At 69.4% G+C, this 54,197-nt stretch carries 58 protein-coding genes and 1 other RNA gene; 21 read left to right on the forward strand and 38 right to left on the reverse strand.

What is annotated here, in order from left to right:
* A partial coding sequence (locus tag AAF430_24070; protein MEM7413330.1) for a haloalkane dehalogenase occupies window positions 1-294 on the forward strand: 294 nt, incomplete at its 5' end.
* 53 nt (window positions 295-347) lie between these two features.
* Window positions 348-1,226 (forward strand): hypothetical protein, encoded by an 879-nt coding sequence (locus AAF430_24075; GenBank protein ID MEM7413331.1) that lies wholly within the window; start codon window positions 348-350, stop codon window positions 1,224-1,226.
* 263 nt (window positions 1,227-1,489) lie between these two features.
* Here AAF430_24075 and ssrA read toward each other — a convergent pair.
* Window positions 1,490-1,856: a transfer-messenger RNA gene (ssrA, locus tag AAF430_24080) on the reverse strand.
* A gap of 89 nt (window positions 1,857-1,945) precedes the next feature.
* Window positions 1,946-2,314 carry a VOC family protein gene (locus AAF430_24085; GenBank protein MEM7413332.1) on the reverse strand — a complete coding sequence of 123 codons (369 nt, stop codon included), beginning with the start codon at window positions 2,312-2,314 and terminating at the stop codon, window positions 1,946-1,948.
* A 132-nt stretch (window positions 2,315-2,446) separates the two neighbouring features.
* On the opposite strand from AAF430_24085, the gene AAF430_24090 reads away from it, so the two are divergent.
* Together AAF430_24090 and AAF430_24095 are read left to right on the forward strand one after the other, a co-directional pair.
* Window positions 2,447-2,935: a hypothetical protein gene (locus AAF430_24090; GenBank protein MEM7413333.1), complete on the forward strand. Its 489-nt coding sequence runs from the start codon at window positions 2,447-2,449 to the stop codon at window positions 2,933-2,935.
* 9 nt (window positions 2,936-2,944) lie between these two features.
* The gene (locus AAF430_24095; protein ID MEM7413334.1) at window positions 2,945-3,319 is read left to right on the forward strand and encodes a VOC family protein; all 375 of its coding nucleotides are present in this window, start codon (window positions 2,945-2,947) and stop codon (window positions 3,317-3,319) included.
* A 10-nt stretch (window positions 3,320-3,329) separates the two neighbouring features.
* On the opposite strand, the gene AAF430_24100 is transcribed toward AAF430_24095, so the two are convergent.
* The 6 genes from AAF430_24100 to AAF430_24125 all read right to left on the reverse strand — a co-directional run bounded on the left by AAF430_24100 (window position 3,330) and on the right by AAF430_24125 (window position 9,543).
* Window positions 3,330-4,835, reverse strand: a complete 1,506-nt coding sequence (locus AAF430_24100; protein MEM7413335.1) for a hypothetical protein — start codon at window positions 4,833-4,835, stop codon at window positions 3,330-3,332.
* A gap of 36 nt (window positions 4,836-4,871) precedes the next feature.
* The gene (locus AAF430_24105; GenBank protein MEM7413336.1) at window positions 4,872-5,867 is read right to left on the reverse strand and encodes a calcium/sodium antiporter; all 996 of its coding nucleotides are present in this window, start codon (window positions 5,865-5,867) and stop codon (window positions 4,872-4,874) included.
* 5 nt (window positions 5,868-5,872) lie between these two features.
* Window positions 5,873-7,009 carry a HAMP domain-containing protein gene (locus AAF430_24110; protein MEM7413337.1) on the reverse strand — a complete coding sequence of 379 codons (1,137 nt, stop codon included), beginning with the start codon at window positions 7,007-7,009 and terminating at the stop codon, window positions 5,873-5,875.
* Between the two features lie 86 nt (window positions 7,010-7,095).
* Window positions 7,096-7,719 (reverse strand): hypothetical protein, encoded by a 624-nt coding sequence (locus AAF430_24115; GenBank protein ID MEM7413338.1) that lies wholly within the window; start codon window positions 7,717-7,719, stop codon window positions 7,096-7,098.
* A gap of 25 nt (window positions 7,720-7,744) precedes the next feature.
* A complete protein-coding gene (locus AAF430_24120) occupies window positions 7,745-8,122 on the reverse strand; it encodes a hypothetical protein (GenBank protein ID MEM7413339.1) in 378 nt (125 codons plus the stop codon).
* A gap of 2 nt (window positions 8,123-8,124) precedes the next feature.
* Window positions 8,125-9,543 (reverse strand): wax ester/triacylglycerol synthase family O-acyltransferase, encoded by a 1,419-nt coding sequence (locus tag AAF430_24125; GenBank protein ID MEM7413340.1) that lies wholly within the window; start codon window positions 9,541-9,543, stop codon window positions 8,125-8,127.
* 170 nt (window positions 9,544-9,713) lie between these two features.
* Here AAF430_24125 and AAF430_24130 point away from each other — a divergent pair, with 170 nt between their 5' ends.
* The 5 genes from AAF430_24130 (at window position 9,714) to AAF430_24150 (ending at window position 15,815) form a co-directional block, all read left to right on the forward strand.
* Window positions 9,714-11,192, forward strand: coding sequence for a wax ester/triacylglycerol synthase family O-acyltransferase (locus tag AAF430_24130; GenBank protein ID MEM7413341.1), 1,479 nt, complete (start codon window positions 9,714-9,716; stop codon window positions 11,190-11,192).
* Window positions 11,193-11,202: 10 nt separating this feature from the next.
* Window positions 11,203-12,429, forward strand: a complete 1,227-nt coding sequence (locus AAF430_24135) for a serine hydrolase domain-containing protein (protein ID MEM7413342.1) — start codon at window positions 11,203-11,205, stop codon at window positions 12,427-12,429.
* 17 nt (window positions 12,430-12,446) lie between these two features.
* Window positions 12,447-13,364: an NAD(P)-dependent oxidoreductase gene (locus tag AAF430_24140; protein MEM7413343.1), complete on the forward strand. Its 918-nt coding sequence runs from the start codon at window positions 12,447-12,449 to the stop codon at window positions 13,362-13,364.
* Between the two features lie 53 nt (window positions 13,365-13,417).
* Complete coding sequence (locus AAF430_24145) at window positions 13,418-15,007, forward strand: glycosyltransferase (protein MEM7413344.1); 1,590 nt, start codon at window positions 13,418-13,420, stop codon at window positions 15,005-15,007.
* 103 nt (window positions 15,008-15,110) lie between these two features.
* Window positions 15,111-15,815 (forward strand): SH3 domain-containing protein, encoded by a 705-nt coding sequence (locus tag AAF430_24150; GenBank protein MEM7413345.1) that lies wholly within the window; start codon window positions 15,111-15,113, stop codon window positions 15,813-15,815.
* 18 nt (window positions 15,816-15,833) lie between these two features.
* Here the strand turns inward: AAF430_24150 and AAF430_24155 are convergent, their stop codons facing one another.
* From AAF430_24155 to AAF430_24220, 14 genes are all read right to left on the reverse strand, one after another.
* Entirely contained in the window at window positions 15,834-17,546 is a 1,713-nt protein-coding gene (locus tag AAF430_24155; GenBank protein ID MEM7413346.1) for a diguanylate cyclase, read from the reverse strand.
* 118 nt (window positions 17,547-17,664) lie between these two features.
* The gene (gene smpB / locus AAF430_24160; GenBank protein MEM7413347.1) at window positions 17,665-18,156 is read right to left on the reverse strand and encodes an SsrA-binding protein SmpB; all 492 of its coding nucleotides are present in this window, start codon (window positions 18,154-18,156) and stop codon (window positions 17,665-17,667) included.
* Between the two features lie 58 nt (window positions 18,157-18,214).
* Complete coding sequence (gene panD, locus AAF430_24165) at window positions 18,215-18,598, reverse strand: aspartate 1-decarboxylase (protein ID MEM7413348.1); 384 nt, start codon at window positions 18,596-18,598, stop codon at window positions 18,215-18,217.
* 14 nt (window positions 18,599-18,612) lie between these two features.
* Window positions 18,613-19,497: a pantoate--beta-alanine ligase gene (gene panC, locus AAF430_24170; GenBank protein MEM7413349.1), complete on the reverse strand. Its 885-nt coding sequence runs from the start codon at window positions 19,495-19,497 to the stop codon at window positions 18,613-18,615.
* 9 nt (window positions 19,498-19,506) lie between these two features.
* Complete coding sequence (panB, locus tag AAF430_24175; protein ID MEM7413350.1) at window positions 19,507-20,334, reverse strand: 3-methyl-2-oxobutanoate hydroxymethyltransferase; 828 nt, start codon at window positions 20,332-20,334, stop codon at window positions 19,507-19,509.
* 454 nt (window positions 20,335-20,788) lie between these two features.
* Complete coding sequence (locus AAF430_24180; GenBank protein ID MEM7413351.1) at window positions 20,789-21,049, reverse strand: hypothetical protein; 261 nt, start codon at window positions 21,047-21,049, stop codon at window positions 20,789-20,791.
* Complete coding sequence (gene rsmA / locus AAF430_24185) at window positions 21,046-21,888, reverse strand: 16S rRNA (adenine(1518)-N(6)/adenine(1519)-N(6))-dimethyltransferase RsmA (protein ID MEM7413352.1); 843 nt, start codon at window positions 21,886-21,888, stop codon at window positions 21,046-21,048. Before rsmA ends, AAF430_24180 begins: the two co-directional genes overlap by 4 nt.
* Window positions 21,885-22,943 carry a tRNA (adenosine(37)-N6)-threonylcarbamoyltransferase complex transferase subunit TsaD gene (gene tsaD, locus AAF430_24190; GenBank protein MEM7413353.1) on the reverse strand — a complete coding sequence of 353 codons (1,059 nt, stop codon included), beginning with the start codon at window positions 22,941-22,943 and terminating at the stop codon, window positions 21,885-21,887. The genes rsmA and tsaD overlap by 4 nt, the downstream gene beginning before the upstream one ends.
* Window positions 22,944-22,946: 3 nt before the next feature.
* Window positions 22,947-23,312: an RNA polymerase-binding protein DksA gene (gene dksA / locus AAF430_24195; GenBank protein ID MEM7413354.1), complete on the reverse strand. Its 366-nt coding sequence runs from the start codon at window positions 23,310-23,312 to the stop codon at window positions 22,947-22,949.
* Window positions 23,313-23,378: 66 nt separating this feature from the next.
* A complete protein-coding gene (gene ybgF / locus AAF430_24200; GenBank protein MEM7413355.1) occupies window positions 23,379-24,149 on the reverse strand; it encodes a tol-pal system protein YbgF in 771 nt (256 codons plus the stop codon).
* Window positions 24,150-24,160: 11 nt separating this feature from the next.
* On the reverse strand, window positions 24,161-25,504 hold the full coding sequence (locus AAF430_24205) for a Tol-Pal system beta propeller repeat protein TolB (protein MEM7413356.1): 1,344 nt from the start codon (window positions 25,502-25,504) through the stop codon (window positions 24,161-24,163).
* Window positions 25,468-26,181, reverse strand: coding sequence for an energy transducer TonB (locus tag AAF430_24210; GenBank protein MEM7413357.1), 714 nt, complete (start codon window positions 26,179-26,181; stop codon window positions 25,468-25,470). Before AAF430_24210 ends, AAF430_24205 begins: the two co-directional genes overlap by 37 nt.
* A gap of 87 nt (window positions 26,182-26,268) precedes the next feature.
* Complete coding sequence (gene tolR, locus AAF430_24215) at window positions 26,269-26,676, reverse strand: protein TolR (GenBank protein MEM7413358.1); 408 nt, start codon at window positions 26,674-26,676, stop codon at window positions 26,269-26,271.
* A 3-nt stretch (window positions 26,677-26,679) separates the two neighbouring features.
* Window positions 26,680-27,366, reverse strand: coding sequence for a MotA/TolQ/ExbB proton channel family protein (locus tag AAF430_24220; protein ID MEM7413359.1), 687 nt, complete (start codon window positions 27,364-27,366; stop codon window positions 26,680-26,682).
* 207 nt (window positions 27,367-27,573) lie between these two features.
* On the opposite strand from AAF430_24220, the gene AAF430_24225 reads away from it, so the two are divergent.
* The 5 genes from AAF430_24225 to AAF430_24245 all read left to right on the forward strand — a co-directional run bounded on the left by AAF430_24225 (window position 27,574) and on the right by AAF430_24245 (window position 31,849).
* Window positions 27,574-29,100, forward strand: coding sequence for a leucyl aminopeptidase (locus tag AAF430_24225; GenBank protein MEM7413360.1), 1,527 nt, complete (start codon window positions 27,574-27,576; stop codon window positions 29,098-29,100).
* Between the two features lie 257 nt (window positions 29,101-29,357).
* Window positions 29,358-29,741 (forward strand): c-type cytochrome, encoded by a 384-nt coding sequence (locus AAF430_24230; GenBank protein MEM7413361.1) that lies wholly within the window; start codon window positions 29,358-29,360, stop codon window positions 29,739-29,741.
* A 94-nt stretch (window positions 29,742-29,835) separates the two neighbouring features.
* Complete coding sequence (locus AAF430_24235) at window positions 29,836-30,786, forward strand: RNA polymerase factor sigma-32 (GenBank protein MEM7413362.1); 951 nt, start codon at window positions 29,836-29,838, stop codon at window positions 30,784-30,786.
* Complete coding sequence (locus AAF430_24240) at window positions 30,779-31,066, forward strand: acylphosphatase (GenBank protein ID MEM7413363.1); 288 nt, start codon at window positions 30,779-30,781, stop codon at window positions 31,064-31,066. Before AAF430_24235 ends, AAF430_24240 begins: the two co-directional genes overlap by 8 nt.
* Before the next feature lie 108 nt (window positions 31,067-31,174).
* The gene (locus tag AAF430_24245) at window positions 31,175-31,849 is read left to right on the forward strand and encodes an FHA domain-containing protein (GenBank protein ID MEM7413364.1); all 675 of its coding nucleotides are present in this window, start codon (window positions 31,175-31,177) and stop codon (window positions 31,847-31,849) included.
* 33 nt (window positions 31,850-31,882) lie between these two features.
* Here AAF430_24245 and AAF430_24250 read toward each other — a convergent pair whose 3' ends face one another.
* From AAF430_24250 to AAF430_24265, 4 genes are read right to left on the reverse strand one after another with little or no spacing between them, the layout of a single operon-like run.
* Complete coding sequence (locus tag AAF430_24250) at window positions 31,883-33,184, reverse strand: DUF4124 domain-containing protein (protein ID MEM7413365.1); 1,302 nt, start codon at window positions 33,182-33,184, stop codon at window positions 31,883-31,885.
* Between the two features lie 28 nt (window positions 33,185-33,212).
* A complete protein-coding gene (locus tag AAF430_24255; protein MEM7413366.1) occupies window positions 33,213-33,743 on the reverse strand; it encodes a molybdenum cofactor biosynthesis protein B in 531 nt (176 codons plus the stop codon).
* The gene (locus AAF430_24260) at window positions 33,740-34,399 is read right to left on the reverse strand and encodes a molybdenum cofactor biosynthesis protein MoaE (protein MEM7413367.1); all 660 of its coding nucleotides are present in this window, start codon (window positions 34,397-34,399) and stop codon (window positions 33,740-33,742) included. Before AAF430_24260 ends, AAF430_24255 begins: the two co-directional genes overlap by 4 nt.
* 10 nt (window positions 34,400-34,409) lie before the next feature.
* Entirely contained in the window at window positions 34,410-35,168 is a 759-nt protein-coding gene (locus AAF430_24265) for a hypothetical protein (GenBank protein MEM7413368.1), read from the reverse strand.
* 96 nt (window positions 35,169-35,264) lie between these two features.
* Between AAF430_24265 and AAF430_24270 the strand changes: the two genes are divergently transcribed.
* Window positions 35,265-35,495 carry an EF-Tu/IF-2/RF-3 family GTPase gene (locus tag AAF430_24270; protein ID MEM7413369.1) on the forward strand — a complete coding sequence of 77 codons (231 nt, stop codon included), beginning with the start codon at window positions 35,265-35,267 and terminating at the stop codon, window positions 35,493-35,495.
* 92 nt (window positions 35,496-35,587) lie between these two features.
* Here the strand turns inward: AAF430_24270 and AAF430_24275 are convergent, their stop codons facing one another.
* Together AAF430_24275 and AAF430_24280 are read right to left on the reverse strand one after the other, a co-directional pair.
* Window positions 35,588-36,043 (reverse strand): polymer-forming cytoskeletal protein, encoded by a 456-nt coding sequence (locus AAF430_24275; protein MEM7413370.1) that lies wholly within the window; start codon window positions 36,041-36,043, stop codon window positions 35,588-35,590.
* A gap of 132 nt (window positions 36,044-36,175) precedes the next feature.
* The gene (locus AAF430_24280) at window positions 36,176-36,841 is read right to left on the reverse strand and encodes a rhomboid family intramembrane serine protease (protein MEM7413371.1); all 666 of its coding nucleotides are present in this window, start codon (window positions 36,839-36,841) and stop codon (window positions 36,176-36,178) included.
* A gap of 89 nt (window positions 36,842-36,930) precedes the next feature.
* Between AAF430_24280 and AAF430_24285 the strand changes: the two genes are divergently transcribed.
* The 3 genes from AAF430_24285 to AAF430_24295 are packed head-to-tail and all read left to right on the forward strand — an operon-like array spanning window position 36,931 to window position 39,382.
* Window positions 36,931-37,803 carry a hypothetical protein gene (locus tag AAF430_24285; protein MEM7413372.1) on the forward strand — a complete coding sequence of 291 codons (873 nt, stop codon included), beginning with the start codon at window positions 36,931-36,933 and terminating at the stop codon, window positions 37,801-37,803.
* On the forward strand, window positions 37,803-38,597 hold the full coding sequence (locus AAF430_24290) for a TatD family hydrolase (GenBank protein ID MEM7413373.1): 795 nt from the start codon (window positions 37,803-37,805) through the stop codon (window positions 38,595-38,597). Before AAF430_24285 ends, AAF430_24290 begins: the two co-directional genes overlap by 1 nt.
* The gene (locus AAF430_24295) at window positions 38,594-39,382 is read left to right on the forward strand and encodes an inositol monophosphatase family protein (protein MEM7413374.1); all 789 of its coding nucleotides are present in this window, start codon (window positions 38,594-38,596) and stop codon (window positions 39,380-39,382) included. Before AAF430_24290 ends, AAF430_24295 begins: the two co-directional genes overlap by 4 nt.
* 15 nt (window positions 39,383-39,397) lie before the next feature.
* Here AAF430_24295 and AAF430_24300 read toward each other — a convergent pair whose 3' ends face one another.
* The 5 genes from AAF430_24300 to AAF430_24320 are packed head-to-tail and all read right to left on the reverse strand — an operon-like array spanning window position 39,398 to window position 44,546.
* A complete protein-coding gene (locus AAF430_24300; GenBank protein MEM7413375.1) occupies window positions 39,398-39,880 on the reverse strand; it encodes a hypothetical protein in 483 nt (160 codons plus the stop codon).
* Window positions 39,877-41,388, reverse strand: coding sequence for a DUF4340 domain-containing protein (locus tag AAF430_24305; protein MEM7413376.1), 1,512 nt, complete (start codon window positions 41,386-41,388; stop codon window positions 39,877-39,879). Before AAF430_24305 ends, AAF430_24300 begins: the two co-directional genes overlap by 4 nt.
* Before the next feature lie 6 nt (window positions 41,389-41,394).
* On the reverse strand, window positions 41,395-42,990 hold the full coding sequence (locus AAF430_24310) for a GldG family protein (protein MEM7413377.1): 1,596 nt from the start codon (window positions 42,988-42,990) through the stop codon (window positions 41,395-41,397).
* A gap of 15 nt (window positions 42,991-43,005) precedes the next feature.
* Window positions 43,006-43,791 carry an ABC transporter permease subunit gene (locus AAF430_24315; protein MEM7413378.1) on the reverse strand — a complete coding sequence of 262 codons (786 nt, stop codon included), beginning with the start codon at window positions 43,789-43,791 and terminating at the stop codon, window positions 43,006-43,008.
* Entirely contained in the window at window positions 43,788-44,546 is a 759-nt protein-coding gene (locus AAF430_24320) for an ABC transporter ATP-binding protein (protein MEM7413379.1), read from the reverse strand. Before AAF430_24320 ends, AAF430_24315 begins: the two co-directional genes overlap by 4 nt.
* Window positions 44,547-45,011: 465 nt before the next feature.
* Here AAF430_24320 and AAF430_24325 point away from each other — a divergent pair, with 465 nt between their 5' ends.
* Both AAF430_24325 and AAF430_24330 read left to right on the forward strand, forming a co-directional pair.
* Entirely contained in the window at window positions 45,012-45,203 is a 192-nt protein-coding gene (locus AAF430_24325; protein MEM7413380.1) for a hypothetical protein, read from the forward strand.
* Between the two features lie 27 nt (window positions 45,204-45,230).
* Entirely contained in the window at window positions 45,231-46,631 is a 1,401-nt protein-coding gene (locus tag AAF430_24330; GenBank protein ID MEM7413381.1) for a lipopolysaccharide kinase InaA family protein, read from the forward strand.
* Between the two features lie 31 nt (window positions 46,632-46,662).
* Here the strand turns inward: AAF430_24330 and AAF430_24335 are convergent, their stop codons facing one another.
* Window positions 46,663-46,971, reverse strand: coding sequence for a hypothetical protein (locus AAF430_24335; GenBank protein MEM7413382.1), 309 nt, complete (start codon window positions 46,969-46,971; stop codon window positions 46,663-46,665).
* 178 nt (window positions 46,972-47,149) lie between these two features.
* Between AAF430_24335 and AAF430_24340 the strand changes: the two genes are divergently transcribed.
* On the forward strand, window positions 47,150-48,211 hold the full coding sequence (locus AAF430_24340) for a phosphotransferase family protein (protein MEM7413383.1): 1,062 nt from the start codon (window positions 47,150-47,152) through the stop codon (window positions 48,209-48,211).
* Window positions 48,212-48,227: 16 nt separating this feature from the next.
* Here the strand turns inward: AAF430_24340 and AAF430_24345 are convergent, their stop codons facing one another.
* From AAF430_24345 to AAF430_24360, 4 genes are all read right to left on the reverse strand, one after another.
* On the reverse strand, window positions 48,228-51,500 hold the full coding sequence (locus AAF430_24345) for a protein kinase (protein ID MEM7413384.1): 3,273 nt from the start codon (window positions 51,498-51,500) through the stop codon (window positions 48,228-48,230).
* On the reverse strand, window positions 51,497-52,474 hold the full coding sequence (locus AAF430_24350; GenBank protein ID MEM7413385.1) for a Stp1/IreP family PP2C-type Ser/Thr phosphatase: 978 nt from the start codon (window positions 52,472-52,474) through the stop codon (window positions 51,497-51,499). The genes AAF430_24345 and AAF430_24350 overlap by 4 nt, the downstream gene beginning before the upstream one ends.
* Window positions 52,471-53,778, reverse strand: a complete 1,308-nt coding sequence (locus AAF430_24355) for an FHA domain-containing protein (GenBank protein MEM7413386.1) — start codon at window positions 53,776-53,778, stop codon at window positions 52,471-52,473. The genes AAF430_24350 and AAF430_24355 overlap by 4 nt, the downstream gene beginning before the upstream one ends.
* Window positions 53,779-53,783: 5 nt before the next feature.
* Window positions 53,784-54,197 (reverse strand): FHA domain-containing protein (locus tag AAF430_24360; GenBank protein ID MEM7413387.1); only part of this gene is annotated, 414 nt, incomplete at its 5' end.

The following is a 54,197-nucleotide window of genomic DNA, read 5'->3' on the forward strand; positions in this document are numbered from 1 at the left end:
CAGGCCGGCGCACTCGTCTTCCCTTCTCTCATCCAACCGGAGAAGTTGATCCCGGACGGCCTCGCGCTCTTCAACGATGCATGGCGCGTGCTGGAGAAATGGGAGAAGCCGTTCGTTACGGCCTACGGCAAAGCAGATCCGATTCTGGGCTGGTTCGACACCGTGTTTCAGGAGCACGTCCCCGGCGCGGCAGGCCAACCGCACAGAATATTCCCGGAAGGTCCGCACTTCATTCAAGAAGTCGAAGCGGAGGCTCTCGCCGACTCGATCGTCGCGGCTGCGTCAGCGAGCTGAATCGGTTCCCGCTGCCAACCCTGCGGAGTTGTTCGCCATCCGGAGAAGCCCGCTTGAACGAAGATCCGCTCGGCGGGTTCGTGTTGCCGCTGTCGATGTTCATCCTCATGTTCGGGATGGGCCTCGCGCTGACGCCGGGCGATTTCCGCCGCATCGCGCGGGTACCGGGTCCGGTGATCACCGGGACGCTGATCCAGCTGATCGTCATGCCCGTCGCCGGCTTCGCGCTCGCGCTCGCGTTCGAGCTGCCTGCGATGCTCGCGGTCGGGCTCGTGATCGTCGCCGCGTGCCCCGGCGGCATGGCGTCGAACGTGATGGTCCATTTCGGCCGCGCGAACACGGCGCTCTCGATCACGCTGACCGCGACCGCAACGACCGCGACGTTGCTCACGATGCCGCTGTGGATCCGGGCCATCCTGTCGGTGGTCGGCGGGGAGGCTTCGGAGGTCGAGGTGCCGCTGCTCTCCACGGCGGTGGAGCTCGGCGGGCTAACGGTGCTGCCCGTGGCACTAGGGATGGCGCTGCGGCACACGCGCCCGAGCGCGGCCGCCTGGGAAGCGCGGCTCACGCGTATCGGTCTGCTCGGCGTGGTCGGCACGCTCGGCTTCGCGGGCATGCAGCGTCCCGATCCGCCGATCGCCGAGTTCTGGCTCTCCTTCCCGCCCGCGATGCTGCTGATCGCCGTGTCGCTCGTGCTCGGCTTCGGCGTGCCGCGGTTGCTGCGTCAGTCGATCGAGGATGCGGTGACGCTCGGCGTCGAGATCTGTCTCAAGAACGGGCTGCTCGGTCTGGTCGTCGTCTCCGGCACCTTCCACGCCCTCGAGCCGAACATCCCGGTTCTGATCTACACGACGTTCATGGCACCGCTGGCGATGGTGCTCGTCATCTACAACCGGATCCGGGTCCGCGGGGCGCGCGCCGCGCAGATCTAGGTCGCTCGAGACTGAACCTGCGAGCACCCGATCTGAACCTCGGCCCCTTGAATCAGGACCTTCGCAGCGATCGCGCTATGGGAGTGGCACGCCGGGAGGGATTCGAACCCCCGACCCTCAGGTTCGAAGACTGATGCCCTCGCCTGTCCCGCGCTCGATCACCGCACGCGCAACACCGTGAATCCATTGGCGTTTCGAGGAGCGGATGCGGGTTTTCGAAAGGTCGCGATTTCAGGCGCAAGCATCTGAAATCGCTCAAGAAGTGGTGGAGGCGGCGGGAATCGAACCCGCGTCCGCATGGTGTCCGGCCAACGCGTCTACGTGCGTAGTCCCTGCCCAATTTCGGTGGAGCCAGTCACAGGGTCCGGGAGAAGCACCCACCTAGACAGACATGGTTCTCGCCCCCGGATGCGGCCTGTCAGCGGCCGGGGGCCAGTCTCCTAATGACGACCGTGACCCGCTAGGAGACGTCACGGACGGTCGTCGCTGACGCTAGGGTTTAGCTAGGCAGCGATGGCGTAGTTGTCATCGGCAGTTATCACTACCAATTGCCACCTGGATTAACGAGGTGGGTGACGACCTCGGCACGCAGCGCTCGCTTTCGACCACCCGTCGAAACCGATCGCCCCCGTACCCGAGAAGGTAGGCACCCACCCGGGCCTGACAAGGCCGGTATGGCAACGGGCGCCCTGCCCTCTCGGACAGGGACGCCCGCGTCGCTACGCCGGGCGGGCCAACGCGCAGATCTTGTTGCCGTCGGGGTCACGCAGGTACGCCAGGTACATGCCGTGCTCGCGGCGGCCCGGCGGCTCCTCGCAGGTGGTGCCGCCGTTCTCGAGGCCCGCCTTGTGGAACGCGTTGCCCTGCTCGTCGCCCTCGACGAGGAAGCCGATCGTGCTGCCGTTGCCGTGGGAACAGGGCTCGCCGTTGATCGGGATCGTAATGGCGAAGACACCCTGAGGGCTGATGTAGAAGTAGCGGCCGTTGTTGTCGACACCGGGCGCGATGCCCAGCGTGCCCAGGACCGCGTCGTAGAACACCTTCGACTTCTCGATGTCGCTCACACCGAGCATGACGTGACTGAACATGAGATCTCCTCGGACTTGCAGTGGGCGAGCAGCGTAGCGGTTCACCCGACGTGAGACCCCCGACAGGGGCCCGTCCGCTCCTCGCCCTCGCCTCGACTGCGGTAGCCTCCGGACTCGCGCCCCGGAGGTCCCATGTCCGAAGCCGCCCCCACCCCTGCACCTGGGAAGGCCCACCTGGCCATCCACAAGGGCCCCGACGCCGAGTTCACCGCCGGCGGCTTGCGCTTCGTCGCCTGCCGACGCGAGATCGCCGACATCGACGGCGGTATCAGCCTCTACGTGTGGACGGCCCCCGCGGCCGGCGAGAGCCAGGAGCTCCTGCGCTTCGACCTCTTTCGCAATCGGCCCCACTACCACGCTCCCGCCGAGAACCAGCAAGAGACGAAGATCGACCCGGCCAGCCACGCGGACGTGGCGGAGTGGGGCGTCGACGCGCTCACCCAGCACCCGGCGACCTACGTGCGCCAGGCGGGCTACGACGACGTCGCTGCCTCCCTCGACGCAGCGGCGCTCTCGAACGCGACGGCGGGCCTCCGCCAACTCTTCGACGACCTCACCGAGCCGGACGAGGTCTCCTACTTCGAGATCGACGCGAAGATCTTGGAGTCGCTGCGCGGCTGAGCTGTGTCGCTGCTCGAGAGCATCAGCGCGGTCACCCTCTTCGTCGCCGACATGGCGCGGTCGGTGCGCTTCTACGACGCCCTCGGCTTCGAGATGCGCTACGGCGGCGCCGACTCGGAGTTCACGAGCTACCACGTCGGCCCGGGGTACATGAACCTCGCGCTGCGCAGCACCCACGGTACGGCCCCCGAGATCGAAACCGCCTGGGGGCGCGCGATCCTCTACGTGCGCGACGTCGACGCGATGCACACGCGCATCCTCGAAGCCGGCTTCACCCCCGAGTTCACGCCGCGCGATGCCTTCTGGGGGGAGCGCTACTTCCACGTACGCGACCCGGACGGTCACGAGCTGAGCTTCGCGAAGCTGCTCGACCCGGCGAACTGAGGCGCGGCCGCTAGCGCTTCGCCTGCTCGCGCATCGCCGCCCCGAAGCGGTCGTAGAGCGGACTCTCGCGCTGGACGTAGTAGCGGAAGAACGCGGGACGCGGCCCCGTCAGCTCGACGAAGTCGCGGGCCTCGAACCAGCCATAGCTGGCCTTGTTGTTGAAGAAGGACATCTCGCGGCCTCGGGTGAGCACGAGCAGCGCCGGGTCCCGGGCCTCGAGGTCGCTCGCGAGGCGCTGATCGAGGGGCGCGCGCAACGGCCCTTCCAGGAGCGGGTAGATGAACGCCAGCCCCGAGGCGGGACGTCGCCTGGCGTAGAAGTAGAGGCCGCTCTCGTTTCCCCAGTTCTGGAAGCGCTCGTTCGGACCGAGGACGCCGGCGAGGAACTCCCCGGCATCGCGACTCGCCACGAAGAGGTCGCCGTACTTCGCGCGCGACCAATCGTCGGGGGGCGTTTGCAGACCATCGACGTAGCGCACCGCGGGCCAGGCCAGGAGGGCCGTCACGACCAGGGGGGCGGCGAGGTGGCCCACCCCCTCGAAGCGCGCGAAGCACCAGGCAGCGCTCCAGGCGACGCCCAGGGCCAGGACGGGCAGCCAGAGTTGGTAGTAGTGAGGAAACCACTGGCCGGGCAGCGCCACCATGAGCTGGGCACTCAACGCATAGAGTGCGAGGAGCAGCGCCTTCGCCGCCGCCTCCCCGCCCGCCGTCCACAGTGCACCGATCGCGAAGAAGAGCGCCACGAACAGGGGCACCAGGGCTCCCGCGCCGTAGGGCCAGACGTGGGTCGGGGTCAGCGAAGCCCAGAAGTTCGTCCCGAGCCCTCCCGAGTACGAGCGGTTGTAGACGACCACCGCGTCCCAGAAGTCGGTACCGGCGCCGGCCAGCACGAACCCGAGCGCCACGAAGCCCCACGCCCCCGCGGCAGCGGCGGCCCCCTGCACGAGGAAACGGAAGCGCGCGCTGCGCTCCTCGCCCACGGCGAGCAGCCACCACCCGAGCCCCACGATCACCGCGAACGCGACCGTGACCATCTTGAACAGGCTGGTGAACGCGACGAGCATGCCGAGCCGCACCGCGGCCTTCCCGTCGAGCGCCGGTGGCCGCAGAAACAGCGCAAAGGTCCAGACGAGGCCGGCGTTCATGAAGAGCTCGGCGTTGGGCTGGTTCGCCTGGAGGGCGATCTCGCCCGAGACGACACCCCAGACGACCGCCGCGACCGCCGCTGCGCGGACGCCGCCCCACTCCTGGGCGCAACGCACGAGCCCGGCCAGCACCAGAGCGTTCCCGAGCAGGTTGAGCAGCAACACGCTCGAGGGACCGAAGCCCACCAGCGCCTCGGCCCAGGCATAGACGGCGTAGATCGCCGGCGGCTTGTGGTCCCACACGCCGGCGTAGAGCACCTCGCCGAGCAGGAGCTCGTGCCCCATCACCGCGTAGAGGGTGAGATCGCGTTCGAGGGGCTCGTCGGCCGTATGGAAACGCAGACCCGCCAGGGCGAGCAGGGCCGCGCCCACTGCGATCCACGCGCCGACGGTCTTCGCCGCCAGTGGCTAGGGTCCGCCCGTCGTGAGCGCGGCAGCCGCCGCCCGCACCGGGGCTTCGCTGAACAGCACGAACATGTAGGCCGAGTAGCCGGCGACCAGGAGACCGGCGGCCGGACGGCTGACGGCGCCGCCGCGCCAGGCGAGCAAGGCCATCGCGAGCGCTGCGGCCAGCATCACGAAGAGGTCGAAGCGCAGGAACGCGGCGGGCACCGGGATCGGTTCGGGCGCGGCCAGGGACACGGTGCCCATGATCGCGAGGATGTTGAAGAGGTTGCTGCCGAGCACGTTTCCGATCGCAACGTCCGCGTGGCGCCGGAGGGCCGCGGCGATGGTGGTCGCCAGCTCGGGCAACGACGTCCCGAAGGCCACCACCGAGAGTCCGATCACACCGTCGGTCACGCCCAACACGGCGGCCAGCTGCACGGCGCCGTCCACCATCAGGTAGGCACCGAGCGGCAGGCCGGCGGCACCGAGCAGTAGGAAGAGACCAATGCTCCGCCGCGTGGTCGGCAAACCGAGCATCCGTTCGAGCTCTTCCTCGCGCGTCTCCGTCGACCCGCTTCCACCATTCGCACGGCGCAGCGACTGCACCAGCATCACCGCCAGCAGCGCGAGCAGCAGCAGGCCCTGCGGCGGCCCGAGCGCCCCGAAGAAACAGAGACCGACGAAGAGCAAGCTGACCAGGACCATCCAGATCGTGTCGGTCGCGACCGACTCGCGGGTCGGGCCGGTGGGGATGATCAGCGCGGGCAGACCCAGCACGAGCAGCGCATTGGCGATGTTGCTGCCGACGACGTTGCCGATGCTCATCTCGGCGTGGCCCTGGTAGGCGGCCTGGAGCGACACCACCAACTCGGGTGCCGAGGTACCGAAGGCCACGATCGTCAGCCCCACGACCGTCGGCGGAATCTGGGTGCGGCGGGCGAGCGCGATCGAGCCGCGCACCAGAAGGTCGCCCGCGAGGAGCAGGTAGATCAGGCCCCCGACGATCTCGAGCCCCATCAAGATCACGACGGGTCCTCCGACTTGCGCAGCCGGCTCTCGAGCTCGCGGTTGGCGGCCACCAGTTCGCGCGCCATCACATTGAAGCTCATGCCGAGTTGGCCGATCTCGTCATCGGGTCGTTCGTTTGCGCGCAGGTCCCATTCGCCGTCGCCGACCCGCCGCGCCACGTCGGCGAGGTCGAGCAGGCGTCGCGAGAACAAGAGCCCGAGCACGGTGCCGGCCACGATTCCGAAGGCGGAAAGGGCCAGGCCGAGCTTGAACAGGGTGTCCCGCAGCTCGACGACGGCGAAGCGCTCCTCGGCGACGTCGATCTTCGCGACGAGGCCCCAGCCGAGCGAGTCGATCCAGCGCGACGCGGCATAGACCCGCTCACCGCGGTAGTCGATCGCCTGACGGAACGTGCCCTCGATCCCGCTCGCCGCTTCCCAGGCCGGGACGACGACTTCACTGGCACGCACCCTGCGGCGCAGCGCCGCGTTCGGATCGTGGCGCAATGGCGTCAACATGACCGCGCCGCTGTTCCCCTCGGCGCGGACGAGCAACGTCTCGCCAGTTTCGCCGAGCCCGGTGTAGTCGGCCGTGACGTCCTGGAGTTCGCGCGCCGAGAGCAGCACCCACGCCGTACCCACCCAGCGCCCGTCACGCCAGACCGGAGAGAGCAGCGATACCAGGAGCTCGCCTTCGGGCCCGAGCAACACTTCGCGAACGCCCTCGTTCTCGCGGGCGGCCGCCAATGCCTGGGAGCCGGGAGCGGCTTCTTCGAGGAACAGGCCCGTGCGCGCGACCGCGTTTCCTTCGGGCGAGAACAGCTGAATCCCGTGGAGCGACGTCACCGATTGGCGGGCGTCCCCCAGGATCTGCTGCAAGATGGCCTCGTGCTCACCGGGCTCGCCGCGACTCGCGGCATCGAGCGCCTCGCGAAGCTGGGGTTGGCTCGTCACCAGACGCACCCGATCGATCCAAGCGACGCGCACCCGTTCGAGATCCTGGGTCTTGCTGGTCGCGACCGCGTCGAGCTTGCGGAGCTGGTTGGTCAGCAACAGATCCTGCAGCGCCTCGTACCCGAAGGCACCGAGCGCGGCCATGCTCACCAGGGAGATCGCGACCAGCGCGAAGATCAGACGGGTCCGAATGTCCAAGCGTCACCCATACAGTTGCTCCCCCACCCCGCAGCGCTTTCCCAACCCGCGATCTTGGAGCGTCCGGCTTCACGCTGGGTCGAGGCTCAACCCACCCAGGGGACGAGGCGCCGGCGCAGGCGCCGGATCATACCCGGTGTCAGGTCTTCTTCGAAATCATCCACGCCGAAATGCAGGGTCAGCTCCCCCGCTCCGTGCTCGATCTCGGTGAGGCGGACCCCTGCGGCGAGGGGCGGCAGGGGGAGATAGGTCCGGAAGAACCGGGCCAGGGCGTTCGGCACCCCGAGAACCGCGGCGCGCTGGGGCCGGAGCACGAACCAGCCCTGGGCCACCTCGAGCCGGGTCTCGAAGTCGCTCACGGGCAGCCCGGCCACTTCAGTGTGGACGCGCAGGCCCTTCTCGGTGAGCTCCAGCCCGAAGGGGAGCCCCAGACCGGCCACCCACGGATCGACGTCCCGCTGCCCGACGGTCACCGCGACCTCGGGCGATTCGACCGCGAGGCGGGCTGGCAGCCCCGGGTGGAGGTGGGCGTGAGCGGCCCGCAGGGTCAGCCGTTCGATCGAGAGCCAGGCGGTCGCGACCCCGGCTAGCTCCAACGAAACGCCGTCGAACCGACCGACCAGGGAGTCGGCGAAGCTGCCGGCCCACTCGAAGCGGACCGGGCGCTCCAGCGCGCGGGAGAGCAGCTGGTCGATCGCTTCCGAGTGCACGGGTGGGACGAGTCGGGGGCGCGCCTCAGGCCCGGCGCGCGCGCGTCTTTCGAGTCGTCTTCTTGCGGGTGGTCTTCTTGGCGCTCGTCTTTCGCGTGGCCGTCTTCTTCTTCGTCGCCTTCTTGCGGCTCGTCTTCTTCCTCGGAGCCGGCGCGACGGCCTTCTCGAGGCGCCGCAACAGGCGCGCGGTGTCCCGGCGTACGCTGGTCTCGAGCTTGCGCCAGCGCTCCTCGCGATCCTCGCGCACCTTGTCCATCTGGCGCTGCAGCGAGCGCAGGTTCGCGCGCAGGTCCTTCACGGTGTTGCGCAGATTCTTCGGCAGGCGCTTCTCGAGATCCTTGAGCCCCTCGTCGAGCGAGAGGGTCGAGCGGGTGCTGCGTCGGGTCTTCTTGCGGGCGGCCATGATCAGGCGGTCTCCTCGGGGACGTCGTTGCGGAGCGGCACGGCACGGTCGATGCCCGACGCTTCCTTGAGTTCTTCCATGGCGAGGGGAATACCATCGGCCAGATACCAGGGATCGGGCACGAGGTCCGGATCGACGGTGAAACCGAAATCGATGCGATCCATGTAGCTCAACACCGTGATGTTGAGCCCCATGCCCGGCATGATCAACGAGACGGGGTACGTGGCCTCGATGCGAGCGCCAGCCAGGTAGAGCGGTACCGGCGCCCCGGGCACGTTCGAGACCACCGCGTTCGCCGGTGCGGTCATGGACGCGGCCGTCGACGCGATGGTGCGGTAGGCGAGGTTCAAGACCGCGGGCGCCACCGTGTCGCCCATTGCCTGGATCTCTCGCGCGCGCAGCGCCGCCGTCATCTCCTTCGCATGGGCCGTGTTCTCGGAGATCTTCAAGAGGCGCTCGACCGGGTCTGCGACGTCGGTCGCCCAGCCGACCATCATGCTCGCCAGCTGGTTTCCGGGCGCCTTGTCGTCGGTGTCGCGTGTGGACACCGGCACCGACACCACCAGCTCTTCGTCGGGGAGCTCGCCCTGGGCCTCGAGATAGCGACGCACGGCCGACGAACACAGCTCGAGCACGACGTCGTTCACCTTTACGTCGTGGTGCTTCTTCATCGCGCGGACGTCGGACAGCGAGATGGTCGTCCAGGCCACCGAACGACGCGGTCCGATGTCCGCGTTGAACGACACCTTCGGAACGCTCGCGCCGATGGACGAGTTCTTCGCGTAGGGGATCATCGCCAGCCCGCGCATCGCCGCCTGGGTGACGTAGCGCGCCACGCGCAACGGCGTGCCGAAGCTGTTCCACAGGCCCCCGAGGTAGAGCTCGAGATCGGTGGGCTCGCGTTCGCGGCGCTTCGGCTTCGCGGGCCGTCGAGCGCGCGGCGGCGGGTCGGGCTGAATGTCGCAGATGAGTTCGGCGAGTCCGATGCCCGAGACGCCATCGATCAGGCAGTGGTGCGTCTTCGTCAGGACCGCGACGCGACCCCCTTCGAGCCCCTCGATCCACCACATCTCCCACAGCGGGAGCCGACGATCGAGCTTGTGCGCGTAGAGGTCGGCGACCAGGGTGGCGAGGTCGCGCAGGCTGCCCGGCGACGGGACCGCGATCCGGTGGAGGTGGTTGCTGACGTCGAAATCCGGATCCTCGATGACGTAGGGGCGATCGATCCCGAGCGGGACCTCGCGCAGCTTCGAGGTGAACTGAGGCGTCAGGCTCAGGCGCTCGGCGCAGTGTCGCTTGAACTTCTCGAAGCCGAAATCGTCGGTGACCGGCTCCAGCACGAAGACGCCCCCGATGTGGGCGTGTGTGGTGGAGGTCTCGAGCGACAGGAAGATCGCGTCGCTGCCCGGAAGTTGTCGCATGACGCGCCTCGCGGGAGGGGGGTGGGGGCCGGCTGCACAGTGTCCGGCGCCTGAGAGCCCGACACAAGGGGTGTGGCCCCGAGCCGAGCAGCCCCCCTAGAATGGCCGGGATCGCGCAATCCGCCCGCCCCGCGGCCGGCCACGCCCCTGCGCCGGGAGACACCCACGCCATGCATCAGCTCTCGGGCCTCGACAACGCCTTTCTCGTGATGGAGACCGGCGGCCAGCTGGGTCATATCGCCTCGGTCTCCTTCTTCGACACGTCGGGCGCCAAGCAGGGCGACTTCTACCAGGCGATTCGGAGCACGATCGAAGAGCGCCTCCACCTGTTGCCGCCCTACCGACGCCGCCTGGTGGAGGTTCCCCTCGACCTCGACCGCCCGTACTGGATCGAAGACCCCAACTTCGACCTCGACTTCCACCTGCGACACATCGCGGTTCCGCCTCCCGGCGACGACGGTCAGCTGGCCGAGCTGATTTCCCGCCTCCACAGCCGGGCCCTCGACCGCTCGCGTCCGCTGTGGGAGGTCTACGTGATCGAGGGGCTCGAGGGCGGGCGCGCAGCCCTGTATTCGAAGATCCACCACTGCACGGTCGACGGCGTGTCGGGTGCCGAGATGACCCAGGCGCTGCTCGACCACGTTCCGGAAGGGGACCCGGTGCCTGCGCCGAACGAAACCTGGCGGCCGGAGCCGATCCCCCCGTCGACGGAGATGCTGACACGCGGCGTGCTGGGCCTGGCCACTTCGCCAGGGCGCTTCGCGCGCACGCTCTATCGCACCGCCCGCACGCTGTGGGAGAACAACGAAGCGCTGGGCGCGGTCGCCCAGAGTACCGGCCTGGACCAGCTCCCCTTCGCCGGCGGTTGGCTGCGCACGACCGGGCCCGAGGTCGACGCCGACCGGGTCCCGCAGAATCCGGCGCCGCGGACACCCTTCAATCGCGCGATCACGCCGCACCGGCGCTTCGCCTTCTTCTCGCTGCCGCTCGCCGACTTCAAGCGGGTGAAGAACGCCTTCGGCACCTCGCTCAACGACGCCGTGATGGCCGTGACGGGCTCGGCGCTGCGTCGGTACCTCGAGGCGCGTCACGCGTTGCCCGAGCACCCCCTCGTCGCGATGGTGCCCGTCTCCGTACGCTCGGAGAACCAGGTGCGCGACTACACCAACCGCGTCACCCAGGTGTTGGCCGAGCTGGCCACCGACGCGGAAGACCCGGTCGAGCGCCTGCGCCGCATCCACGCGGCGATGGGCGAAGCGAAGCGCATGCAACGCGCGACGCCGGCCACGCTGCTGACCGACTGGACCGAGGTCGCCACGCCGGCCCTGTTCGCGCAGGCTGCACGCATCGCCGCGCGTACGAAGATCATGGATCGGCTCAATCCGCCGTTCAACGTGATCATCTCCAACGTCCCGGGGCCGCGCGAGTCGCTCTACTGCGGCGGCTTCGAGATGGAGACCTACTTCCCGGTGTCGGCGATCGCCGATGGACAGGGTCTCAACGTGACCGTGACCAGCTACCGCGATCACCTCGACTTCGGCCTGATCGTCTGTCGCGAGCTGGTCCCCGACGTCTGGCGCTTCAAGGAGTACTTCGCCGAGAGCCTCGAAGAGCTCGTGAAGGCGGCCGACTCCGCCGGCGGAGCCTGACCGAAGCCCGATGCTCGAAGGTCATCTCCACCCCGATTTCGCGGGCGTTGCCCGGGCGCTGGTGCGCATCCTGCCGCGCAAGGGCCCTGGTGGTGCCGCGGTCTGCGTCTATCACCGCGGCGAGAAGGTCGTCGACGTCTGGGGCGGCACGCGCAACGCGGCCGGCGACCCCTGGGAGTCCGACACGCTGAGCGTCTCGTTCTCCACGACCAAGGGCGTGGCCTCGACGCTGCTGCACCTCTATGCCGATCGCGGTGAGATCGACTACGACGCCAGGGTCACCCACTACTGGCCCGAGTTCGGCCAGAACGGGAAGGGCGAGGTCACCGTCCGCCAGCTGCTCTGCCACGAGGCGGGCCTGTATGCGATCGACGACTACGTCGACGACGCGGCCGAGATGCTCGACTGGGAGCGGATGATCGAGCGGATCTCCGCGGCTCAGCCGCGCCACGCGCCCGGCGAGGCCCACGGCTATCACGCCCTGTCGTATGGCTGGCTTGCTGGCGAGGTCGTGCGTCGGGTGGCGGGCATGAAGCCCTTTGCCGAGCTGCTCGCCAACGAGCTCGCTGGACCGCTCGAGCTCGACGGTCTCTACTGCGGGGTGCCGGCCGATCAGCAGCACCGCTGCGCCGACCTGCTCGCGCCGACGTTCGAAGGCACGCCCGAGCGACGCAAGCGACGCGCCGAGAAGATCCGCGAGAACGCCGAGCGTTGGCAGCGCCGCCTCGAGAAGCTGCGCGTCGCCTACGACCCGCGCGATTCGGTCGCCGCTTTGGCGCCGTCGGGCATGGAACGCTTCGAGTTCAACGGGGAGGCGCTGCGCTCCGCGTCGATCCCGGCGGCGAACGGCATGTTCACGGCGCGGTCTCTGGCGCGGCTCTACGCCTGCCTCGCTGGGGGCGGCCAGCTCGATGACGTCGCCCTGCTCTCTCCCGACACGATCGCCGCTGCGTCGCGCGTGCAGAACACGGGCGTGGGCCGCGTGATCCCGGTCTCGATGCGCTGGCGCCTCGGCTACCACCGGGTGTTCGCGGTCGGGGCGTCGGCCCCGCGCGGCTTCGGCCACTTCGGCTTCGGCGGCTCGGGCGGCTGGGCCGATCCGGCGCGCGAACTGGCCGTCGCCCTCACGGTCAACAGCGGCGTCGGCACACCCTTCGGCGACGCGCGCATCGCCTGGATCGGCGGCGCCGCCATCCGCAGCGCCGACCGACGACGCACCGCCCTGCCCTCGGGCTAGCTCGAAGGAGACCCCCCATGGAAGGAAACAAGGTTCTCGTCACCGGCCTGACCGGACAGGTGGCAGGTCCGCTCGCTCTCTGGCTCGCCGAATCGAACGAAGTCTGGGGCCTCGCGCGGTTCTCGGACCCGGCGAAGCGCGAGGCACTCGAGTCCGGCGGCGTTCGCTGCGAGACCCTCGACCTCGAGGCGGGCGACTTCTCGGACCTCCCCGACGACTTCGACTACGTGCTCCACTTCGCGGTCAGCCGGGCACCGGAGCCGGACTTCGACCGCGATCTGCGCTCCAACGCCGAAGGCGCGGGCCTCCTGCTCGCCGCGACCCGCCCGAAGCACGCCTTCTTCCACTGCTCGACGACCGGCGTCTACGAAGCCGCGGGGCACACGGTGTTCACCGAGTCCAGCCCGCTGGGCGACAACCACCGCGTCATGATGCCGACCTACTCGATCGCGAAGATCGCGGCCGAGGCGGTCGTGCGCACCGCCGCGCGCCAATTCCAGGTGCCGACGGTGATCGCCCGCTTGAACACGCCCTATGGCAACTCGGGCGGCTGGCCTTACTTCCACCTGATGATGATGAAGGGCGGCGTGCCGATTCCGGTACACACGGATGCCCCGAGCCGGTACACGCTCTTCCACCAGAAGGACATCCATCGCACGCTGCCCGCGCTGCTCGAGATCGCCGACGTGCCGGCCCGCATCATCAACTGGTGCGGTAGCGAACACGTGGCGATCGAAGACTGGTGCGCCTACCTCGGGGAGCTGACCGGCCTCGAACCCAAGTTCGCGCCGACAGACCAGACCCTCGAGAGCGTCATGACCGACGACAGTGAGCTGCGCAAACTGGCCGGCCCCTCCCAGGTGCCGTGGAAGCAGGGCCTGCGGGAGATGGTCGAGGCGATCGCCCCGGACCTCCTGGTCGACGCCGGCTCCTAGAAACGGGTCGCACGCCCCTGGCCGAGCCGCCCCGGGACCTCCACCCTACCCGCGTGTCGTTCTTCACCAGGGAGCTTGCCGCGCGCTGGACCGAAGGCCCGCGCGTGGGCATCGTCTCGCCGTACGCACCCCGCAAGGGCCTGGCCACGCTCACGCGCAACATCGAGTGGGCCCTCGACGGCGCGGTCGAGGTCTTTCCGATCCGGCGCTTGAAGCGCCTCGATCAGGAGTTCGTTTCGCTGCGCGCCGAGCCCGCGCACCCGAGTCTGCGTCATCCGGGGTGCGTGCCGCGCGGAACTTCCTTGACGGACTGGCTGGCCGGGATCGATCTCCTGATCTCCGTCGAGCGACCGGTGCCTTCGCTCTGCGCCTACGCCCGCGAACGCGGCGTGCGTACCGCCGTCGTCGCCCTGCCCGATTGGATTCCCAGCGAGCCCGAGATCCGGGTAGAGCAGCTCGCCGCAGCGGACGCCTGCGTGATCTACGGACGCACACCCGCAGAAGCACTGCAGGCCGACGGGCTCGAGAACATTCGTTGCTTTCCGCTCGCGTTGCGCGACCCGATCGAACCTCCGCGGCCCACCGGCGACACGATCACCTTCTACTTCAACATCGGTGTCGGCGGGCCCGTGGACCGTCGCCACGTGCCACTCGTACTGGACACGTTCCGGCAGGTCCTTCCCGCGCATCCTCACGCCCGGCTGCTGGTCAAGGTCCACCCCTCGGCGCACAAGCGCGTCGGCAAGATCGCTTCCTTCCATCCACAGATGCGGGTCGTCGACCGGGAGCTCCCGCGCGACGAGATGGACGCGTTGCAGCGCGAGGTCGACGTCACGCTGTTTCCGACGCGCTTCGAGGGGGTCGGCTATCCGATCCTAGAGAGCCTGCACGGGGGCGTGCCGGTGATCACCACCGATGCGGCGCCGATGAACGAGATGGTGCGGCACGAGGAGAACGGGCTGCTCGTGTCGGGTACGCTCTCGGGCGCCTTCGGTGCGCTGATGCGCTGGGAACTCGACCCGGACCACCTGCGCCAGAGCGTCGAGCGTTGCCTGGCGGAGCCGGGCCTCGTCGACCGCCTGAAGTCGGGCACCGGGAAGGGGCGCAGCGAAGCGGCCCAACAGTTCCGCGATGCGTGGCGGCAGCTCGTGACCGAGTTCGGCCCCCGCCGACTCAACCTCGGAGCCGGCGACGACACCCACGCGGCCCGCTGGAACCTGGACATCCGCCGCTGCGCGGGCACCGACGTCGTCGCCGACGCCCACCGTCTCCCCTTCGCCGATGCCAGCCTCGACGAGGTGCTCGCCCAGGACCTCCTCGAGCACTTCCCGGGCGCCGAGACCGACGCGCTGCTCGACGAGTGGATCCGCGTGCTGCGACCGGGCGGCACCCTGCGCGTCCAGACCCCCGACATCCGGGCCCTGGCGAAGAGCCTGTTGCGGGGCCGGCTCTCGTCCGAACGCACGATCGAGTGGCTCTACGGCGGCCAGGACCACCCCTACAACTTCCACCAGACCGGCTTCGACGAAGCGCGGCTGAAGGCGCTGCTGGCCGAGCGCGGCATCGAGGACCTCCAGCGGGTCCGCAAGCGGGTGTCTTCGAAGAACGTCTGCTTCGAGGGGCGGCGCGCCCGAGGCGCCTGAGGCCCGCGGCTCCTGCCGACCGACCTCCTCCCGGCATCCCCCCACGGGGACACCCGAGATCGCCCATTCAGTTCTACCGGGAACCGGACGATTTCCTGTGTGGATGAGGGAGCGCAAGACACGTTGGCAGGCAGTGGGGCTCGTCCTGCTCGGAAGCCTGGGGACTGGCTGCGCGAATCTGCCGCCGCTCCCCCAGTTTCCTTGGCAGCGGGCGAAGACCGAGAGCGCGCAGGTCGATCCGAACGACTCGATCGATCCCGCGGTCTACGCCCGTGCCCAGGCCGAGCGCAGCGAGTTCTTCGAGCGCGAAGTCGAGCGCCTGCGCGCCGACCTTCGACAGGCCGAAGAGTCCATCGTCGCCCTCGAGTCGGGCCTGCGCGACCCGCGATCACGGGCCGATGCCGTTTCCGCGGTGGCCGAAGCGCGCATCGCGCTTGACCGCGTGCGCGAGAACGTGCCGTGGCGCGCCGAGCGCGTAAACGAAGCCGAGACCAAGCTCGCCGAAGCCAACCGCCACCTCGACGCCGGCAACGTCGGTGCCGCCGTGTTCTTCGCGTCGCGCACCCAGCGCATCACCGAGACGTTGCGCGCGGAAGCGAAGCAGGTCGCGCTCTGGGGCGATCGCCGGGTGATCGGCGGCGAGCGGGTCAACCTCCGCTCGGGCCCTTCGGCGAAGCACCGGGTGATCGAGGTGCTGCCGAAGAAGACGCCGGTCTTTCCCGAGCGGCGTTTCCAGAAGTGGACGCTGGTGCGAACGCCGGACGGGCGGATCGGTTGGGTCCACGCCTCGCTGCTCCGCAAGAGCTAGCGACGCCAGCGCCCCGGCTCAGTTCGAAGCGCTCTCCTCGAAGAGCACGACGCAGTCCTTCCCCGCGTCCTTCGCCTGATAGAGCGCTCGGTCGGCTTCGTTGAAGAAGCGCTTCGGGTCGCCGTCGTAGAGCGCGACGCCGATCGAGACGGTCACGCCCAGGCCCTTCGGCTCGGGGATCCCCGGGTCGCGCACGCGCTCGGCGGCCATTTCGGATCGCAGCTTCTCGCCGAGCGCGACCGCGCCTGCTGCGTCGGTACGCGGAGCCAGGACAGCGAACTCCTCTCCGCCGTAGCGGGCGGGAAGGTCGGTCTCGCGCACGGTCTCGTTCAGCACCGCGGCGACGCTGCGTAGCACCTCGTCGCCGGCAGCATGGCCGTAGCGATCGTTCAGCTTCTTGAAGTCGTCGATGTCGAGGAGCAGCAGCGCGAGCGGCTCCTCGTTGCGGTCCGCGCGCTTGATCTCGACGCGCAGGCGTTCCTGGAAGAACCGGTGGTTGTGCAGACGGGTCAGGCCGTCCGTGAACGAGAGCTGTTCCAGCATCTCGTTGTTGCGGTGGAGGTCTTCGTTCGCCCGGGTGAGGTCGGCGTTGGCCCGCTCGATCTGTTCCTGGTTGCGGCGGAGCTCTTCCTGGTTGCTTTGCAACCGGTCGACCATCGCATGGAGCGCGCGCGAGAGAACCCCGATCTCGTCCTGGCCCTGCTCGCGAGGAATCTCGACATCGGTCTCCCCCTTCGCGATGCGACGGGCGACCTCGGAGAGCGCATGGATCGGCTGCACGATGGAGCGCGCGATCGCGCCCGCGATGATGCCGAACACCACGACGATGCCGAAGTTGATCGCGAGCACCTGGCGGATCACGTTGACGACCGGCGCGAACGCGACTTCGTAGTCCTGCTCGATCGCGAGGGTCCAGTCGGGACGCTCGAGCCGCATGGCGGTGCCCACGACGTGATCGCCCTCGGGTGTCGTGTAGTCCTCGACGACGGCCACCGAACCCAAGCTCGGCAGCGTGCGCTCGAAGGTGCCCCGCACCGGCGCGTCGGGGCTGCTCGCCAGCACGCGCGCATCGGGGCCCACCGCGTAGATCCGGAGGCTCGGGTCGAGATCGTCCGAGGCGAGCAGCGCCTCCACCGAGGCGATCGAAATCAGCGCGTGGATCGTGCCGAGGCGCTCGGTTTCCTTGCCGACGGGGGCGGTCACCACCTGAACCCGACCGGCTTCGCCACCGATGACTCCGCTGACCGTCGCGGCCGGTGCACGCGAGAGCCGCTCGAGAACGTCCTTGGGAATCCCAGCCACGTCCCCGACCCCGCCCCGACGACGACCCGATCCATCGAGAACGAAGAGTGCCTCGTACTGGGGGAAGCCCTCTTTCACGTAGGCGAGGTAGCGCTGCAGCTCACGCTGGGAGCGCTTGGTGCGCGATTCGATGCCCTGCACGACAGTTTCGCTGGCTGCGAAGGTGGCGACGTCGACCTGGCGCTGTCCGTACCAGTGATCGAGATTGCGCGCGGCCGTCTCGAGCAGCTCGGGGAAGCGCTCGTCGATCTTCGCGCGCAGGAAGGCTTCGGTGGAGCTCGTCGCGATCAAGGTGACCGCGGTGCCCGCGACGAGGGCCGCAGCGAAGACCGAGACGATGATGCGCGTCGAGAGGTTCGCGAACCCCAGACGCAGCGCCACGCGCCCGTCGCCTCCGGCTTTCGTCTGCTGATGCACGTCCCCGGCCAAGCGCAGGGCCCTCCCAACGCACCCCATCGGTCCGACGGCGAATCCACTTGAGGCGATTTCCGCAAGGAAAACCGGCACTTGGAACGCCGCCCCGCGCGCGTCAGGGACGCTCCTGGCGCTAGCGCCGACGCTGCCGGGTGACACGCGCGAGCTCGCGGTCGGTCTCCCGGCGCCGGACCGTCTGGCGCTTGTCGTAGAGGCGCTTGCCGCGGGCCAGGCCCAGCTCGACTTTCGCGCGCCCCTCCTTCCAGTACAGCCGGAGCGGAATCAGCGTGAGGCCCTTCTCCGCCACCTTCCCCGCCAGGCGCCGAATCTCGCGTCGGTGCAGGAGCAGGCGGCGCTCGCGCTGGGGCTCCGGGTTGGCGCGGCCGGCCTGCTCGTAGGGGGAGATGTGCAGGCTCAGCAGGAACGCCTCGCCGCCTCGGATGATCGCGTAGGCGTCCCCGAGGTTCGCACGGCCCTCACGGAGCGACTTCACCTCCGGACCGAGCAACTGCATGCCCGCCTCGACGGTCTCGAGGATCTCGTACTCGAAGCGGGCACGGCGGTTGGTCGCGATGACGTCGCCACCGCCCGCCTTGTCCTTCTTCGACTTCCCCGACTTCGCCATGGCGGCGAAGAGTAGCGTCGCCCCCCAGGCGCGGGGGCGGACGCTGCGACCTCGGGGGTCAGCTCGGGAGCTTCACCGGCGACGGACCCGCGATCTCGCGCGCGACGTTCCGGTGGTCGACGAAGACGCGGATGCCCTCGAAGTCCCGGCACTTCTCGTCCTCGACCTGGACGTAGCTGCAGATGATCACGAGATCGTGGGGCTTCACGAGGTGCGCCGCGGCGCCGTTGATGCAGATCTCGCCGGACCCCCGCTCGCCCTCGATGACGTAGGTCTGAAGACGAGCGCCGTTGGTCACGTCGAGCACGTCGACCTGCTCGTAGGGCAGGATGTCGGCCGCCTCGATCAGGTTCGGATCGATCGTGATGCTGCCTTCGTACTCGACGTTGGCCTCGGTCACGGTGGCACGGTGGATCTTGGACTTGAGCATGGTGCGGATCATGAGGGGTCTCCTCGTCACGCCTGCGCGAGCAGGACGCGGTTGTCGATGAGTCGAACGGTGTGCCGCTGTTCCGCGGGCGGAACGGCGGGATGCATGAAGACGGCCAGGGCCAGGAGCGTCGGTCCGTCGAGTGTGGTGGGTGCAGGTGACAGGTCGTCGGGGTGGCGGAGCTCGGCGTAGTCGAGTTCGCCGCGAGGCGCCTTCGCCACCTCGGCACGCACGGTGGCGAGCAGGCGAGCGCCGTCGCGCTCCCCCGCCGCCACGGCGGCCTCGGCCGCGTCCAGTGCCCGGGAGAGCACGAGCGCCTGGCTGCGCGCCTCGGCGTCGAGGTTCAGGTTGCGGCTCGAGAGCGCCAGCCCATCGGCCTCGCGCACCGTCGGTGCGCCCACCACCTCGACGTCGAAGCAGAGGTCGCGGGCCATCCGGCGGATCAGGGCGAGTTGCTGGAAGTCCTTCTGACCGAACACCGCGACGTGCGGCTTCGCGACCAGGAAGAGCTTGGCCACGATCGTCGTGACCCCACGGAAGTGGCCGGGCCGAGAGGCCCCGCAGAGCGGCCGGGACAACGCCTCCACCTCGACGAAGGTGTCGGCGCCTTCCGGATACATCTCAGCGGCGTCGGGCAGGAAAACGAGATCCACGCCGGCCTCCCGACACGCCGCGAGATCACTCTCGAGGGTGCGCGGGTAGCCGTCGAGGTCCTTCGGATCGTTGAACTGGGTGGGGTTCACGAAGATCGACACCCAGACCTGGTCGGACCGCTCCCGGGCGGACCGCACGAGGGAGAGGTGTCCCTCGTGCAGTGCACCCATCGTCGGCACCAGGCCGATCCGCTGCCCAGCGGCGCGCACGGCATCGGCGCGCGCCTGCAGCGCTCGAACGCTCTCGATGCGTTCCACCCTTCGGACCTAGCGGTACGAGTGCTCGGCGTCGGGGAACTTGCGCTCCCGGACTTCCTCGGCGAAGCGTCGCGCGGCCTGGGCCACGGTGACCCCGACCCCGGCGTACTGCTTCACGAAGCTGGGCGTCCAGTCCGAGAGGCCGAGCATGTCGTGCATCACGAGCACCTGGCCGTCGCACTCGACACCCGCGCCGATTCCGATCGTCGGGATCTCGAGCGCCTGGGTCACGGCGCGCGCCAGCTCGGCGGGCATGCCCTCGAGCACGACCGCGAACGCTCCGGCTTCCTGCACCGCGTGGGCGTCGGCGATGACGCGCTCGGCGCTGTCCTCGGTGCGACCCTGCACGCGATGGCCCCCCATGCGATGGATCGCCTGGGGCGTGAGGCCGACGTGCCCCATCACCGGAATCTCGGCCGCGACGATGCGCTCGATGGTCGTGGCGACGTTGGTGCCGCCCTCGAGCTTCACGGCCTGGGCCGCGCCCTCCTTCACGCAGCGAACCGCGCTGCGCAGCGCGTCTTCGGACGAGATCTGGTAGCTGCCGAACGGAAGGTCGGCGACGACCAGGGCGCGCGAGGCACCGCGGGCGACGAGCCGGGTGTGATAGATCATCTCGTCGAGGCTGACCGGGAGCGTGGTGTCCTGGCCTTGCACGACATTGCCGAGGGAATCACCGACGAGCAGGACGTCGATGCCAGCGGCATCGAAGATACGGGCGAAGGTGAAATCGTAGGCGGTGAGCATCGTGATCGGCTCGCCGCGCTCCTTCGCGCGCTGGAGGGACGGAGCGGTCACGCGGCGTTCGCGTGCCGATTTCAGGGTGACGGTGGACATGGGGTCCTCCCATCTCGACCTGATTTGTCACCGGCTCCAAGAAAACAAAAACGCGCCATCCCGGATGGAATTCCGGAGGCGCGGCTGACTCGTGCCGTGAGTGTCCGTTCGTGTGCGCCCGGACACCGGTAGCGCGAGTTCGCCTGCTGCTGCCCCCGTCTCGGTCCCGGGAGGATCCGAGCGTGCACTGGGCTGGGCGAGGCGTGTCTTCGGTTTCCTGGCGCACAGCGCTCAGGACGGGGGTTTTGGCCCTTCGATGAAGATCGCAACTTGCGATTCCTCTCTGAGCCGCAGAAAGGATAGACCCCGTTTTTCCTCAGGGTCAAGAAAAGGAATCCCCCCGTGGGGGAGAACCTGTTTCAGCGTTTCGACGGGGAACGAGCGCTGGAAATTCGCTCTGTTCGGGCGGCTCCTGCGAATCGGCCCGCTGCCCCAGAACCGCCACGGGCGCCGCTCAGGGCTCCAGGAGCGCGCGAATCGCAGGCGGGAGATAGCGCTCCTCCAGGGCCGGCCCGGCGTGGGCGCGCAGGCCCTCGACGAGCGCGTCCACCTGCCGCGCGGCGGGCTCGCCGGCGACCAGGACCACCCAGATCTCACCGCGTACGCGGCAGACGCCGCTCGTCGGCGGCGCGTCGGGAGGGCCGGCCGCCCGTACTTCCAGCCCGAACTCCCCGGCGAGCTCCCGCAACGCGACGAGACACTCCTCGGGGCTCACGCGGACCACTCCGCCAGGCTCCGGGTCAACGCGACGAACGCCTCCGGAGCCAACGTCTCCGCACGCGCACCCGCGTCGACGCCCGCGCGAGCGCACACCTCGGCGAGCACCGCCGCCGACCCGAGACCGCCCCCCCGAAGCGCGTTCGCGAGCGTCTTGCGACGCTGGCCGAAGGCGGCGCGAACGACGCGCTCCACCTGACGCAGGGAAGTGTCTCCCAGCACAGCGCTCGGTCGCGGGACGATCCGCACGAAACGCGATGCGACCTGGGGAGCGGGAAAGAAGGCCCCACCGCCGAGATCGCGCACGCGCTCCACGTCGACACAGAGGGCGTGCAGCACCGCCAAGGACCCGTAGTCGCGCCCCCCCGGCGGCGCCGCGATGCGCTCGGCCACATCCCGCTGCAACATCACCGACCAGTCGCGGAGTCGGTCGCGGAGATCGAGCAACACGCGCAGGATCGGGCCCGATACCGAGTAGGGAAGGTTCGCGACGACCCGCACGGCGGCTTCGCGACGGACGAGCCCGGTCCAATCGACGCGCAGGGCATCCTGGTGCAGCAGCTCCACGTTGTCGGGGAGCAGCGCTTCGGCCGCGAGGGCGCGCACCAGTCCCCCGTCGATCTCGATCGTCACGACGCGTCGTGCGCGTGCGGCGAGGGCCCGCGTGAGCACGCCCAACCCGGTGCCCACTTCGATCACGACGTCGTCGGGTTCCACGCCGGCGGCGTCGACCAGCGCGTCCGCCAGCGCGGCGTCGCAGAGAAAGTTCTGCCCGCGGTCCTTGTGGAGCACCAGCTCATGGCGCTTCAGGATCTCGCGGATCTCGTCGGCCTTCACCCGGAACTCGCGCCCTGCCAGGGTGCGGTGCCGAGCGGGACCCGCGAGAAGGAGTTCAGGGCGAAGCCGTGGTGCTCTCCGCGTGCCAGGAGGCGCGCCCCGGCGGCGGCGATCATGGCGGCGTTGTCGGTGCAGAGCGAGAGCGGCGGGAACACGGCGCGAAAGCCGGCGTCGTCCCCCGCGGCAGCCAACGCCTCGCGCAAGCGGCGATTCGCCGCGACGCCCCCCACCACCGCGACCTGGTCGAGCTCGGTCTGGGATGCCGCGCGACGCGTGCGGGCGACCAGCACGTCCACCGCAGCGGCTTCGAAGGAGGCCGCCAGGTCGGCGCGCACGTCGTCGGTGAGCGGACGCTGACGTTCGACCTCGAGCGCGACCGCGGTCTTGAGACCGCTGTAGGAGAAGTCGAGGCCGGGACGATCGAGCAGCGGCCGCGGGAACGAGAACGCGTCGGTGCTTCCTTGCTCCGCCAGCCGCGAGACGGCCGGCCCGCCGGGATAGGGGAGATCGAGGAGCGCGGCGACCTTGTCGAAGGCCTCGCCGACCGCGTCGTCCCGGGTCTCGCCGAGGAGCTCGGGCTCGGCGTCGTCGATGCGGTAGAGCGCCGTGTGCCCGCCCGAGACGACCAGTCCCAGATAGGGCAGCGCGAGGTCCGGGTCCGCGAGCTCCGCCGACGCGAGATGCCCCGACAGATGGTGCACGCCGACGAGCGGAACGCCGAGCCGATACGCGAGCGCCTTGCCGAAGGACAGGCCGACGAGCAGCGAGCCCACGAGCCCCGGGCCCGCGGTCACCGCGACGCCGTTCAGCATGTCGCTTTCGATCTCGGCCTCGCGGAGGGCACGCTCGACGACGCCGGAGACGGCGGCGAGGTGGTCCCGCGACGCGAGCTCGGGCACGACCCCGCCGTAGGGGCGATGGACGTCTTCCTGACCGTGGATGCAACTCGACGCGATCGTGCGACCGTCGCGCACGACGGCCGCGGCCATCTCGTCGCAGGAACTCTCGATCCCGAGCACCCAACGCATCGGATGCCGACCCGAAGCGTCGGGCATGACTCAGCCGGTTCGACGCTCGAGCTTTTCCTGCTCCGACTTGCACTCGATGCAGAGCTCGGCGACGGGGCGAGCCTTGAGACGAGCGACGCCGATGGCCTCGCCACAGGACATGCACTCTCCGTACTCGCCGTCCTCGATCTTCTTCAGCGCCTCGTCGATCTTCGAGAGCAGGCCCTGCTCGCGTTCGCGGAGGCGTCCAGCGAACTGGAGGCTCACCTCGGACGAGGCGATGTCCATTTCATCGGGAAAGTCATCGGGATCGACGTGGATGTCCCCGGACAACGTCTTCTTGGTGTTGCCGACGATCTGTTCACGCTGCTCGGTCAACAGCTTCTTGAACTTCTGCAAGTCCCGCTTGTTCAACACGACCCCCCATGAGCCACGTGTGCGGCTCCACTCTGGTTGTCCGCGTCCCGCCCGCGGAGATTGCGATCAGCCGGCCCCGAGAAGCTCGAGCTGGCGCTTCGCTTCGGGCACGCGAGCCGAATCCGGGTAGTCGCGCATGACCTTCTCGAACGCATTGCCCGCAGCCGTGCCGTGCCCCATCCGCAGCAGCGCTTCGCCTTGTCGGTAGAGCGCGTCGGCGGCTTTATTGCCCGTCGGGTACTGACGAGCCACGTCATCGAACCGCAGAACGGCTGCGGAATAGTTGCCCTGCTTGAAGTAGCAGTCGGCCAGCCAGTAGGTTGCATCGTCGGCATAATCCGAAGCCGGATAAGTTTGCAAGAACTTCCCGAAGCGGTCAACACAGCCCGCCGCGTCTCCGGACCGCCACTTTGCGTAGGCATCCCGGTAGCTCTGGACCTCTTCGGACACGGGCTCCGACGGGGAATCGCCCCCCTGGCCCGGTGACTCGGGCCCCGGCTGCGCCTGGGAAGCGCCCAGGTTCGCCTCGCGGCGCGCCGCCCGCGCCTCCTCGAGCGCCTGCTTCGCCTGGCGCTCCATCACCTCGAGCCGACCGTTCAACGCATCGAGGTCGCGCTGTAGCGACGTCACCTGGGAGCCCAGATCGGCCAGGCGATCCCGATCGCCGGGTCCACCCCCGCCACCCGACTTCTCGAGGTCGGTCACGCGATTCTGGAGCTTGCGCAGCTCGGCTGGCGTCGCGCAGGCCACCGACAAGAGCGCGACCGCTCCGAGAGCGATCGCCAGCACGCGCGCGTGCCGCTTTGCCGTGGACTTTCCTGCCGTGTGTTCGTGCATGCCTTCCCCCCTCAGCGCGGAAAGGGGCCCCAGTCGGGGCTCGTGTTGTTTCCCGCGGAACTGGTCAGACGGCGCAGGCTGGAACCGTCGCGATCGATCACGTAGAGATCCGCCCGCCCGCGCCGCGTCGAGCTGAAGATCAGCTTTCGCGAATTCGGCGACCAGCTCGGTGCCTCGTCACTGCGCGGGTTCGTGACGAGCGGAACGTTCACGGTTCCATCCGGGTCGATCAGCCAGATGTCGAACTGCCCCCCGACCCGGGTCTCGTACGCGATCCACAGCCCGTCGGGCGACCACTTCGGGTTGGTGTTGTAGGAGCCGTCGAAGGTGAGTCGGCGGATGTTCGTCCCGTCCGCATTCATGAGATAGATCTGGGGCGACCCCGTGCGATCGGAGACGAACGAGAGACGCTCGCCATCGGGCGAAAAGGACGGCGAGATGTCGATCGCCCGGCTGCGCGTGAGACGCTTCAGCCGACCCCCGTCCGGAGCCACGGTGAAGAGGTCCGCCGCTTCGCCCGTGCTCATCACGAGCGCCATCCGGTTCGGATCCGGGCTGAAGACCGCCCGGTAGAGCGAGCGCTCTACCCCGAGCCGAGACAGGAGCCGACCGGGACGCGCCTTCCCGCGACTCGACAAGAAGATCAGCGGCCGATTCTGCTGTCGGTAGGAGGTGTAGATGATCCCTTCGCCATCTGGTGACCAGGACGGGAAGTTGTTGATCGAGCGGTTCGCCGTCGCAGCGCGTGCGTTGCTGCCATCGGCGTTCATCACGTAGATCTCTTTGTTGCCGCCGCGATCCGACACGAAGGCGATCTCGGTACTCGACACGCCGCGGAGACCGATGAATGCCTCGACGACGTCGTCGGCCAGGCGACGCGCGGCCCGCTCGAGGTCGCGACCGGACTGCTGGTAGCGGCGGCGCAAGAGGCGCCGACAACGCGACGCATCCCAGACACGGAACGCGATGCTGAAGCCCGCCGGGTCTCGCTCGATCTCGCCCTCGACCAGCGCGTCGGCGCCGATCTGGGACCAGTTCGGGCAGTCGAGAGGCGCGTCGGCGCGCCCTTCGGCCGTCGTCACCGGCCCGAGAAAGGCGTCGTCCGGGATCTGACGGAAGACGTTCGAGTACTCGAGGGCCGCCGTGAGCGCGGCGCGGAACTCGGCGGCCAGCTTGGGGTTGGCGTCGCGGAACTGCTGAACCGCGATCCGATAGGTCTGCTCGCCGCCCGGGGTCACGACCACCGCGGCGCGCTCGGCGCTCGCGGCAGAGAGACCGAACACAGCGGCGAACGCCAGGAGCGTGTAGAGCCCCCGCATCAGAACGCGTCCCGCGGACGGAAGACGATCGTCCACTCTCCCGCCTCCGGCGGCGCCGGAAGCGGGCTCGCCTTGCTGAGCCCTCTCACCACCCCTTCATCGTACCAGGGGTTCCCGGAACGTTGGACGATCTGGGGCGTGCCGAGAATGGCACCCGCGGCATCGAGCCGGACGGTCACGCGCGTCTCGAGATCCTGGGTCCGGAAGCCGGGGGGCACGACCCAGACCCGCTTCATCTGGCGAATCACCTTCGCGTGCCACGCGCGCTCGGCGGCCGACAGCTGGCCCGTCCCGCGGGAAGATCCCGCCGAAGGAACCGTGGCCGTTTGGGACGGGGCCTCCGGGGCGGTCTCGCCCGCCTCACCGCGCATCTGTGCGAGTAGATCTTCCAGGTTCTGCTCCTGCTTCTTCTCCGGCTCGCGGAAGACTTCCTTCTGCTCGCGCGGCTTCGGAGGGGGCTTCGGCTTGGGTTTCGGTTTGGGCTGTGTGGGTTTCTCGGGAAGGACGACCTGCTCGGGCTTCGGGGGCGGCTTCGGTGCGGGCGGAACGGGCTCGGGCTTCGGGGCGGCCCGGGGCTTCGGCGCCGGCGCCGAGGGCGGAGGCTCGATCAGCTCGATGGCGATGACCTGCGGGGGCAGCGCCGCGGAGGAGTCTCCGGGCGCCAGCCAAAAGACCACCATCGCCCCGACGTGCACCAGGGCCGACAGCACCACCAAGCGACGAAACTCGCGCCGGGCCGCTGCATCCTCGCCGCGTCCGTCCGACAGAAACCGACTCCAGTCACGCGGAGCCGTCGCGCGCTATTGCGGCTCGGTCACCATGCCGAGCTTCGTCGCGCCCGCCAGGCGGGCCGCGGCCAGCGCTTTGACGACGGCTCCGTAGTTCACGTTCTCGTCCGCTCGGAGGAAGACGCCCTTGTCGTCGAGCCCCTCCAAGATCGCTTCGAGCTTGGCACCCAGCTCCGCTTCCGTCACCTGGGTGTTCGCCAGGTGGTAGGTCCCATCCTTTTTCACGGTGATGATCAGGGGCTCGTCCTGCACCCGCAGATTCTGGGTCGTCGTGTTCGGCAGATCGACGTCCACGCCCTGCTGCATCATCGGGGCCGTGACCATGAAGATGATCAGCAGCACCAGCACCACGTCCACGAAGGGCGTGACGTTGATCTCCGACATGGCGCGCTGGGTGGAGCCGGGCCGCAGAGCAGGCACGGGTCAGCTCGCCTGCCGGTCGGGAAGGCCCGCCATGCGACGCAGGTCGGCCTCGTATTCCGCCGCGAACAGATCGATCGAGGCCGACAGGCCGCGCAGCTTGCCCATGAAGTGGTTGTAGAAGATCGTCGCGGGGATCGCGGCGAACAGCCCGACCGCCGTCGCGATCAGTGCCTCGGCGATGCCAGGCGCCACCACGGCCAGGCTCGCCGAGCCCGCGCGGCCAATGCCCTCGAAAGCGTTGATGATGCCGACTACGGTGCCGAACAACCCGATGAAGGGAGCCGCCGAACCGGTCGTCGCCAAGAACGAGAACCCGCGCTCGAGCCGGATCCCCTCGCGCGTGCTCGCCCAGTTCACGTTGCGCTCGAGCACCAGGAGATGGGGCTCGGTGAGCGTGACGGGACCCCCGGTCGTTCGGGCGAGGCGTCGCAGTTCGTTGTACGCGGACAGGAAGATCGCGGCGAGCGGGCTGCGATCGAGGTCCTTCGCGGCCGCATACGACTCGTCGAACGAGCTCGTGTGATAGACCTCGAGGAATGCCTCGCTATCCTGCTCCGCACGGCGAAGCTCGCGAAGCTTGAAGAAGATCACCGCCCACGAGAAAACGGACAGTGCCACCAGGATGGCAAGCACCGCCTGGACGATGATGCTCGCCTGTGCGACCAGGTCGAGAACACCGAGGCTCACGGAACGCCCCCCATTGCCGTTCCGAACCACAAGGTCATGGAATCACTCGCTGTGTGAATTCGGGGCGCGAGTCTAGGAGAGGCCCAGAGTCGCTTCAAGGAACCAGGACGGTTCGACGAAGCCACCTCCCTGGCGCAGCCGCCGATTCGCTGAACCCATCCCATACAAGCCACGGGGTCGAACCCCGGTCGAAGGTCGGAGGTTGTGATGAAGGTCACCGTAGATTCGCGCGCACCGGGAGAGGCGTCGGTCGACCTGCTCGCCGTCCCGATCGCCACCGAAGAGGCCCGCCGCGCGCGACTCGCACCGCGCGTGAACAGCATCGACCGGGCCCTGGGTGGCGCCATCAAGGGCTTGGTGGGGCTCGGCGACTTCACGGGCAAGGCCGGTCAGGTGGCCCTCGTCTACCCGAACCGCCAGCGCAAGGCGAAGCGACTGCTCCTGATCGGCCTCGGCGACGGCAAGAAGGTCGACGCCGAAGCCCTGCGCCGCGCCGCAGGCCACGCGGTCTCTCGCGCGAGGTCCTCGCGGGCCACACGCGTCGCGATCGCCGTTCCGCCGGCCGGCGCCTGCAGCGAGGCCGAGGGGATCCAGGCCCTCGCCGAGGGTGCCGTGCTCGCGGGCTACCGCTTCGACGAGTACCGCGACACCAAGGACGCCGGTGCCGAGGTGTCCGCCGTGTCGCTGCTCGTGCCCCGGGGCCAGAACCTGCGCGAAAGCCGCGAGGCGGCGCGTATGGGGCTCGCGATCGGCGAATCGCAGAACGTCGCGCGCGATCTCTCGAACGAGCCGCCGAACGTCCAGTCGCCCGACCACCTCGCGAAGGCTGCCCGCGCCGTCGCCAAGGAAGTCGGCCTGCGCGCCAAGGTGCTCGGCGTTCCCGAGCTCGAGAAGCGCAAGATGAACGCGATCCTGGCCGTCGGCGGGGGGAGTTCGCGTCCGCCCCGCTTGATCGTGCTCGAGCACAAGCCGAAGTCCGCCCCCAAGGACGCGCCGATCTTCTGTGTGGTCGGTAAGGGCATCACCTTCGACTCGGGCGGAATCTCGATCAAACCCTCGGCGGGCATGGACGAGATGAAACACGACATGTCGGGCGCGGCGACGGTCGTGGGTGTGATGCGCGCCTGCGCCGCCCTCGACCTGCCGCTCCCGGTGGTCGGGATCATCGGTGCGGCCGAGAACCTGCCCAGTGGAACGGCGTATCGCCCTGGCGACGTCGTGACCGCGGCCTCGGGAAAGACGATCGAGGTGCTGAATACCGACGCCGAGGGCCGCGTCGTACTCGCCGATGCCCTCCACTACGCCCTCACCGAGTACGAGCCGGAGGCGATCGTCGATCTCGCGACCCTCACCGGCGCCTGCGTGGTGGCCCTGGGACGCTGGGCAACGGGCATTTTCGGTAGCCATGACGGACTCTTGGAGGCCATCCGCAGCAGCGGGGAGCGGGTCGGCGAATGCGCCTGGCCGCTGCCTCTGCTCGACGGCCACAAGCAGGAGATCCGCAGCCAGGTTGCCGACATCAAGAACACCGGTGGCCGGCAGGCCGGCGCATCGACCGCCGCGGCCTTCCTCTCCCACTTCGTGGGGGACACGCCGTGGGTCCACATGGACATCGCCGGCACGGCCTGGACGACGGGACAACCCGGCCCCTACCAGCCGCGTGGCGCGACCGGCGTCGGCGTGCGCCTGCTGGTGGACCTGCTCCAGCGCTGGGACGGGTCCGCTGTGGACTGATTCCGCCACGCCCCTCCGGCGAAATGCGGTCTCTCTCGCCGGCTTGCCCCGGTCAGAGCGCGCTTCTAAGCTCGCGCGGCCTCAAGGCCGGGACGCGGTCCCACGAGTTGTCCGAGCGACGGCAGAGCAACAGGTCCCAAACCGCTCCGCCCCTCGGCTCGCTTCTCGCGTGTCCCCACGATGGATCGTTTCGTGCACACAACCCGCGCACCGAATTCGCTCTGCGAGCCGGTGACGCACCCCAATGGAGGAATCCCATGCACCTCAATCGAACGCTATTGCCCGCTGTACTACTGGCCGCCGCCGCCTGGCTCTTCCCGCTCGGCGCTCTGGCTGGCGACGCGGCCGCGGGCAAGGAGAAGTACACGATCTTTTGCGTCACCTGTCATGGCGAGACCGGCAAGGGCGATGGCCCTGGCGGTGCCGGCCTGCAGCCGCCCCCGCGGGATTTCTCGACGGGTGACTTCAAGTTCGACGCCGACGGCAATGGCACTCCCGGTGAGGATGCCGATCTCCGCATGGTGATCGCGCAGGGAGCGGCCGCCTTCGGTGGCTCGCCGCTGATGACGCCCTGGGGCGGCACGCTCACCGACGAGGACATCGACAACCTCGTCGCCGTGATCCACTCGCTGAAGGAGTAGCGGGACCACCCGACTCCTCTCGAAACCCGACGAAGCCGGGTCCTGTGTTTCAGGACCCGGCTTCCCGTTGGGTGCTACCTTCGCCGCGTCCGCCATGGCCGACGCTCCGCGAGAAACTCGGGTCGTTCCGGCCCTCCCCGACGTCCCCACCCCCGCGACGACCGCGAAGAGCGATCGCGCAGTCGGACCCGTCGATGCGCTCTCGGCCTACATGTCCGAGTTGGGGAAGCACGCGCCGATCTCCCGCGAGGAAGAGCACGAGCTCGCCGTGCGCTGGGTCGAGGAAGGCGACGTCGAGGCAGCCCGGCAGCTGGTCCTCGCGAATCTTCGCCTCGTGGTGAAGATCGCGATGGAGTACCGGCGCGCCTGGACGAACGTCCTCGACCTGATTCAGGATGGCAACGTCGGCCTGATGGAAGCGGTGCAGCGCTACGACCCGTACCAGGGCGTGAAGCTCTCGTCCTACGCCGTCTATTGGATCCGCGCCTACATCCTCCAGTACATCCTCGACAACTTCCGGATCGTTCGGCTCGGCACGACGCGCGCACAACGCAAACTCTTCTGGCGGCTCAACAAGGAGAAGCGCGAGCTCGAGCGGCAGGGCTTCGAGGTCGAGCCGCGGCTGATCGCGGAGCGGCTCGAGGTCAGTGAAGCCGACGTCGAAGACATGGAGATGCGACTGCGCGAACCCGACCAATCGATGAACGCGCCGGCGCGCCGCGACGAAGCTACCGCCGAGTTCGGTGACTTCATGCGCGCGGGGGGCACGAGCGCCGAAGACGCGGTCGCAGACCGAGAGCTGCGCGCGGTCTTCCTCGAGCAGGTCGAGGCCTTCGCCGAAACGCTGGGCGAGCGCGATCGGCGGCTGATCGAGGAGCGAATCCTCGCGGACGAACCGAAGACGCTGGCCGAGCTGGGTGAGGTCTTCGGTGTCTCGCGCGAACGCGTGCGACAACTCGAGGCGAAGCTCGTGGAGCGCTTGCGCACCCACTTCCAGGAGAACCTGGTCGACTTCGAGTACTACGCCGCCCCGAACGATGACTGACGCGGCGGCCCCGCGCCGGGTCCGCGTACGCGTCGAGGGGCGGGTCCAGGGGGTTGCGTTCCGCGCCCACACCGCCGACGCCGCGCGCGCGGCGGCTGTGGCCGGTTGGGTGCGGAACCGCACCGACGGGAGCGTGGAGGCCTGCCTGGAGGGCGCTCCCGACGCCGTCGAGCGGGTCGTTGCCGCGATGCGGGCGGGTCCCCGCTTCGCCCGGGTCCGCACGCTCGAGATCTGGGACGAGGCGAGCGAGGGCGACCGCTTCTTCGAGATTCGCCGCTGAAGCGCGCCCGGCGAGGTAAAAAACCCCCGCCTCGAGAGCGTCCACGCCTCTGCGAGCGCGCGTCGTTGCCGGTTAAAGAAGCGCCTCGATCTGGCCGAGTGGGAACCCATGGCTGACCGCTCGACGCCGATGCTGTTCGCGCCTCCCCAGCCCCCCTACCAGCTGCCGGCGGGGGAGACCGTGATCCTGGGACGCAGCCGCGAATGCGCACTGCGACTTCCGGACGCGGACACGTCCCGCAAGCACGCGAAGATCGTGTGCGATGGCGACGCGTTCGTGATCCACGACCTCGGCAGCACGAACGGCACGTTCGTGAACGGCGAGCGGGTCTCGACCCAGACCCTGCGCCCCGGCGACCGGATCGAGATTGGCGCCAACCAGGTCACGTTCTGCGAGGTCGCAGCCGGCCTCGACGCGGGCGACGACGACGAAGCGCAGACCCAGCTATTCGCACGTCCGGTACGGGACGAAGTCTTCCGCGGCGATCTGGCCGAGATCCCGCCCTTCGCGGTCCTCCAGATCCTGGAACTCGGCCGCAAGACCGGCGTGGTTCACGTCGACTCGGACACCGCGCCGGGGAAGCTCTGGCTCCGCCGAGGAGACCCGGTGCACGCCGAGACCAAGGAGCAGATCGGCTTCGACGCGGCCGTCTCGCTGGTGAACGCCAACACGGGCCGCTTCGTCTTCGAGCCCCTGATCGAGCTGCCCGACGCCACCATCGAAGCATCGGTGACCCAGCTGCTGCTGGAAGCCTCCCGTCTGCTCGACGAAGGGCTCTGCTAGCCAGCCGGGTTTCGCACCGGCGGCCGCGGCGCGTCAGGGCGCGTCGTTCGCCGGGCGCGGCAGACGTCCCGCGAACTCGGACTGGATCCAGCGCTGCACGGCGGCGTCGAGCCCGGCGGTGTCGAGCCCGACCAGCGCCTCGAGCGCCTCGTCGAAAGGACGCCCCGCGCCGATCTCGTTCAGGAGTCGAGCGCGACCCGCCACGTCGGTGTGCTGCTCCAACCAGACCGCCGCCGCCGTCGACTCCAGGTACGCCGCGCGCGCATCGTCGTCGGCGAGCCCGGAGAAGCTGGGAGCGAGCCGACGGAACGAGATCCACTCCTGGGCATCGATCCGGCGCTTCAGCAGTGTGCGCTCACTGCGCGTCAGGCCCGGCTGTTGGCGCGACTCGCGCTCGGCGAGCTCGGCGAAGCCCTCGTTCAGCCAGTAGGGCCGATCGCCTCCCGTGCGCTCGCGAAACACGGCGTGGGTGTACTCATGGAAGAGCAGCGCGCGAAGCTCACCCGCCGGGTGCGCCGCCGAGACCACGTGGATCCGGCCGTCGAAGAACCCGACGGTTCGAAACGAGAAACGATGGCGATGCTCGGCGTCGTAGGCCGCACGCCCATAGAAGACGACGCCCAGCGGCTCGAGGGGGTCGAAGCCAAGCCGGCTCGCGCCGCTCTGGCGCGCCTCCTCCAGGTAGCGCAGTACGGTCGACGGGTAGTTCGGTGCGGCACGCCCGAGATCGGGGTCGAGCTGCACCCGGAAATACGGGCTGGCGAGTTCGGGCCACGGGCCCGCGGCACGCGCGCGGGTTTCGTCGGCCAGTCGCCGCTCGTCTTCGAGGGCGGCCATGCGCCGTCGCGCCGATTCGCGCCAGTCTTCGAGATCATCACCGGCCGTCGCCAGGAAGGCTTCGAGGTGGGAGCGCGCCGAGTCGTAGCGGCCGCGGTGGCGATCCAGCAGCGCCAGGTACCAGTGCGGCTCGGGTCGGGCCGGGTGCTCGCGCAGGATGCCGCGCAGCTCGGCCGCCGCCCGCGCGTTCTCGCCGCGCTGCAAGTCGCCCACGGCCGCACGCAGTGCTCGCTGCACGCGGGCCTCTTCCCGGTTCGCCGAGGGATCCCGCGTCGCGGCCTGGCCGACCGGTCCGTCCCAGAGAGCGCGGCGCGCTTCGGGGCCGTGGGATCGCTCGCGCACCTCCTCGGGGACGTTCGCGGGCTGATTGCTGATGTGGGTGACGCCGCGTTCGTCGATCCAGACGAAGGTCTCGGCCGTGGCGATGCCGAGCACACCCGCGACCAACACACACCCCAATCCCATCCCGATCCAGCCGCGGCGCATGTCGGTGTGCATCGGAGCCCTTGCGGGCGCGCTTGACGGTTCAGCGCGTCTTCGTGGCCTCGCTCGCGAGATGCCCGATTTCCGGGAGGATCAACTTTTCGAGTGCCAGGCGAATCGCGCCGCGCGACCCGGGGAGCACGAACACGACCTTGCCGCGCGCGATTCCGGCCGTGGCGCGGGAAAGCAGAGCGGCCGAGCCGATGTCCCCGTAGCTGAGCGAGCGGAACAACTCGCCGAAGCCGGGAATCTCGCGCTCGAGCAGGGGCGCGACGGTCTCCGGGGTCACGTCGCGCGGCGCGACGCCCGTCCCCCCCGTGAGGAGCACCGCCCGCACCGGATCGCGCTGCAACGCCTCGTCGGTCGCCGCGACGATGGCGGCCGCCTCGTCGCGCACGATCTCGCGGCCCGCAACCGGGTGACCCGCCCCCTCCAACAGCTCCGCGAGGAGTTTCCCGCCCGTGTCGGTCTCTTCAGTCCGCGTATCGCTCACCGTGATGACCCAACAGGGAACGTTCTCGATGGCAGCGCGACGGTGATGATGACCGGCGGCGGCCGGGTTCGGATCACTCACGGGCGATCGTCCACCCAATACTCGCCGTCGGTGGCCACTTCCTTCTTCCAGATCGGGACCGTCTGCTTCAGCGTATCGATCGCGAACCGGCAGGCGTCGAAGGCCTCCGCGCGATGGGGTGCCGCCGCTGCGATGACGACCGCGATGTCCCCCACCTCGAGGTGCCCCGCTCGGTGTCCGATCGACACCCGGGTTCCGGGCCAGCGCTCGGCGGCCGCATCCGAGATCTTCTGCATCTCTCGGACCGCCATCTCGGGGTAGGCCTCGTACTCGAGGTGGCGAATCGAACGGCCCCGCGCGTGATCGCGGACGGCACCGACGAACGTCACGATCCCGCCCATGCCCGGGCCCTTCACGCGCGCGACCGCCTCTTCTTCGCGGATGGGGCGCTCGGAAAGCCAGCAGAGGTCGCTGCCTCCGGCCACCGGCGGCAGGAAAGCGACCTCGTCGCCGTCCTGCAACACCGTTTCAGAAGGCGCCACCTCGAGGTTCACGGAAACGGCCAGGCGCTCACCGAACTCCTCGAAGAGCGGGTGGGACTCGGCCATGCGGGCGCGCAGCGTCGCGGCCGTCGCGGCCTCGGGGAGCTCGACCGACAGCTCTTTCTCCCCCACGGCCTCGCGCAGGGCCCCGAACAGCTTCAGACGGATCTGCATCGGGGCGAGGCTACTCCGGCCGCGGGGCTTCCTCAACGCGCGTTGACCCGGCTTTCGGCGCGCGCCTAGAATCCACGAAGCGCGCCGCGTTTGGCGCGGCGATGGAGGGGAACGCCATGGCAGCTCGCAAGAAGAGCTCTCGGAAACGAACGGCGGCGCGCAAGCCGGCGTCCCGTCGGAAGACCGGCGGAAAGAAGAAGACCACCCGGAAGAAGGCCACGCGGAAGAAGACGGCTCGCAAGGCCGCGAAGAAGAAGACCGCGAAGCGCAAGACGTCGAAGAAGAAGACCTCGCGCAAGAAGGCCGGAAAGAAGAAGACCGCGCGCAAGAAGAGTACTCGGAAGACGGCGCGCAAGAAGGCTCCGAAGAAGAAGAAAGCGACCAGGAAGAAGGCCAGTCGCAAGAAGACGGCCCGGAAGAAGGCGACCAAGAAGAAGGCGCGGCGGAAGAAGGCCGCGAGCAAGAAGAAGGCGACGCGGAAGAAGACGGCGCGCCGCACCGCCAAGAAGACCGCGCGCCGCAAGAAGAAGGCCACTGCGAAGAAGACGACGCGGAAGAAGGCGCCGAAGAAGTCGACGCGGAAGTCCCCGGCGAAGAAGAAGGCGCCCGCGAAGCGCGCTTCGAAGCCCGCAGCGACCCCCGCGATCGAACCCAGCCTGAGTGCGGCAGCCCGGGAGGCGAACCGCCCTTTTCTCCGGAGCGCCAACCGGCGTCGACCGAGTCGGCGGGCCAACCCGTCGCTGGCACGGCCGACCTGGGCGGCGCGCAATCGGCGCAGCCTGCACCCGCGGCGTCCGAATCCGTGGGGACGCCGCCGCTAGCGGCGGGGCAGGTCAGCGCTAGCGAGCCCGATCGGATCGGGATCGTGACCCACTACTACGAACACGTGGGTGCGGCGACGGTCCGCATCGAACAGGGCGCCCTCGCGGTCGGCGACATCATCCACATCCGGGGGCACACGACCGACTACTACCAGCCGGTCGAGCGGCTCGAACGCGACCACAACCCGGTCGAGCAGGCGTCCGCGGGCGAGGAGATCGCCCTCCAGGTGAGCCAACGCGTTCGCGAGAACGACGCGGTGCACCGCCTCCGCTGATCGGACGCTCGGGCCCAACGAAAACGAGGGGTGCTGCCGGCTGGCAGCACCCCTCGTCGTCTCCTTCCGCACCGGCCCCGGGCCGGGCGGGATCAGCTCTTCTTGGCGTTGTCGCCGCCATCGTTGTTGGCGCTCGGCTTCGACTTGCCACCCTGGCCCATCTTGACGGAGCCGTTGAGCTCGGCGCCGTCCTCGATGATCAGGGAACCGGTCTCGATGTTGCCATCGACCCGGGCCGTCTTGTGCAGGACGACCTTGGTGCCCGCGACGATGTCGCCCATCACGGTGCCACTCACGGCCACGGTCTTCGAGCGGATGGTCGCTTCGATCTCACCGCTCTCGCCCACGATCAGGGTGTTCTCGCTCGAGATCTCACCGCGGAAGCGGCCATCGATCCGAACGGTGTCCTTGAAGGACAGCTTCCCTTCGAACTCGGACCCCTGGTCGATGAACGCCGTGAGCCCGCCCGGGCTGGGTGCCGCCGACGCCGCCGGCGTTCCACCGAAGTCCGAATCCGAGCCCTTGGTTCCAAACGGGGTACGCGCCATCCAGGATCCTCCTCGTGTGCAGATAGGCCGGGGCGCCCCAGCGCCTCCGAGCCCTGCATCGGCGGGGTCCTGGGGCAACTTGAGAAGGCCTCCCCAGCGGGTGGGGCTGAGAGGAATTGGGAGGTTCGGGGCTCAGATGCGCAGCCGAGCCCGGGCGGGTCGGCGCAGGCCCATCGAGCGGACCAGAGCCGCTCCCGCCACGAAACCGCCTACGTGGGCCCACCAGGCCGTTCCCGCAGCCGTGTCACCCCAGCGGGAGACGCCCGAGATGACCTGGAAGGCGATCCACACGAACAGGAAGCCGATGGCCGGCACCCGCACCGGGGGCCACCAGAGGCGCAGGCGACCGGTGGGATAGGAGACGGCGTAGGCACCGAGCGTCCCGGAAACCGCGCCGCTCGCGCCGATCGTGGGCAGAAAGGCACTCGGGGCCGAGGCCACGTGCACCAGCGCCGCGGCGAGCCCACAGGCGATGTAGAACACCAGGAAGCGCTGGTGCCCCAAGAGGTCCTCGATCTTCCGCCCGAAGACCCAGAGGTAGAGCAGGTTGCCGGCCAGATGGAGCAGACCGCCGTGGAGAAACATGGCCGTCAGCGGCGTCCACCAGGTCGCCGGCGGGCCTTCGGTCAGCGCGCGAAGGAACAAGCGCGGCACGAGTCCCCAGCGCTCGATCCAGGCCGTCGCCTCCTCGGGTGCGAGGCCGAGGCACCAGCCGAAGACGATGGCGTTTGCCGCCAGCAGTGCGCCCACGACCAGGGGAGCCGAACGCAGCGGTACGTCATCACGCAGGGGGAGCATGCGACGCCAGTATACCCGCGTGCGCTCCTCCGGCGGGCCACGCGACGCGCCTACTCGTCTCCGCGCGCGCGCACTACACTCGGCGCCGCATGAGCGCCGCCGCCCTCCCCGTCCTGCTCGAACGCGCCCTCGACGCGGAGCGTCTGCATTCCGCCTACCTGATCTCGGGTCCCACCGACTCGACCCGCGACGTCGCCGAGCGCTTTGCGCGCGCCAGCGTTTGCGAGGAGCGCACCCTGTGCGGTCGCTGCCCGGCATGCACGCGTTCGAGCCCGCGCGACGAGATCCAGATCGACGGCACGGGAAAGGCGGGGCCGCTGTTCCGACAGATCGGGGATCATCCGGATCTCTTCTGGGTGGCGCGCGGTCCCGACGACACGCGGGTACGCATCGGCCAGGTTCGCGCGCTCCAGCACGCGCTGCGTCTGCAAGCCGGCGATGGAGGACCTCGCATCGCGGTGGTCGCCGACGCCGAGTGGCTCAACCAGGAGTCCCAGAACGCGCTGCTGCGCCTGCTGGAAGAACCGCCGCCGCGCACCACCCTCGTCCTCGTGACGGCGAGCGCCGCCGGCCTGCTCGCGACCGTGCGCTCGCGCTGTCAGCGCGTCCCGCTGCCGCCCGAACGCGAGGACCCGTTGGCCGCCGAGACCGCCGCGCCCTGGCTCGCGCGCCTCGACGCGGTGGGCCGCACGCCCGTCCCCGAGTTGCTCGATTGGGCCGAAGAGTTTCGCGGCGCGCGAGCCGTGGCCGCGACGAACCTGGAGCAGTGGCTCGGGCTCGCAAGTGCATGGTTGCGCCGGCGCGTCGGGGAACGGGTCGAGGAGGGTCGAGCGGTCGACGGCGAGCTGGCGGCCGCGCGCGCCCTCTCCCAATGTCGACAGTCCCTCGTCCAGCGGAACGCCAACCCGCAGATGACGGCCGAGCGCGCGCTGCTCGCCCTGCAGGCGGGTACGCGCGCCTGATGTGGTTCGACAGCCACTGCCACGTGAGCGCGGACGAGTTCGCCGAAGACCGCGAAGAAGTCCTCCAGCGCGCGTTCGACGGCGGCGTGACGGGCATGATCGCGATCGGCTCGGGCTACGGCGTCGTCCACAATGCCCGGGCGGTGTCGCTCGCCGAGGCCGACCCGCGCATCTGGGCCGCGGTCGGCGTCCATCCCCACGAGGCCGAAGACCTCGACGACCAGAAGCGCCCGAGCCTCGACGCGTTGCTCGACCATCCGCGGGTGGTCGCCGTCGGTGAGGCGGGCCTGGACTACCACTACATGAACAGCCCCCGCGAGGTACAGCGCCGCGTGTTCGCGGAGCAGGTCGTGTGGGCACGCGAGCGTGACCTGCCGGTCTCCATCCACGTGCGGGGCGATGAACCGAACGCCTACGAAGAGCTCCTGGACATCTGGAAGAGCGAGGGTCGGGGCGACGTCTCCGGTGTGCTGCACTGCTACACCGGCGCCCTCGACTTCGCGCGTCGCGCCCTCGACCACCGGCTCGACGTGTCGTTCTCGGGGATCCTGACCTTCAAGCGCGATCGAGGGCTGCGCGACACGGCGCGGGCCCTCCCCCTCGACCGACTTCTCGTCGAAACCGATGCTCCACTGCTCTCGCCCGAAGGCCATCGCGGGCGCCGCAATGAACCCGTTCGCGTCGCCCTCGTCGGGGAAGTGCTCGCCGAAGTCCACGGGCGCCCGGTCGAAGACGTCGCGCGGCAGACGTCGGAGAACACGCGACGCTGCTTCCGGCTACCGGAGGCCTCGTGAGCGAGCGCGGCGAGATCCGGGTGCTCGCGGAACGACTGGCCCGGGCCGCGGGTGCGATCCAGCGCGAGCGATACGAGACCGGCTTCGAGATCCGCACGAAGAGCGCGAAGATCGACCTCGTCACCGAGGTGGATACGGCCTGCGAACGCTGCATCGTCGACGGGATCGGTGCGGCGCGTCCCGACGATGCGATCCTCGCCGAGGAAGGCAGCGGCGCGGACCGCCCCGACGCGGCCTGGCGCTGGATCATCGACCCCCTCGACGGCACGATGAACTTCGCCCACGGGTATCCCCGCTTCTGCGTCTCGATTGGAGTCGAGCAGCGGGGCGAGCGCGCGGTCGGTGTCGTCTTCGATCCGCTCCTCGACGAGTGTTTCGTGGCGGAGCGCGGCACGGGCGCGACCCTCAACGGCCGCTCCATTCATGTTTCCGAGGAAGCCCAGATCGACCGTGCGCTGCTGGCGACGGGCTTTGCGTACGACGTCCACGACAGCGAAGACGACAACGTCGAGCGCTTCGGCCGTTTCGTGAAGCGGGCACGCGGCTTGCGGCGCGATGGCAGCGCCGCCCTCGACCTCTGCTACGTCGCGGCCGGGCGCTTCGAGGGCTACTGGGAGGGAAAGCTCCACCCTTGGGACGTCGCGGCCGGCAACCTGATCGTCGAGGAAGCGGGCGGACGCATCAGCGACTTCGCGGGGGATCCTCCGTCGGGAGACGGACGCGAGACGGTCGCATCCAACGGGGCGATCCACGAAGCCCTGCTCGCGGGCATCGCGGGCGACTGAGCCGGAAGCGGCCGCCTATTCCCCGGGCGCCGGATCTTCCGGGGTCGCCGTCCAGAGGGTGTGCGACCAGCGAACGCCGCGTTCCTCGAGCATGGCCTCGAGGTCCTCGCCGGGCGGAACCGGACTCACGAAGACCACGTGGGCCCCGGGCACCCGTGCGCGGCGCGTGAACCGGAGCGCGTCGAGCAGGACCTGATCGTTGAGCGGGGCGTGGGGCCCGCCCACCCAGGCTTCGACCGCCGCACCGTCGGCTTCGTCGAAGAGCGCCGTCAGGGCACGCGACTCGTCGAGGGGCTCCTCGGTCTGCGCGCGCACCACGCGCCCCCAGGCCGCTTCCTCTGACGCCGCCCAGACCGGCACGACCGCCGGGCGCCCTCCCCCTTCCGAAGCCGAGGTTGCCGCCGCACGTAGGTGGGCAGCGGCCCAGGCTGCGTCGAGCTTCGGCCCACAGCCGAAGGCCAGAAGCGCGATACAGGCCGCCGCGACGCGAACGCTCACGGAGACTCGTCGACCGGGATGGTGGGGTCGAGCGCGTCGTCGCTGCCGAGCGGCGGCTCGCTGGGCTCCCCGGCCTCTTCCGCTCGGAACCGGGTCCGGAAGGCGTCGAGGCTGACCGGGAGATGCTCGGACATCGCGAGCGGCAAGCGGTACACGGCGGGATCCCCCGCCGCCCGCGCGACGATGCCCTCGGGCGTCACGTCGCCGAGATGGATCTCGGCCACGCGCTTCGCGCCCGTCTCCTCGGCGTCCGGGTCTTCGGGTTCTCCGAACACGCTGATGATCGTGTGGGGCGGAGACAGTCCGAGCGCTTGCAGCTCTTCGTCGCCGAGCGATTCGGCGAGGATCGCGTCGGCCTCGAGCCCCGAGAGCTCGGAGACCGCGCGCGAGAGCTTTCCCGGTGCGAAGGGCTCGGGCGAGGCCTCCCAGCCGACGTCGGTGCGGTCGGCCTGGACGACCACGGGATCCCCCTCCGGCGACTGGAAGAAGAAATCGATCTTCGTGGCTTCGGTGAGCGGGAAGCGCGAGAGCTCTCGGAAGCGATACGCAATCGTCTCGCGCGGAATGTCGCTGATGCGCTCGGCGGGGATCTGGAAGAGCGTGGCGCGCCCGGCCCGCACCCAGCGCTTCTCGTTCTCGTCGATGCGTCCAATCTCGATCGCCAGCGACGGCTCGCTGGTGTCGGTCATGCGTAGCGCGACGGTGACGGCGGGCTCGGCCAACGAGGCTTCCTCGGCGGCAGTCGGCGTGTCCGAGAAGTCGGTGGCCCGCAGCAGATTCAGGCTCGAGAGCAGGTCCTCGACGGCGGTGTCGTCCGCGCGCGCGTCCAGGGGGGCTTGCATGCGCCACTGGGGGCCCGCGCTCGCGTCGCCGTCGCCTTCGTCGACCTCCCCCGGATCGGTGAGGCGCGCCAGCTGCACGCGTCCGGCGGGCCAGCGCACTTCCACCTGGTTCACGCTGGTGGGGTCGAACTCGAGGATCCGCTTCTCGCGAAGCTCCAGGAAGCTCTTGTCGAAGGCGGTGTTCTGGTAGGCCGCGACGGTGTGCACGCCCTCGGCCGAGGCCCTGCGCGCGTAGACGCCCGCCCCCAGCGGCGTGTCCTTGCCGAGCCGGAGCTCGTAGCTCGCGTCGTCGGCGCCGAAGCGCACGGTCGTCGCCGTCTCGGGATCGAGCCCGTACTCGGCGTCGGGGCCCGGATTCTCGAAGGTCGACTGGGTGGCCAACGAGGTGACCGTATCGGCCATGCGCTCCGCCACCGCGTCTGCCGGAAAACGCACGGGCGCGGTGAGTTGCCAGCGCCCCTCGCGCTGCTCGAGCCGAGCGTCCACGCCATCGCGGGTTTCCAGCTCGATCCAGTCGACGTCCTCGACAGCGAGTCCGCTGAAGAGGTATTTCTCGCGCTCCGCCGCCTCCTGGCGTCCCGCCTCGCCTTCGAGCTCATAGAAGTAGATGAAGGCGCCGAGGGCGAACGCCACCAACAGCAGGATCCCCGTCGACCTCGGGCTCATGCGGCTCTACCCCTTCGGGTGGCGGCGCGACCACCAGGTGAACACGCCCAGAACGGCGATCAGCTCGGGCAGCACGAAGAGCGACGCCGAGCGGATGTTGCGGAACTCGTCCTCGGTCAGCTCCATGCGCGAGGCGCGCGACGTGTTCGGGCGGATCGAGATCGCCTCGACGTCGCCGATCAACCAGTTGGTCGCGTTGAGAAAGAGGTCCCGATTGCGGGCGGCGTCGAGGAATTCGTTCGACGCGAAGTTTGCGTCCCCGACCACGACGAGGCGGGGATCCGTGCCGTCGGCAGCCGAGACGTTGGGCGTGCCGGCGACCATGACCGGCACCGGACCCACGAGATCCTCGGGATCGATGCCCGCCGCGCCTTCCGCGTCGAGTCGCGCGAGATCGCGTTCGGCCCACGACGATTCGCCCGTGAAGACGAGCTCGGTGAAGTTGCCGCTCGGGCCAGGCTGGGCGCTTCGCACCTCGTGGAACACGACCGGATCGTTGCGCGCGTCGCGGAAGTCGGCGGTGATCGGGTGTTCGAGGTCGAAGTCGCCGGCCAGGGGCGTCATTGCGCGCCCGAAGAGCGCGAGCGCGCGATCGACGACGATGTCGTCGCCCAGCGTCACGCCCCAGCCCGCGAGCTTCTCGGCGGCATCGCCCGGCGCGCGCGCATCGGAGAGCACCAGGAGCGCGCCGCCGCCGGCCAGGTAGCCCTCGAGCGCGGTCCACTCGTCGTCGAAGAGCGGCCGGGTCGGACCCGCCAGGATCACCACATCGGCGTCCGCGGGGACGCCGCCACCGCCCGCCAGGAGCAGAGACTCGACCCGATAGTTCTCGTTGCGCAGGGCCTCGGCCGCGCGCACGTAACCGGACCGCTGGGCGCCCGCTTCGCCGTCGATCGCGCCCTCGCCGTGCCCCTGGATGAAGTAGACCGTCTTCTCGCCGGTACGGGTCAGCTTGACGAGCGCGTTGGTGACCGCGGTCTCGTCGAGCTCGGTGAGCTCCAATGCATCGCCACCGACGGCGACCCGCACGAGTCCGCCCTGGCGCAGAGAATCCGCGGAGATCCCGTAGGTCTCGAGCAGCCCGGGGCGTTCGTTCGGATCGGCGTATTCGACCTGGAAGCGATCGCTGAGGAAGGCATAGCGATCCAGCAGGGCGCGGGCCGGCGCCTGCTCGAAGGACGGAGCCAATACCAGGACCTGCGCGTCCTCTTCGAGCGCCTCGACGACCTTCTTCGTCTGGTCGGAGAGCGTGTGGATCTTCCCCTCGCTCCAGTCGAAGCGATGATGATACCGGGTGCCGATGAACCCCAGCATGCCGAGGATGGCAATCCCCAGCAGAGTCGAGACCGCGGCATTGGTGCCGTACTTCCCGGCACGACGCGCCTCGCCGGAGGCCAACCGCTCGCGAACCGCGTCGAAGTTGAGCACCGCGGCCGCTACGAGGAGCGCGACGCCGAGCCCGAAGTTCCCGAAGATCCACCCGAGATCACCGCGAGAACCCACCGCGCTCGCATCGCTGACGATCGCGACGACGAAACTCAACAGAGCGAAGACGACGCCAACGAGGCCAAGTCCACCCAAGAGCAGAGGCAATCTGTCCATCGTTTTCTCCTAGGCCTATCGCCAACGCACAGATTCGACACTCGCCTTCGTCAGGAGCAGAAAGATGCCGATCATGACTCCGAAGTAGACCAGGTCAGCCGTATCGACGAGTCCACCGAGCATCGGCTGCATGTGCGCGGTGGTCGAGAACCACGCCAGCACGCTCGCGATGGCGGAATCGCTGCCCAAGACTCCGAGCTGAGTGATCGCGGGCAGGATCAAGAGCATCAGCAACAGCACGAAGGCCAGGAAGAAGGCGATGATCTGACTGCGCGTGATCGACGAGGCGAAGACCCCGATCGACACGTACGTCCAGCCCATCAGAAGAACGCCAAGTAGACCCGTCAGGATCTTGCCGACCTCGGGATCTCCGAAGAAGAAGAGCAACGCCGGAAACAGCCCGAGCATCGCGACCAGGAGTCCGACGAAGCCCGCTCCGGCGGCGAACTTCCCGAGGACGATGTCCCAGATCGTCAATGGACTCGTCATCAAGAGCTCTTCGGTCCCGTTCGCTTTCTCGGACGCGAACAGGCCCATCGTGATGCCGGGGACCAGGAAAAGGAAGACCACGAGCATGGAGTCGAAGAATGGCGCCAGCAAGACATCGGCCAGGTTGATCAGCTCGAGCGAAGCGAAGTCCTGACGCTGCTGGTAGTAGATCAACGCCTTCCCGAAGTTCGAAACTCCGATGATGAAGAAAAGCCCTGCCGTGACCGCGAACAAGCTCATCACGACGTAGGCGACCGGCGAAACGAAGAGCGAACGGAGATCGCGCCAGGCGACGGTGGTGGCGTGCTTCACGGGCTGGCCTCCGGCGCGGCCGGTGCCGCGACGTCCATGGCCGTCTCGCGCGCGAAGAGCTGCTCGAGCCCCTGCCCGTCCCGCGTGAGCTCGGCGAGCGGCGCGTCGACCGTCTTCTGACCGCGGTTGATCATCACGATGCGCCGACAGATCGCCTCGACCTCGGGAAGGATGTGGGTCGACAGGATCACGGTCTGCTGTTCGTCGCCTTCCCCGCTGGCGAGACTCGCGATCAGGGCGCGAATCTCGCCGATCTGGATCGGATCGAGGCCCACCGTCGGCTCGTCCAGGATCAGCACCTTCGGATCGTGGACGATCGCCTGGGCCAGACCGACGCGCTGGCGGTAGCCCTTCGACAGCGAGCCGATCACCCGCAGGCCGACGTCGGCCAGGCCGCAGCGCTCGAGTGCGCGCTCGACCGCCCCCTTGCGCTCCGCGCGGGGCACGTCCTTGATGCGCGCCACGTAGTCGACGTAGGAAGCGACCGTCATTTCGGGGTAGACCGGCGGCGTCTCGGGCAGGTAGCCGATGGCGCGACGCGCTTCGAGCGGCGCCTCGAAGATGTCGTGACCCGCGATCCGCACCGAGCCTTCGGTCGGCGGCAGGAAGCCTGTCAACATGCGCATCGTGGTGGTTTTCCCAGCACCGTTCGGGCCCAGAAAGCCCACCACTTCTCCGCGTCCGATCTCGAAGGAGACATCGCCCACGGCGACGATGTCTCCGTATCGCTTCGAGAGGTTCTTCGCCTCGATCATCCTGGGTTGGCTTCCTCATGGACGCGCAGCGGTGTCACCGCGCGTCGGTCTGCCGCCTCTCGGCGTTCGGCCGAACCGGCCTTCAGCGCGGGCGCGCGGCGTGCCCCATCCACGTCTCGCAGCCGGTCCCGGTGAAGGTGTGTCTCCAAGCGTCTCATGGCCGAAGGAATGGATCGGGGGAGGCGAATGGGAGGGAGTGCCACGCAGCGCTCCGGTGCAGCGGACGCGTACTATACGAGTCGCCCGTGTGTTTGCCAACGCGCCGGGGGCTGGCTCCGCGCGCTTCTGGCAGGCCGGAGGCGCAAGGGTATCCTCCTGCCAGATATGGGTTTTTCGACGTTTCGGCGATCGCGCCCGGCCACGCTCCCGCGGCCCCGCGCAGCGCGCTCCTGGCGCCGCGCCCGCCGTGCCGCGAGCGCCCCGCTCGCGCTGGTGTTGACGCTGCTAGCGCTCGGGGCGACCGGGATGGCCGAACCGGCGTCTTCGCCCGAAGCGGCCAAAGCCGAGGCGCGCCGCCAGGCCGCGAAGAGCTGGGCCGGACGCTTCTGCACGACGGACTGCCGACCCCGAGCGGTGTCGGCGTGGAGCTCGGCGGCCTTCGCGGTCGTGATGCTGGCGGTCGTCGTCGGAGCCCGGCGCCCCAGCGACGAGTCCTGACCCGCACGAAGAGGGGGGAGAACGGGCGTGGAATGGCTGGCCGGTGACCCGCAGCGGCGCGAGGCCCTGGAGCCGGTCCTGGAACGGCTGGGCCGCGGCGAGGCCGTCACCTGGATCCGCCAGCGCCTGGGTCGTCGCTCACTCGCGCAGGGCACGCTTCCCGACGGCACGCCCTGTTTCCTGAAGCTCTACCTGTCCAACCCGAAACACCCCTGGCGCGACGCGTGGAAGCGCCGCCTCCACCTCTCCACCCCGGAGCGAGAGTGGCGCACCGCGATGCGACTCCGTGCCGCCGGCGTCCGGGTCCCCGAACCCTGGGCCCACGTCCGGCTCGATACGGGACAGGACGTGCTGGTCACCGAGTGGATCGAAGGACACCCCCTCGACGCGGCGCTCCGCACCACGCCGACCGAGCGCCATGCGCTGCTCCACCAGGTCGGCGAACTCGTGCGCGAGCTCCACGCAGCCGGCTTCGCCCACCGCGACCTCCACCGTGAGAACGTGCTCATCGCGGAAGGCGTCCCCTGGTTGATCGACCTCCAGGCCGTGACGCGGCTGGCGACGCCGCGACTCCAGCTCCGCGACCTCGGCCACCTCGATCACTCGCTGCGTCGCACCCTCTCGTTCCCCGACCGCGTTCGGCTGCGTGCCGCCGCTCTGGCCCTCGAGCGTCCCTTCGACGAACGCGCCCGCCAGCAGCTCCGGGCGGTGGGCCGAGCGTCGCTGTCACGGGCCCGTCGCCACGCCCGGAGCCGAGCGGCGCGCAGCCTGCGACCGGGTCGGCGCGCGCGACGCTTCGAGGTGGCGGGCGGAACCGGGCTGATCGATCGTGAGCTCGACGCCGCCGCGGTCGAAAGCGCCTTGTCTGCCGAACCCGCTCGGGACGACGGACTCGAACTCGCGGTGTTTCCCGGAGGGCCCGGCGATCTGTGGCGGGGCAGCGCGGCGCGCCGCGCCTGGGAGGCGGCACATGCCCTCGAGGCGTCGGACATTCCGCACATCCGACCGCGTGCGTTCGTCGAGTGGCGGCGGCTGGGCTGGCCTGTGCGCTCGGCCCTGGTGATGGATCGCGAGGCACGGGCGGCGCTCCCCGCCGAGGACGCCCTCGATGCCGAGACCACCCTGTGGATTCAGCTCCACGAATCCGGGTTCCGCACACCGGGGCTCGAAGGCGCGCCGCCTCAGGTCTTCGCCCTCGCGGACGGTGCCGCGGCGGCGGTGGCGGATCTCACCCGCGTCCAGTTCGCGGGGCGACTGACCAACACCGAGCGACGCGAGAGCTTCCATGCGCTGCAACACCGCTGGCAAGCCAGCGGGATCGGGGAGCAGGCGCTCCACCGCGCTCAGCAGCGCTACTCGCGACGACTGCCGCTCTCGATCGAAGCACTTCGGCGCGACGCGCTGCGGGAGCGCGTCCGCAAGCGCTGAGCCCGGGGGCGCGCTGGGCCGCCGGGCACGCTCAGGAAGCGGCGATCGTCACCCAGCGGTAGTAGCTCGACGATCCCGTGACGTGGCCGCCCTCGCCCATCTCGTACTGGAGCTCGCGGGCGAAGCGACTTCCGCGCACGATCTCCTTGAAAGCGTCGAGTTTCGTCTCGGGATCCTCGGGGTTGAGGCCATGGAAGACGATCTCGATGCGCTCCTTCGCGGCCAAAACGTTCAGCACCAGCGTCGCGAGGGTGAAGAGCTTTCCGATGCCCTCGATGGCTTCGACGGAGAAGCACGGCACGTCGACCTGGGAAAGCTCGAATCCGTACTCGAGGCGCATGCTCGACTCCGTGGGGTGGGCCGTCCTCGTCGGAACGGGGCGTGGCAGAGGTGCGAAGAAGAGGGCCAAGCGCGCCGGGTGGGTGGCGGCCTGGAGGGCGTCGCAGAGTGACGGCGGCGTGAACACGTGTCAAGTCATCCGCTTCGCAGGAAGCGGCCCGGTCGAGTAGCTTCGGCGCATGACGACGCCCCCCGGCATTCACCTCGAGAACGTCACCCGCTTCTTCCGCGAGAGCGTGCCCGGCGGCGACGCCCCGCTCTCCTTCTCCATGATCAGCGGCGGTCGCTCCAACCTCACCTATCGCGTCGACATGGGCGACCAGGCCGTCGCGCTGCGCCGCCCTCCCCTCGGTCATGTGCTGCCCACGGCCCACGACATGCGGCGCGAGTTCCGCGTGCTCTCCGCGCTCGCCGAGACCGCGCTCCCGGTGCCGCGCCCGCTCGCCCTCTGCGAGGACCCGGAGGTCAACGAGCACCCCTTCTACGTGATGGAGTTCCGGTCGGGCATCGTGCTGCAGGATCGCATTCCTGAGGGCTACCTCGAAGATCCCGCCGATCGCGGCCGAACCAGCCAGGCCGTGGTGGACACCCTCGCTGCGCTGCACGCGGTCGACGTCGACGCAGTCGGTCTCGGCGACTTCGGCAAGCCCGACGGGTACCTGGCGCGGCAGGTGTCTCGCTGGGGGAAGCAATGGGCGTCGAACCAGACGGCGCCCCTGCCCGAGATCGACACGCTCCTCGAGCGACTCGGCGCAGCCCTCCCCGAGCACTCGGACAAAGCGCTCGTTCACGGCGACTACCGCCTCGGCAACCTGGCCCTCGACGCCGAAGACCCCGGCCGCGTCGCTGCGATCTTCGACTGGGAGATGGCCACCCTGGGCGACCCGCTCGCGGATCTCGGCTACACGCTGATCTACTGGACCGAGCCGAACGATCCCCAGCCGCGCGGCTCGATCGCGGCGGTCGGCGCGGTCACCGCGAAGCCCGGCTTCTTCACGCGCGACCAGCTCATCGAAGCGTACGCCCGCGCCAGCGGACGCGACGTGACCGCCATCGACTTCTACCAGGTGCTCGCGCTCACGAAGCTCGCGGTGATCTCCGAGGGCATCCTCAAGCGCTTTCAACAGGGCAAGACGGCCGGCGAGGGCTTCGAGAACATGAACCGCGCCGCCGAGCCGCTGGCCCAGCACGCCCTGACGATCGCCGAGGCGTCCTCGAACCCGAAGCTGCGCGGCGCCTAGGCGCGGCCCCCGCCCATCAGCGGCGTGGCAGGATCGAGCTGATCTTCCACTGACCACCGCCGGTATGAATGACGGTCGCCGTCATCGGTACGGGCTCGCTCTTCGTCGTCATGCGCGACCCGACGGCGTCGACTTCCTGGTCGAAATCGATCGACACGACGTCACGGGTGACGTCGATGCCGTGGCGCGCGATCTGGACATCGATGCGATCGGCGTGCTCGAAGAGCTGCTGCATCGCCTCTCGCTGCTTCGGATTCATGATCCACACCGCGGACAACGCCTCGAGATCCTGCGCCTCGTAGGCACTCCGGTAGCGATCGAGGGCCGCGATCGCGCCCTTCTCGGGGTCGAGGCGCGAGGGCTTCGGCGTCGTGGTCGGCTTCGGCGTTGGGCGAGGTGTCGGCTTCGGGACAGGTGCCACCGCGACCCGCTTCTCGAACACCTCGACGCGACGCTCGACGCGGGTCCGCGCGCCACTCGCATCGACCGCCCGCGCACTCACGACGTAGTTGCCCGCGCGCGACGGGCGGAAGGTGTAGCGGCTGCCCTGAGCCACCGTGCGTCCGTCCACAGCGAACTCCGTTCGCACAGGCTCGCCATCCGGGTCGCTGGCGTCGACCCGGAACTCGCGGCTGTCGCCGAGCTCGAGCCGCGTGCGCGCCTCGTCGGGGTACACGCGGAGCGTGGGGGCGCGGTTGCGGAACGCGACGGCCCACGCCGCTTCGACCCGACCGCCCTGGCCGTCGCGCACTTCGACCTCGATCCTGGTGTCGGCGTCGGGGCTCAGCACCAGCTCGGATCCGGACGCGTCGAGGCGCCGACCATCGCGTCGCCAGCGGTACTCGAGAGTGTCCCCATTGGGGTCACTCGCCTCGACCGAGAACGCGATCGTCTCGTTGCGGTGCACGCGCACCTGATCGGCCGCGGGCTCGCGCGCGACGATCCGCGGGGGTCGCGGGAGGTTCTGCAGGTAGGCGCGTTCGCTCTCGGCGGCGCTCGCGAAGCGCTCCTTGGCGATCCGGAAGTGGGCGAGCGCCGTCGGCGCGTCCCGTGCGACCAATGCCTCGTCGCCGGTGACCTGGGCCGCTCCGCCGGCCGCACAGTCCTGGGCCGCACTCTCGCTCAGCCCGGCACACGCCTCGGGGAGGCGTTCGGCCGCCATGCGTGCCTCGACCTGGAGCGCGCGGGCCTCGGCGAGGGCTCCGACCGACGCTTCGCGCGCCACCCGGAACTGTTCGCTCGCCGCCCGGAAGTCGCGTTCGGCAGCCGCGTACTGCTTCGCTTCCAGAGCCTCGGTCGCGCGCGTCTGGAGGGCCTCGGCAGCACCGATCTCCGCAGAAGCCGATGCCCCCGCACCGGCGGACAACGCGGCGTCGCGTTCGCGGGTGGCCGCGCCCGACGCGGCCAGGGCCGCCCGGCTGGCACCCAGGTCCGAGAGCAGACTCTCGAGCAAACCGATCGAATTCTCGTAGGCCGTGCTGGCCGTCGCCCACTCGCCCCGCTCCCAGGCGGCCTGGGCCTCGTCGAGACTCGCCTGCACGACCCCGAGGTCGTCGAGCTCCGAGCGCGCACGCGCCTCGAGCGACTCGGTCTTCTGGCGCAGGCGACCGGCCGGCGCGATCTCCCGCGCGGTCGCGAAGAACGCCTCGGCGGTGCGGTAGCGCTCGACGGCGCCCAGGAAATCGTCGTTCGCGCGCTGGGTCTCGGCCTGACCGAAGGCGACCAGACCGGCGTTCAGCACGTCGCGAAACGCCGCCACCTCGGCGGTGTCGGCCTCGGCGGCCTGGCGCGCGGCCGACGCACTGGTGCGCGCGATCTCCGCGAGTCGCGGCAGCTCGGTGGCGAGCTCGGCTTCCACCGCCGACAGCGCTTCTCGCGCACCGGGCAGTGCGCCGATCCGGGCGAGTTCCGCCTCGGCCACCGCGCACGCCCCGAGTTCCGGGTCGGGCGGCGCGATGCGCTCGAGCGCGAGTTCGAACCCCGGCCAGCTCGTCTTCGCGAGTTCCGGCCCGCCGGCCGTCCGATAGAGGCTCGCCCGATCACGCACGGCCGTCGCGATCGGATCGACGCGCGCGTGCAGGTGTTCGCCGGTCAAGCGGGCGCAGGCGGCGCGGTAGGTCTGGGCCGCCTGCTCCAGCGCCTCCATCGCATCCACGTGACGCTCCTCGTCGATCGCCTCGCGTCCCTGGGAACGAAACACCTGCGCGGCCGCGACCCCTTCGCGCAAGCCACTCAGGAGCTCGGCGGACGGGGCGGGTTCGAGGGTCGCGCTCTCGAAGAGCAGCGAGGCGGCCCGGCGTTCGAGTTCGTCGATCTCCTGCAGTCGATCGCGCGCGAGATCGAGAGCCGCCGGCGGCCAGAGCATCACTGCCGCGACGATCGCCGCGACCACCCCCGCTCCGGCCCCCGCGCCGAGCGCCAGGCGTCGCCAATCGTCGCTCTTCCCAGCGTCGTACACGGCCTCGTAGAGGGCCTCGTGCATCTCGCGGGCGTCCGCATAGCGGGCGTCGGGGTCCAGGCGACACGCCTTCGTGATCACCCTGCGCAGCGCGGGCGGCACGTCGTTCGGGTAGTCGAAGGACAGTTCCTTCCCCGAGTGCAGGAGACCCCCCAGATACAGGAGGACGTCGGACCCGCTCGAGGTGTCGATGTCGTCGACCCCGTCCCAGACCGTCGTTCCCGTGAGCACCTGGTAGAGCGACAGCCCGACGGAGTAGACGTCGACCCGCGGCGTGAGGTTGCGCCCCCGGGCCTGCTCGGGCGCCATGTAGAGCGCCGTCCCCACGGCCATACCGGTGCGCGTGACGCCGGCACGGTCGGTCTGGCGCGCGATCCCCAGATCGGCCACCAGGGCGCGTCCATCCGTGGTCTGCAGGACGTTCGCCGGTTTGATGTCCCGGTGCACGACGCCGCGGTCGTGCAAGACCGCCAACCCAGCGAGCACGTCGAGGAAGAGCGGCCCCGCCTCGGCGGTCGTCATCACCCCACGCTGTGACAGCGGTGGGCTGTCGACGTAGGTCATCGTGTAGTAGAAGCAGCCCGTCCCTTCGTCCTGACCGAAGTCGTAGATCGTGATCAGGTTGGGGTGGTCGATCCCCGCGAGCAGACTGGCTTCCGCTTCGAAGCGCTGGAAATCGTCCCCGGACGACGCCTCGGGCTTCAGCATCTTCAACGCGCGCGCCGCGTCGAAGCGCGGATCGATCACCTCGAACACCCACGCCATGCCGCCTTCAGCGATGAAGCGACGAACCCGGTAGGGGCCGATCTCGGTGAGTTCGCGCGGGTTCATTCGTCGCCGCTCGGCGGTTCGGGGGGCAGGAGGTCGTCGACCTCGTGCTCCTCCGAAACGTCCGGAGCGGGCTCGAGGTCCGATGCCACGGCGGGCGGCTCGACATCGCTGGCCCCACCGAGCTGCTGCCAGAGCGCCCAGACGAGGGCCAGGCTCAGCAGCAGGGCGACGGCGACCACCGCCAGCGAAAGAGCCCGGATGCGCCTTTCGCGCTCATTGGCTCCGGCGCCACCCGACTCGCCCGGAATCCGCGCGATCTGCACGGTTACGTTGTCGGGCCCACCGCGTTCGTTCGCGAAATCGACGAGACTGCGGACGGCTTCGGCCGGGGCTTCGCGGCGCAGCACGTCCGCGATCTCCTCGTCGCGCACGACACCCGACAGGCCATCCGAGCACAGCAGGAAGACGTCGCCGGCACGCAGCTCGAACGCGAAGAGGTCTACGGTCACCTCGGGTTCCACCCCGAGTGAGCGCAGGACTTCGTTGCGGCGGGGGTGCACCAGCGCTTCCTCTTCACTGATGATCCCGCGGCGCTGGAGTTCGGCGACGAGCGAGTGATCGTCGGTCAGCTGCTCGATCACCCCGTCACGCAGCCGATAGGCCCGGCTGTCTCCGACGTTCGCGACGTACGCGGCGTCCCGCGAGAACAGCGCCGCGACTCCCGTCGTCCCCATCCCGAGCAGCTGGGTGTTGCGCTGGGATTCGTCGTGTACCGCGCGGTTTGCGGTTTCGAGCGCCTCGCGCAGGGTGCCATCCGGCGCCCCCTCGGAACTGGCGACGACGCCCTGCACCGCCTCGACCGCCAGGCGACTCGCGGTCTCGCCGCCCGCGTGTCCGCCCATCCCGTCGGCGACGATCGCGAGCCGCGCCCCGTCCGGCGCCACGCCCTCGCCGACGGAATCCTGGTTCGCGGAGCGCTGGCGCCCGGTGTCGGTGAGCGAGACGATCTCGATGTCACCGGGCTCGAAGCTCATCGCTCGTACACCATTTCGACGTCCGCGATCTGGATGCGGTCGCCGGGGTGGAGGCGCAGCGGCGCGGCCTGCACGCGCTGTCCGTTGATGTGGGTGCCGTTCGAAGAGTGGAGATCCTTGATCTCGACCTTCGTTCCAGAGACGAAGACCTCGGCGTGGTAGCGAGACACCGCCATCGAGGGAATCACGAGGTCGTTGGCGTCGACCGCCCCGATCCGCAGCCGCCCTCGCTGCAGATCGTGCACTTCGCCGCCGCGCGGTCCGTCGACGAACACCAGGCGTCCGGCGCTCCGGAAACGCAGGGCGACGATCAACACCAGCACGACGAACGCCGCGATCGCGCCGCCGGTCAACCACGGCCACACCGGCGCGGCGATCTCGGGATAGGTCAGCTTGATCGAGTCGCTCTGCTCGTCGACCGAGACCTCGATCATGTGGGGCTCGCCGTCCATCGACGCCGGGAACCGCACGACGTAGCTGCGCAGCAGCCGGTCGCCGATCTCGTTGAAGAAGCGCACCAGGTCGGTGGCCTCGTCGACGGTCATCGACTCCGCGTCGGTCTCTTCGGCGACGAAAGCCAGATTTCCGAGGCCATCGCCTCCGAAGCGGTCGTAGCCGATCGTGTAGACGAGCACCTTGTCGGCCGAGGCGCGCTCGACCACCTCGCCCAGGGTGTGGTCGCTGCCGCTGTCCTTGCCGTCCGAGAACAGGATGATCGCAGCGCGACGGGGACGGTTCGTCTCGCCGCGGATCAGCTCGAGGCTCTCGTGGAGGCCGTCGACGAGCAGGGTCTTCAGGCCCGCCTCATCGACCTCGAGCACCTCGAGGCGATTGCGAGCGTCGTTGGGGGTGTCCTCGAAGCGGGAGACCACGTCGACGGTCTGGGCGAAGGTCACGATCGCGAGCCGGTCGTGGTGGCCGATGCGGTCGAGCAGCTCGATGGCCGCGGCCTTCGCCTGCTCGAAGGCGTCGCCGAGCATCGTGCGGCTGGCGTCGATCGCGATCACCCAGGTGATGCCCTTCCGGGCTCGACCCAGGTGCTGGACGCTCACGTCCTCGGGGTCGACCCGCTCTCCGTTGTCGCGCACGTCGAGGTGGGCGGGGCGCAGGTCGTCGACGGGATCCGCGTGCTGAGACAGGGCACGCAGGTAGACCTCGACGATGCGCTCACCGTCGACTCCGGCCTCGGCGTCGTCGACGTGGAGCCGTTCGACTTCCTGGAGGGAGAATCCGGAATCCTGTGCGTTCGCCGATGCCGCGACCCACAGGATCGCGGCGCAGATGAGGTGCAGCCCGTCTCGCATGCGAATCAGATCGTTCGGAACTTGAAGAGGCAGTCTCCCAACCGGATCAGGTCGCCATCGCTCAGCGCTTCGGCGTCGATCGGCTCGTCGTTGATCAGCGTCGGATTCATCTCGGCCACTTCCGAGTTCGCTTCGATGACGAAGGCGCCTTCGACGTGGACGATCTTCGCGTGGTAACGGGAGATGCGCTTGCTCGTCAGCGTGATCTCGCAGCCCTCGCGGCCCAGCCGGGTATCGCCATCGTTGACCGAGAAGAGCTGCCCTTTCAGGGGGCCTTCCAGGCAGGCGAGGACACCGACCAGACTCTGGGACCCCATCTGCGGGACCTGGAAGTACTGAGTCGCCCCGCTGAGGTCTCCTCCCGCCGGGGCGGGAGCGGCCGGCGCCGGCGCCTGGGCAGGCGGCGGCGCGGGGGCGGC

This window comes from Myxococcota bacterium (assembly GCA_039030075.1).
GTDB lineage: Bacteria > Myxococcota_A > UBA9160 > UBA9160 > SMWR01 > JAHEJV01.

Excerpts from the sequence above, each read along its gene's own strand:
- AAF430_24350 (MEM7413385.1), bottom strand. The coding sequence starts at position 52,474 with ATGAGCTTCGAGCCCGGTGACATCGAGATCGTCTCGCTCACCGACACC.
- AAF430_24105 (MEM7413336.1), bottom strand. The coding sequence starts at position 5,867 with ATGGGGCTCGAGATCGTCGGGGGCCTGATCTACCTGCTCCTCGCGGGC.
- panD (MEM7413348.1), bottom strand. The coding sequence starts at position 18,598 with ATGATCCGCACCATGCTCAAGTCCAAGATCCACCGTGCCACCGTGACC.
- AAF430_24245 (MEM7413364.1), top strand. The coding sequence starts at position 31,175 with ATGGCTGACCGCTCGACGCCGATGCTGTTCGCGCCTCCCCAGCCCCCC.
- AAF430_24305 (MEM7413376.1), bottom strand. The coding sequence starts at position 41,388 with ATGAGCCCGAGGTCGACGGGGATCCTGCTGTTGGTGGCGTTCGCCCTC.
- AAF430_24325 (MEM7413380.1), top strand. The coding sequence starts at position 45,012 with ATGGCCGAACCGGCGTCTTCGCCCGAAGCGGCCAAAGCCGAGGCGCGC.
- AAF430_24310 (MEM7413377.1), bottom strand. The coding sequence starts at position 42,990 with ATGGACAGATTGCCTCTGCTCTTGGGTGGACTTGGCCTCGTTGGCGTC.
- AAF430_24230 (MEM7413361.1), top strand. The coding sequence starts at position 29,358 with ATGCACCTCAATCGAACGCTATTGCCCGCTGTACTACTGGCCGCCGCC.
- AAF430_24275 (MEM7413370.1), bottom strand. The coding sequence starts at position 36,043 with ATGGCGCGTACCCCGTTTGGAACCAAGGGCTCGGATTCGGACTTCGGT.
- AAF430_24125 (MEM7413340.1), bottom strand. The coding sequence starts at position 9,543 with ATGCGACAACTTCCGGGCAGCGACGCGATCTTCCTGTCGCTCGAGACC.
- AAF430_24150 (MEM7413345.1), top strand. The coding sequence starts at position 15,111 with ATGAGGGAGCGCAAGACACGTTGGCAGGCAGTGGGGCTCGTCCTGCTC.
- panB (MEM7413350.1), bottom strand. The coding sequence starts at position 20,334 with ATGTCCACCGTCACCCTGAAATCGGCACGCGAACGCCGCGTGACCGCT.
- AAF430_24085 (MEM7413332.1), bottom strand. The coding sequence starts at position 2,314 with ATGTTCAGTCACGTCATGCTCGGTGTGAGCGACATCGAGAAGTCGAAG.
- AAF430_24225 (MEM7413360.1), top strand. The coding sequence starts at position 27,574 with ATGAAGGTCACCGTAGATTCGCGCGCACCGGGAGAGGCGTCGGTCGAC.
- ybgF (MEM7413355.1), bottom strand. The coding sequence starts at position 24,149 with ATGCACGAACACACGGCAGGAAAGTCCACGGCAAAGCGGCACGCGCGC.
- AAF430_24090 (MEM7413333.1), top strand. The coding sequence starts at position 2,447 with ATGTCCGAAGCCGCCCCCACCCCTGCACCTGGGAAGGCCCACCTGGCC.
- AAF430_24320 (MEM7413379.1), bottom strand. The coding sequence starts at position 44,546 with ATGATCGAGGCGAAGAACCTCTCGAAGCGATACGGAGACATCGTCGCC.
- AAF430_24250 (MEM7413365.1), bottom strand. The coding sequence starts at position 33,184 with ATGCACACCGACATGCGCCGCGGCTGGATCGGGATGGGATTGGGGTGT.
- AAF430_24260 (MEM7413367.1), bottom strand. The coding sequence starts at position 34,399 with ATGCAGATCCGTCTGAAGCTGTTCGGGGCCCTGCGCGAGGCCGTGGGG.
- AAF430_24340 (MEM7413383.1), top strand. The coding sequence starts at position 47,150 with ATGACGACGCCCCCCGGCATTCACCTCGAGAACGTCACCCGCTTCTTC.
- AAF430_24240 (MEM7413363.1), top strand. The coding sequence starts at position 30,779 with ATGACTGACGCGGCGGCCCCGCGCCGGGTCCGCGTACGCGTCGAGGGG.
- AAF430_24235 (MEM7413362.1), top strand. The coding sequence starts at position 29,836 with ATGGCCGACGCTCCGCGAGAAACTCGGGTCGTTCCGGCCCTCCCCGAC.
- AAF430_24130 (MEM7413341.1), top strand. The coding sequence starts at position 9,714 with ATGCATCAGCTCTCGGGCCTCGACAACGCCTTTCTCGTGATGGAGACC.
- AAF430_24120 (MEM7413339.1), bottom strand. The coding sequence starts at position 8,122 with ATGGCCGCCCGCAAGAAGACCCGACGCAGCACCCGCTCGACCCTCTCG.
- AAF430_24140 (MEM7413343.1), top strand. The coding sequence starts at position 12,447 with ATGGAAGGAAACAAGGTTCTCGTCACCGGCCTGACCGGACAGGTGGCA.
- AAF430_24355 (MEM7413386.1), bottom strand. The coding sequence starts at position 53,778 with ATGCGAGACGGGCTGCACCTCATCTGCGCCGCGATCCTGTGGGTCGCG.
- tsaD (MEM7413353.1), bottom strand. The coding sequence starts at position 22,943 with ATGCCCGACGCTTCGGGTCGGCATCCGATGCGTTGGGTGCTCGGGATC.
- AAF430_24345 (MEM7413384.1), bottom strand. The coding sequence starts at position 51,500 with ATGAACCCGCGCGAACTCACCGAGATCGGCCCCTACCGGGTTCGTCGC.
- smpB (MEM7413347.1), bottom strand. The coding sequence starts at position 18,156 with ATGGCGAAGTCGGGGAAGTCGAAGAAGGACAAGGCGGGCGGTGGCGAC.
- AAF430_24135 (MEM7413342.1), top strand. The coding sequence starts at position 11,203 with ATGCTCGAAGGTCATCTCCACCCCGATTTCGCGGGCGTTGCCCGGGCG.
- AAF430_24335 (MEM7413382.1), bottom strand. The coding sequence starts at position 46,971 with ATGCGCCTCGAGTACGGATTCGAGCTTTCCCAGGTCGACGTGCCGTGC.
- AAF430_24285 (MEM7413372.1), top strand. The coding sequence starts at position 36,931 with ATGAGCGCCGCCGCCCTCCCCGTCCTGCTCGAACGCGCCCTCGACGCG.
- AAF430_24280 (MEM7413371.1), bottom strand. The coding sequence starts at position 36,841 with ATGCTCCCCCTGCGTGATGACGTACCGCTGCGTTCGGCTCCCCTGGTC.
- AAF430_24290 (MEM7413373.1), top strand. The coding sequence starts at position 37,803 with ATGTGGTTCGACAGCCACTGCCACGTGAGCGCGGACGAGTTCGCCGAA.